This window comes from Megasphaera sueciensis (assembly GCF_050219315.1).
GTDB lineage: Bacteria > Bacillota > Negativicutes > Veillonellales > Megasphaeraceae > Megasphaera_A > Megasphaera_A sueciensis.
In genome coordinates this window covers 576,715-634,385 of record NZ_CP116939.1, presented here as the reverse complement: position 1 = coordinate 634,385, position 57,671 = coordinate 576,715, and the positions used below count along the sequence as shown (strand labels likewise).

General features: G+C 41.6%; 51 protein-coding genes, 3 pseudogenes and 2 riboswitches (2 of these 56 only partly in view). Of the genes and pseudogenes, 10 read left to right on the top strand and 44 right to left on the bottom strand.

Annotated features, from left to right (window positions below):
* From NXG62_RS03090 to NXG62_RS03000, 19 genes and pseudogenes are all read right to left on the bottom strand, one after another.
* On the bottom strand, window positions 1-216 hold the beginning of the coding sequence (locus NXG62_RS03090; protein WP_427113526.1) for an ATP-binding protein. The gene continues 2,628 nt to the left of window position 1, outside the view; only the first 216 of its 2,844 coding nucleotides appear in the window; the start codon lies at window positions 214-216; its stop codon lies beyond the left edge, outside the window.
* Window positions 217-243: 27 nt separating this feature from the next.
* Window positions 244-828, bottom strand: a complete 585-nt coding sequence (gene kdpC / locus NXG62_RS03085) for a potassium-transporting ATPase subunit KdpC (RefSeq protein WP_427113525.1) — start codon at window positions 826-828, stop codon at window positions 244-246.
* A gap of 22 nt (window positions 829-850) precedes the next feature.
* Window positions 851-2,884 (bottom strand): potassium-transporting ATPase subunit KdpB, encoded by a 2,034-nt coding sequence (gene kdpB, locus NXG62_RS03080; RefSeq protein ID WP_427113524.1) that lies wholly within the window; start codon window positions 2,882-2,884, stop codon window positions 851-853.
* A gap of 19 nt (window positions 2,885-2,903) precedes the next feature.
* Window positions 2,904-4,610 carry a potassium-transporting ATPase subunit KdpA gene (gene kdpA, locus NXG62_RS03075; RefSeq protein WP_427113523.1) on the bottom strand — a complete coding sequence of 569 codons (1,707 nt, stop codon included), beginning with the start codon at window positions 4,608-4,610 and terminating at the stop codon, window positions 2,904-2,906.
* Between the two features lies 1 nt (window position 4,611).
* Window positions 4,612-4,698 (bottom strand): K(+)-transporting ATPase subunit F, encoded by an 87-nt coding sequence (kdpF, locus tag NXG62_RS03070; protein ID WP_427114221.1) that lies wholly within the window; start codon window positions 4,696-4,698, stop codon window positions 4,612-4,614.
* Window positions 4,699-5,103: 405 nt separating this feature from the next.
* Window positions 5,104-6,402, bottom strand: coding sequence for a putative porin (locus NXG62_RS03065; protein ID WP_427113522.1), 1,299 nt, complete (start codon window positions 6,400-6,402; stop codon window positions 5,104-5,106).
* Window positions 6,403-6,850: 448 nt separating this feature from the next.
* Window positions 6,851-7,213, bottom strand: coding sequence for a NifB/NifX family molybdenum-iron cluster-binding protein (locus NXG62_RS03060; RefSeq protein ID WP_427113521.1), 363 nt, complete (start codon window positions 7,211-7,213; stop codon window positions 6,851-6,853).
* 48 nt (window positions 7,214-7,261) lie between these two features.
* Entirely contained in the window at window positions 7,262-8,140 is an 879-nt protein-coding gene (locus tag NXG62_RS03055; RefSeq protein ID WP_427113520.1) for an ATP-binding protein, read from the bottom strand.
* A complete protein-coding gene (locus NXG62_RS03050; RefSeq protein ID WP_427113519.1) occupies window positions 8,118-8,978 on the bottom strand; it encodes a 4Fe-4S binding protein in 861 nt (286 codons plus the stop codon). The genes NXG62_RS03055 and NXG62_RS03050 overlap by 23 nt, the downstream gene beginning before the upstream one ends.
* Window positions 8,975-9,358 carry a NifB/NifX family molybdenum-iron cluster-binding protein gene (locus tag NXG62_RS03045; protein WP_427113518.1) on the bottom strand — a complete coding sequence of 128 codons (384 nt, stop codon included), beginning with the start codon at window positions 9,356-9,358 and terminating at the stop codon, window positions 8,975-8,977. The genes NXG62_RS03050 and NXG62_RS03045 overlap by 4 nt, the downstream gene beginning before the upstream one ends.
* A gap of 187 nt (window positions 9,359-9,545) precedes the next feature.
* A complete protein-coding gene (locus NXG62_RS03040) occupies window positions 9,546-9,983 on the bottom strand; it encodes an Hsp20/alpha crystallin family protein (RefSeq protein ID WP_427113517.1) in 438 nt (145 codons plus the stop codon).
* 353 nt (window positions 9,984-10,336) lie between these two features.
* Window positions 10,337-11,518 (bottom strand): M20 metallopeptidase family protein, encoded by a 1,182-nt coding sequence (locus tag NXG62_RS03035; protein WP_427114220.1) that lies wholly within the window; start codon window positions 11,516-11,518, stop codon window positions 10,337-10,339.
* A 63-nt stretch (window positions 11,519-11,581) separates the two neighbouring features.
* Window positions 11,582-13,174 (bottom strand): N-acyl-D-amino-acid deacylase family protein, encoded by a 1,593-nt coding sequence (locus NXG62_RS03030; protein ID WP_427113516.1) that lies wholly within the window; start codon window positions 13,172-13,174, stop codon window positions 11,582-11,584.
* Window positions 13,175-13,300: 126 nt separating this feature from the next.
* Entirely contained in the window at window positions 13,301-14,194 is an 894-nt protein-coding gene (locus NXG62_RS03025; protein ID WP_427113515.1) for an L-2-amino-thiazoline-4-carboxylic acid hydrolase, read from the bottom strand.
* Between the two features lie 23 nt (window positions 14,195-14,217).
* Window positions 14,218-15,321: an ABC transporter ATP-binding protein gene (locus NXG62_RS03020; RefSeq protein WP_427113514.1), complete on the bottom strand. Its 1,104-nt coding sequence runs from the start codon at window positions 15,319-15,321 to the stop codon at window positions 14,218-14,220.
* 29 nt (window positions 15,322-15,350) lie between these two features.
* Complete coding sequence (locus NXG62_RS03015; protein WP_427113513.1) at window positions 15,351-15,821, bottom strand: extracellular solute-binding protein; 471 nt, start codon at window positions 15,819-15,821, stop codon at window positions 15,351-15,353.
* Complete coding sequence (locus NXG62_RS03010) at window positions 15,802-16,416, bottom strand: extracellular solute-binding protein (protein ID WP_427113512.1); 615 nt, start codon at window positions 16,414-16,416, stop codon at window positions 15,802-15,804. Before NXG62_RS03010 ends, NXG62_RS03015 begins: the two co-directional genes overlap by 20 nt.
* A 92-nt stretch (window positions 16,417-16,508) precedes the next feature.
* Window positions 16,509-17,354, bottom strand: a complete 846-nt coding sequence (locus NXG62_RS03005) for a MurR/RpiR family transcriptional regulator (RefSeq protein ID WP_427113511.1) — start codon at window positions 17,352-17,354, stop codon at window positions 16,509-16,511.
* Between the two features lie 504 nt (window positions 17,355-17,858).
* Window positions 17,859-18,281: pseudogene (locus NXG62_RS03000) on the bottom strand (pyruvate:ferredoxin (flavodoxin) oxidoreductase); the annotation flags it as partial.
* 103 nt (window positions 18,282-18,384) lie between these two features.
* Here NXG62_RS03000 and NXG62_RS02995 point away from each other — a divergent pair.
* The 4 genes and pseudogenes from NXG62_RS02995 to NXG62_RS02980 all read left to right on the top strand — a co-directional run.
* A pseudogene (locus tag NXG62_RS02995) lies at window positions 18,385-18,885 on the top strand (transposase); the annotation flags it as partial.
* Window positions 18,886-18,957: 72 nt separating this feature from the next.
* On the top strand, window positions 18,958-19,302 hold the full coding sequence (locus NXG62_RS02990) for a transposase (protein ID WP_427111881.1): 345 nt from the start codon (window positions 18,958-18,960) through the stop codon (window positions 19,300-19,302).
* Window positions 19,299-20,207, top strand: coding sequence for an IS3 family transposase (locus tag NXG62_RS02985; RefSeq protein ID WP_427112048.1), 909 nt, complete (start codon window positions 19,299-19,301; stop codon window positions 20,205-20,207). Before NXG62_RS02990 ends, NXG62_RS02985 begins: the two co-directional genes overlap by 4 nt.
* 43 nt (window positions 20,208-20,250) lie before the next feature.
* Window positions 20,251-20,395: pseudogene (locus tag NXG62_RS02980) on the top strand (transposase); the annotation flags it as partial.
* 100 nt (window positions 20,396-20,495) lie between these two features.
* On the opposite strand, the gene NXG62_RS02975 reads toward NXG62_RS02980, so the two are convergent.
* The 15 genes from NXG62_RS02975 to NXG62_RS02905 all read right to left on the bottom strand — a co-directional run bounded on the left by NXG62_RS02975 (window position 20,496) and on the right by NXG62_RS02905 (window position 38,494).
* On the bottom strand, window positions 20,496-21,491 hold the full coding sequence (locus NXG62_RS02975; RefSeq protein WP_427113510.1) for a 2-hydroxyacid dehydrogenase: 996 nt from the start codon (window positions 21,489-21,491) through the stop codon (window positions 20,496-20,498).
* 193 nt (window positions 21,492-21,684) lie between these two features.
* Window positions 21,685-22,641, bottom strand: coding sequence for a TIM barrel protein (locus tag NXG62_RS02970; RefSeq protein ID WP_427113509.1), 957 nt, complete (start codon window positions 22,639-22,641; stop codon window positions 21,685-21,687).
* A gap of 3 nt (window positions 22,642-22,644) precedes the next feature.
* Window positions 22,645-24,519 carry a TonB-dependent receptor plug domain-containing protein gene (locus NXG62_RS02965; protein WP_427113508.1) on the bottom strand — a complete coding sequence of 625 codons (1,875 nt, stop codon included), beginning with the start codon at window positions 24,517-24,519 and terminating at the stop codon, window positions 22,645-22,647.
* A 35-nt stretch (window positions 24,520-24,554) separates the two neighbouring features.
* Window positions 24,555-25,388: an energy transducer TonB gene (locus NXG62_RS02960; RefSeq protein ID WP_427113507.1), complete on the bottom strand. Its 834-nt coding sequence runs from the start codon at window positions 25,386-25,388 to the stop codon at window positions 24,555-24,557.
* Window positions 25,385-25,798 (bottom strand): ExbD/TolR family protein, encoded by a 414-nt coding sequence (locus NXG62_RS02955; protein WP_427113506.1) that lies wholly within the window; start codon window positions 25,796-25,798, stop codon window positions 25,385-25,387. Before NXG62_RS02955 ends, NXG62_RS02960 begins: the two co-directional genes overlap by 4 nt.
* 5 nt (window positions 25,799-25,803) lie before the next feature.
* The gene (locus tag NXG62_RS02950) at window positions 25,804-26,421 is read right to left on the bottom strand and encodes a MotA/TolQ/ExbB proton channel family protein (protein WP_427113505.1); all 618 of its coding nucleotides are present in this window, start codon (window positions 26,419-26,421) and stop codon (window positions 25,804-25,806) included.
* A 67-nt stretch (window positions 26,422-26,488) separates the two neighbouring features.
* Window positions 26,489-27,499 carry a FecCD family ABC transporter permease gene (locus NXG62_RS02945; protein ID WP_427113504.1) on the bottom strand — a complete coding sequence of 337 codons (1,011 nt, stop codon included), beginning with the start codon at window positions 27,497-27,499 and terminating at the stop codon, window positions 26,489-26,491.
* A complete protein-coding gene (locus NXG62_RS02940; protein ID WP_427113503.1) occupies window positions 27,492-28,349 on the bottom strand; it encodes an ABC transporter ATP-binding protein in 858 nt (285 codons plus the stop codon). Before NXG62_RS02940 ends, NXG62_RS02945 begins: the two co-directional genes overlap by 8 nt.
* A gap of 11 nt (window positions 28,350-28,360) precedes the next feature.
* Entirely contained in the window at window positions 28,361-29,356 is a 996-nt protein-coding gene (locus NXG62_RS02935) for an ABC transporter substrate-binding protein (RefSeq protein ID WP_427113502.1), read from the bottom strand.
* A 100-nt stretch (window positions 29,357-29,456) separates the two neighbouring features.
* Window positions 29,457-29,633: riboswitch (cobalamin riboswitch) on the bottom strand.
* Window positions 29,634-30,006: 373 nt separating this feature from the next.
* Window positions 30,007-32,541, bottom strand: a complete 2,535-nt coding sequence (locus NXG62_RS02930) for a hypothetical protein (protein ID WP_427113501.1) — start codon at window positions 32,539-32,541, stop codon at window positions 30,007-30,009.
* Between the two features lie 54 nt (window positions 32,542-32,595).
* On the bottom strand, window positions 32,596-33,852 hold the full coding sequence (locus tag NXG62_RS02925; protein ID WP_427113500.1) for a hypothetical protein: 1,257 nt from the start codon (window positions 33,850-33,852) through the stop codon (window positions 32,596-32,598).
* Window positions 33,853-34,166: 314 nt separating this feature from the next.
* Window positions 34,167-34,922 carry an acyl-ACP thioesterase domain-containing protein gene (locus NXG62_RS02920; protein ID WP_427113499.1) on the bottom strand — a complete coding sequence of 252 codons (756 nt, stop codon included), beginning with the start codon at window positions 34,920-34,922 and terminating at the stop codon, window positions 34,167-34,169.
* A 505-nt stretch (window positions 34,923-35,427) separates the two neighbouring features.
* A complete protein-coding gene (locus NXG62_RS02915) occupies window positions 35,428-36,645 on the bottom strand; it encodes an ABC transporter permease (protein ID WP_427113498.1) in 1,218 nt (405 codons plus the stop codon).
* Window positions 36,635-37,342, bottom strand: a complete 708-nt coding sequence (locus tag NXG62_RS02910; RefSeq protein WP_427113497.1) for an ABC transporter ATP-binding protein — start codon at window positions 37,340-37,342, stop codon at window positions 36,635-36,637. Before NXG62_RS02910 ends, NXG62_RS02915 begins: the two co-directional genes overlap by 11 nt.
* Before the next feature lie 18 nt (window positions 37,343-37,360).
* Window positions 37,361-38,494 (bottom strand): efflux RND transporter periplasmic adaptor subunit, encoded by a 1,134-nt coding sequence (locus tag NXG62_RS02905; RefSeq protein ID WP_427113496.1) that lies wholly within the window; start codon window positions 38,492-38,494, stop codon window positions 37,361-37,363.
* 368 nt (window positions 38,495-38,862) lie between these two features.
* On the opposite strand from NXG62_RS02905, the gene NXG62_RS02900 reads away from it, so the two are divergent.
* Window positions 38,863-40,410: a putative polysaccharide biosynthesis protein gene (locus NXG62_RS02900; protein WP_427113495.1), complete on the top strand. Its 1,548-nt coding sequence runs from the start codon at window positions 38,863-38,865 to the stop codon at window positions 40,408-40,410.
* 103 nt (window positions 40,411-40,513) lie between these two features.
* Here the strand turns inward: NXG62_RS02900 and NXG62_RS02895 are convergent, their stop codons facing one another.
* From NXG62_RS02895 to NXG62_RS02855, 9 genes are all read right to left on the bottom strand, one after another.
* Entirely contained in the window at window positions 40,514-41,365 is an 852-nt protein-coding gene (locus NXG62_RS02895) for a polysaccharide deacetylase family protein (RefSeq protein WP_427113494.1), read from the bottom strand.
* A 128-nt stretch (window positions 41,366-41,493) separates the two neighbouring features.
* On the bottom strand, window positions 41,494-41,889 hold the full coding sequence (locus tag NXG62_RS02890; RefSeq protein WP_427113493.1) for a hypothetical protein: 396 nt from the start codon (window positions 41,887-41,889) through the stop codon (window positions 41,494-41,496).
* 500 nt (window positions 41,890-42,389) lie between these two features.
* Window positions 42,390-43,531, bottom strand: a protein-coding gene (locus NXG62_RS02885) for an IS3 family transposase (protein ID WP_427112051.1) whose coding sequence is annotated in 2 segments (ribosomal slippage) — window positions 42,390-43,279 and window positions 43,279-43,531 — 1,143 coding nt in all. Because the reading frame shifts where the segments join, the coding sequence is not laid out codon by codon here.
* A 62-nt stretch (window positions 43,532-43,593) separates the two neighbouring features.
* Window positions 43,594-44,367, bottom strand: a complete 774-nt coding sequence (locus NXG62_RS02880) for an AEC family transporter (RefSeq protein ID WP_427113492.1) — start codon at window positions 44,365-44,367, stop codon at window positions 43,594-43,596.
* 275 nt (window positions 44,368-44,642) lie between these two features.
* Complete coding sequence (locus NXG62_RS02875) at window positions 44,643-46,052, bottom strand: S-layer homology domain-containing protein (RefSeq protein ID WP_427113491.1); 1,410 nt, start codon at window positions 46,050-46,052, stop codon at window positions 44,643-44,645.
* A gap of 457 nt (window positions 46,053-46,509) precedes the next feature.
* Entirely contained in the window at window positions 46,510-47,970 is a 1,461-nt protein-coding gene (locus NXG62_RS02870) for a [FeFe] hydrogenase, group A (protein ID WP_427113490.1), read from the bottom strand.
* A gap of 156 nt (window positions 47,971-48,126) precedes the next feature.
* Entirely contained in the window at window positions 48,127-49,995 is a 1,869-nt protein-coding gene (locus tag NXG62_RS02865) for an ABC-F family ATP-binding cassette domain-containing protein (RefSeq protein WP_427113489.1), read from the bottom strand.
* A 169-nt stretch (window positions 49,996-50,164) separates the two neighbouring features.
* The gene (locus NXG62_RS02860; protein ID WP_427113488.1) at window positions 50,165-51,073 is read right to left on the bottom strand and encodes a lysophospholipid acyltransferase family protein; all 909 of its coding nucleotides are present in this window, start codon (window positions 51,071-51,073) and stop codon (window positions 50,165-50,167) included.
* Window positions 51,074-51,268: 195 nt separating this feature from the next.
* A complete protein-coding gene (locus NXG62_RS02855) occupies window positions 51,269-51,613 on the bottom strand; it encodes a hypothetical protein (RefSeq protein WP_427113487.1) in 345 nt (114 codons plus the stop codon).
* Window positions 51,614-51,926: 313 nt separating this feature from the next.
* Between NXG62_RS02855 and NXG62_RS02850 the strand changes: the two genes are divergently transcribed.
* From NXG62_RS02850 to putP, 3 genes are all read left to right on the top strand, one after another.
* Complete coding sequence (locus NXG62_RS02850; RefSeq protein ID WP_427113486.1) at window positions 51,927-52,295, top strand: hypothetical protein; 369 nt, start codon at window positions 51,927-51,929, stop codon at window positions 52,293-52,295.
* A gap of 27 nt (window positions 52,296-52,322) precedes the next feature.
* On the top strand, window positions 52,323-53,138 hold the full coding sequence (locus NXG62_RS02845) for a family 1 encapsulin nanocompartment shell protein (RefSeq protein WP_427113485.1): 816 nt from the start codon (window positions 52,323-52,325) through the stop codon (window positions 53,136-53,138).
* Between the two features lie 399 nt (window positions 53,139-53,537).
* Window positions 53,538-55,040, top strand: coding sequence for a sodium/proline symporter PutP (gene putP, locus NXG62_RS02840; RefSeq protein ID WP_427113484.1), 1,503 nt, complete (start codon window positions 53,538-53,540; stop codon window positions 55,038-55,040).
* A gap of 98 nt (window positions 55,041-55,138) precedes the next feature.
* On the opposite strand, the gene hpf is transcribed toward putP, so the two are convergent.
* Window positions 55,139-55,663 carry a ribosome hibernation-promoting factor, HPF/YfiA family gene (hpf, locus tag NXG62_RS02835; protein ID WP_427113483.1) on the bottom strand — a complete coding sequence of 175 codons (525 nt, stop codon included), beginning with the start codon at window positions 55,661-55,663 and terminating at the stop codon, window positions 55,139-55,141.
* 186 nt (window positions 55,664-55,849) lie between these two features.
* Window positions 55,850-55,948: riboswitch (SAM riboswitch) on the top strand.
* A gap of 76 nt (window positions 55,949-56,024) precedes the next feature.
* Here hpf and NXG62_RS02830 point away from each other — a divergent pair.
* Together NXG62_RS02830 and NXG62_RS02825 are read left to right on the top strand one after the other, a co-directional pair.
* The gene (locus tag NXG62_RS02830; protein ID WP_427113482.1) at window positions 56,025-57,068 is read left to right on the top strand and encodes a methionine ABC transporter ATP-binding protein; all 1,044 of its coding nucleotides are present in this window, start codon (window positions 56,025-56,027) and stop codon (window positions 57,066-57,068) included.
* Window positions 57,049-57,671: the 5' portion of a methionine ABC transporter permease gene (locus tag NXG62_RS02825; RefSeq protein ID WP_427113481.1), read on the top strand. 31 nt of this gene lie beyond the right edge of the window; 623 of the gene's 654 nt are visible here — the first part of the coding sequence; its start codon is at window positions 57,049-57,051; the stop codon falls past the right edge of the window. The genes NXG62_RS02830 and NXG62_RS02825 overlap by 20 nt, the downstream gene beginning before the upstream one ends.

The following is a 57,671-nucleotide window of genomic DNA, read 5'->3' as shown; positions in this document are numbered from 1 at the left end:
CTGTGCTGCTTTTAGCATCGTATATGTTTTTCCTACTCCAGCGGCAGCTCCTAAAAAAACGGTAAGCCTGCCTCGGTTTTCCTGATTCATTTGCGTTAGAAGTTCATCCGGATTTGGCCGGTTATCTTTTGCAATCGTCATTGTATCTATCCCCATCCTTACGGTATAATCACCACGCCTATTTTCGCGCATGACATGCAACAAACAGGGCGTCATAAAACGACGTCCTGTCTATTATATTTATTATGATTGAGCCGCCGTATCTAACGCACGATTCAACACTAATACATTCACTTTGTCTTTACCCAAAAATCCTAATTGTTTTGTTTCTATATGCTCTTTTATCAAATTTTTCACCGTCTGCACATTCATATGTCTTGTTTCCGCAACTCGTCTAGCCTGCACATAGGCAGCATCAGGTGTAATATGCGGATCAAGTCCACTTGCAGAAGCCAAGACTAAATCGCTGGGAACCTCTGCGGAATCTAACATATCATTCGACTTGCGCACATCGTCCATATTATCCAGAACTTGGCTAATTAATTTTTCGTTCGTGGGTCCCAAGTTGGAACCGCCGGAGGACATCGCGTCGTATCCATCATCGCCTGCCGCAGAAGGTCGGCCGTGAAAATATCGATCACTCTGAAAATTTTGTCCAATCAGCTCGGAACCAACAATGGTTCCATCCGTATTTATTAATAAAGAGCCATTTGCTTGTGTTGGGAATAATAGCTGCGCTACCCCTGTCATAGCAAACGGATAGATAAGACCTGTCACTATTGTACATATAACTATTAATTTAATGGACTTTATTATAGGCTGCCACATAAGTTTATACCTTCTTTCTTTTTTACGCTAACCCTAACAGGACGATAAGCATATCAATAATCTTGATGCCCACAAAAGGAACAATCAATCCGCCGAGACCATAAATCAACAGATTTTTCCGTAGAATGGCAGCAGCCCCGATCGGTTCATAGGCAACACCCTTGAGAGATAACGGTACCAAGGCAATAATAATCAGCGCATTAAAAATAACAGCACTTAAAATCGCACTTTCCGGTGTTGCCAGATGCATGATGTTGAGTGCTCCCAATACCGGATACGCACCCATAAACATAGCCGGAATAATAGCAAAATATTTTGCTACATCATTGGCAATACTAAAGGTAGTTAAAGAACCACGAGTCATTAGCAGCTGTTTGCCGATTTCCACTACTTCTATCAATTTTGTCGGATTGCTGTCCAAGTCGACCATATTTCCTGCTTCCTTAGCGGCCTGTGTGCCACTGTTCATAGCAACACCAACATCCGCCTGTGCCAAAGCAGGTGCATCGTTTGTACCATCACCGGTCATGGCAACCAACATTCCTTTAGACTGATAATCCCGTATCATCTTCAACTTTGTTTCCGGTGTCGCTTCTGCTAAAAAATCATCCATTCCCGCTTCTGCTGCAATGGCTGCTGCTGTCAATGGATTATCTCCGGTGATCATGACCGTTTTGATCCCCATTTTTCTAAGCTCACAGAAGCGTTCTTTAATCCCTCGTTTAACAATATCTTTTAATTGAATAACACCTAAAACTTTATCCTTTTGTGCAACAACGAGTGGGGTTCCGCCTTCTTTTGCAATGGCTTCACAAAAAAATTGCACATCATCGGGGAAGTGACCGCCATTTTTCTCCACATATTTCTTAACAGCATCCATTGCGCCTTTACGGATTTCCCTGCCTTGCCAATTAATGCCACTCATACGGGTTTGCGCTGTAAACGGTACAAACTCCGTTTCCGAAGCAGATAACTGTCGTTCACGTAAATTATATTTCTTTTTAGCTAATATAACAATACTACGTCCCTCAGGCGTTTCATCTGCAAGAGAAGAAAGTTGCGCAGCATCCGCTAATTCTTGTTCATCGACACCCATAGCAGGTACAAAATTAGAGGCCATACGATTTCCCAGTGTAATCGTACCTGTCTTATCCAGCAGCAGTACGCTGACATCACCGGCCGCTTCTACGGCACGTCCGGACATAGCCAATACGTTCCGTTTTAAAAGCCGATCCATTCCCGCAATTCCGATAGAAGACAAAAGTCCTCCAATAGTTGTCGGAATCAGACATACCAGCAACGCAACCAGTGAAACGGCCGGAATAACAGTCTGCGAATAGATTGCAAAGGGTTCCAACGTTGTAACGGCGATTAAAAAAATAATAGTTAACCCCACTAACAGAATCGTTAATGCAATTTCATTCGGAGTTTTCTTGCGCTTAGCTCCTTCTACCAGCGAAATCATATGATCTAAAAAGGTTTCACCTGCATTAGCCGTGATCCGTACTTTAATCCAATCAGAAAGCAATACGGTTCCTCCCGTAACGGAAGACCTATCGCCTCCCGCCTCCCGAATGACAGGAGCTGATTCGCCGGTAACGGCGCTTTCGTCCACAGAGGCCATACCTTCTACGATTTCTCCGTCGCCGGGAATAACATCACCACTTTCGATCAATACAACATCATTTTTCTTTAGCGTCGTAGCATCAACGATTTCTTGTTTTCCCGCTGCTATTTTTTTTGCTTTTGTATTGACTCTGGCATCTCGTAATGCCTGCGCTTGCGCTTTACCGCGTCCTTCTGCGATGGCTTCCGCAAAATTGGCAAATAACACGGTAAACCATAACCACACAATCACTTGTATCGTGAAACCCAGATGCTCTGCCGACTGTCCCAAGACGACTCTGACCAGTGTCAAACAGGATAGGAATATGGCTCCCACGTATACGACAAACATAACCGGATTTTTTATTTGTGTATTCAATTTTAGTTTTCGAAAAGAATCTTTTATCGCAGCTATAACAATAGCTTGATTCCATGTGTTTTTCTTATTCATATTCTATGCTCCCGTTATATTAAAAAGTAACTCCCTGCAGCATCAACAAATGTTCTACAATAGGTCCCAATGCCAATGCCGGGAAAAAGGTAAGTGCACCAATAATAAGCACGACAATAACCAATAATACGACAAATAGACTGCTCTTTGTAGAAAAAGTCCCCGGTCCTATGGGTACGGTGTTTTTTTCTGCCATACTTCCGGCAATCGCCATCATCGGAATGATGACGCCAAACCGTCCTATCAGCATAGCGAAGCCTAAAGCCACATCGTAAAACGGGGTGTTTGCTGTCAATCCACCAAAAGCACTGCCGTTGTTGCCAACAGAAGAGGTAAAGGCATACACCATTTCACTCAATCCATGGGGCCCGTTATTCAAGATTCCTGCAAGACCCGCATCTGTTGTAGAAGCTATGGCCGATCCCGTCAAAATGACAAAAGACGGAATCAGAAGTGCCAATATAGCCATTTTCATTTCCCAGGATTCTACTTTTTTCCCCAAATATTCCGGCGTGCGGCCTACCATCAACCCTACGATGAATACTGTCATGAATACATATGCCATCATCGCATAAAAACCGGTTCCTACACCACCTACTACCACTTCTCCCAACATGATCTGCAGCATCGGCACCAGTCCGCCAATAGGCGTCATACTGTCAAACATAGCATTCACCGCTCCGCAGGAAGCTCCCGTGGTAACAGCTGTAAACAAAGCCGTCCCGCCTAAGCCGAATCGTACTTCCTGTCCTTCCATTACCGAAGAACCACTGATTCCGAATTGACTGATCAAGGGATTGCCGGTTGCTTCACCCGCATAGATGCAGCCAAACATAATGACAAATAAAGTCAGCATAGCACCTAATATCGCATATCCTTGTTTTTTGTCCTTCACAAATTTACCAAATGTAAATAACAATGAAACAGGAATTAAAAAAATACAAATTACTTGCAGGAAATTAGTGAAAGCAGTAGGATTTTCAAACGGATGAGCCGAATTAGCATTGAAGAATCCACCGCCATTCGTTCCCAATAATTTGATTGCTTCCTGCGAAGCTACCGGACCCATAGGGATATGCTGTTCGATACCTTCCAACGTATGCGCAGTAACATACGAAGAAAAATTTTGCAATACCCCTTGTTGAACAAACAGTAAGGCAAAAACGATGGATAGTGGAAGCAAAATCCACAAAACACCCCGAACCATATCAACCCAAAAGTTCCCTATTTTATCCGTATTTTTTCGTGTAAGTCCTCGTATCAAAGCAATGGCAACACATAGGCCTGTCGCAGCTGATAAAAAGTTCTGCACCGTTAATGCGGTCATCTGTGTAAAATAACTCATGGTGGATTCTCCGCCATAAGCCTGCCAGTTTGTGTTTGTCACAAAACTAGCCGCCGTATTAAATGCTACATGAAACGGCGCAACTCCTTCAAAATGTTCCGGATTCAACGGCAGATACCCTTGCAATACTTGCAATAAAATAACGGCTATGAAACCAATAAAGTTAAACCATAATAAATCGATCGTATACGTTTTCCAATTTGTTTCCTGCCGTTTATCAACTCCCAAAATTCGATATATCCCTCGTTCCACAGGACAAAAGACCGGATCTAAACATGTTTTTTTAAAATTAAATACATGAAACATATAAGATCCCAAGGGTATAGAAATCCCAATTAATACAATCATAAAAATTGCAAAAAGCACCATATCATTTCCCATTTTAAAAATCCTCCGGTCTCAATAATGCATATACCAAATATCCTAACAAGAAAAGCGCCAATATTCCGGCTATCCCCAATTCCCACATAACAAAAGTCCTCCTTCCGACTTTGCCGCTGAAAAAAAGCTGAAACAAAACATACGCTGTTTAATACTATAAATTAAAAGTATGTATCCATAACGGAAATAGTATATATACAGGCAAAAACTGCACCTTATAACTTCTCTCTTTACATATGCAGCGAATGATATTGCAGCACGAAAGAAAGTATGATGATACCAATAAGATATCCCAATAAAAACAAGATATTTTTCATCATAGGAAAGCCTCCTTTCTTTTACTACACTTTCCTCTCTTTCATGGCATCATTGTAACATGTTAAAAATAAAAATAGTGTTAAAAATAGTTGCCGTAATATAAAAATAATATAAAGATACTGTAATCCATAAAAGAAACAGGTGGTGTATCCGACACAACCCGGCTTTGTCAGTTTTAGAACACAAACATAACTTCTACCCGCGTTTCCTCTTTCGGATCGTAGGAAATGCTCGAATTCTTGGCTTTTGAACCAAATGTCTGAAAGAATTGAAGTTTGGTATTGTTCATAAGCGTATAATCAAATCCGATGCCCCACGAGGCAACATTATCTAACAAATTATTGTTTCTCCACGTATCGGTAGAGCCATAGAGAGAATGGGCATCCGCATTGACATATTCAATCCATGCATCCCAACTATGCGGTTTGGAAAAACTCGACGCTCCATATGTCAGCACACCTGCCCAAACACGGGAATTATCATTCGTACCTGCAGTAGCAGCATCATGCGTTATGTCCTGGAAGTCTACCAGCGCATGCCATTTAGAACCCATATCCATTTTCCCATAGGCTCCCAAAAGACTCTTCAAGGGACTGTTGTTACCATGAAAGCTGTTGTAATATATTCCGACCTTTGCCTTATTCCCCAAATAGCCTTCTATTTCACCATACCCGGTGCTAACTCCCAACAGATCATTTTCACCCGTAGCACCTTCTTTAAAAATACCGTACCCGGCAGTCAATGCAATTTTTCCATTGTCATACTCGGCCTGTGCTCCGTCAAAAACATCGCCATATTGGTATCCGTAAGCGTTACCGAGAATATATTCATCCCAACGCCCTGCTTTTACCGTAAGATTTTTGCTGAAATTATGTTGTACATAGGCATCATCATTATATATACCGGGAGACGCTCCGGTATCCTCTGCCGCAGCTGCCGTACTGTTGATAAAAGTTTGGTTGTTTGTGGAAAATCCTACCAGCGCACTTGTTGTATCATTGATGGTAACATTCGCCCGAAGACGAGCCCTATAAGACCATGATGCATCTCCGGTAACTCCATCATTACTAGTTGATGTCGTATTATTTTGGTTAATATATCGAAAACGAATATCTCCGGTAATGTTTACATTACCCACCTTTTGTTCCAGATTGCTTACGCGGATACCCAGCATATGTAATTCATCGGCATATTCATCTGCCAATTTATTAATTACAGCGCGTTGTTCTACACTTGCACTGTCCATGTGCACCATTGCCTTGGCCGTCATTTCAGCAGCTTCATACCGGGTAATATTGCGATTACCTTGGAAATAAGTACCATCCACTCCCTGAATCACACCGGCATCCGCTAATTTCACAACAGATTGGTACGCCCAACTATCTGTCGGTACATCCGTAAACGGGTTGGCTGCCAGCCCGCACGTAGTGCTGATTACCATAGTTGTTGTTAAAAACGCCAATTTTTTTCTCATGATTATACATCCCTTCCTGAATTATACGATCAAACTATACATTTCCTCGATTTTTCTTTCTCCATTTGCATGAACAGACCCATCTGCGTAGATGATATGGAATCTAAAATCGTCATACATTGATAGCATTGTACCATTTAAAAAATAAAAATAGTGTCAAAAATAGCTTGCGTATCATAAAAATACCGTAAAAAAATGCATTAAACATCTGTACCATTGTATCCAGGAATCCTGACAAAAAAAACTGTAATAAAATAAGGAAAAATCCTCATTTTATTACAGCTTTTTTCTATCTTCCCGTCATTCGCGGTACCATGCAGGCAAGGTGCTATACCCATACCTTTCAATTCATTTATGTTAATACGATAGCATCTGTCGCTTGACACCTTTTCAAGATACGTTTATCGTAATGTTCTTTACGGATAATGTTTTTTCCCATCATGAAGAATCAGTGGTGGTTCCCACATTCATTTTCGTATTGATGATCGTGACAAATAGAATCCGTCGATTGTAAATTTCCTTGGAGATACTGATATGCAGTATCCGTGACATCTCCGACCGCACCTGTAATTACTTTTATATTGTTTTCACTAAAAAGTTCTACTGCTCCCTGCCCCATTCCACCGGCAACAATAACATCCGCACCCTTATCCCTCAAAAATACAGGAAGAAATCCTGGTTTATGTCCTGGATTAGGAATCGTTTCCGTATGTACAATTTTCCCGTTGTTGATTTCAAAAATAGTAAAATCAGGACAATGTCCAAAATGGCGTGCTACCATTCCGTTTTCACTTGCAATCGCTATTTTCATATCTAATACCTCGCTTTTAATTATTTTTCCGATTCCATATAACAAAAATTATGTTAAATCTGCCGCAAACAACAGTTTTATAGTTTCTTTAAAAATAAGCTGTACCGCTCTTCCGCTCGGACAATCCATATCTATGATAGAAAGGCCGCTGTTAGCAGCAATAACCGCTTCCGTATCATACGGTATGCGACCTACAAAGGAAATATAATTTAAACGGCAGAAAATTTCAATTTCTTTACTTTTTTCTTTATTCATATCATATTTATTTATACAGACTGCCATAGGTCGATGAAAGAGCTTGGTGGTTTGAATAATCCGTTTCATATCACTGATCCCAGATACCGAAGGTTCGGCTACAATTAAAACCATGTCGGCACCGCTCAAAGATGCAATGACTGGACATCCAATCCCCGGTGACCCGTCAATAATAGCTAACGGAATAATATCATCGTCTACATGTGTAACCATCTGTTTTTTTACTTCTGTCACCAATTTTCCCGAAGTACCGTTGCCTATATCTAACTGTGCCGTTGAAAATACGCGATTCCCCAAAAATAAACACAGTCTACCGGCAGCCGCTGGTTGAAAAGAAACAGCATGAACGGAACATACTATGTCACACACACCACACCCTTCGCAGTGATAGGAATGAACGATATAAGGATCTCCTTTTGCAATAGCATCAAATCTGCAATGATCATAACAGGCACCGCATGAAATACATTTTTCTGGATCGATAACTGCTTTCGGCATGCCAAAGTAAGCATGATACATTGGCGGTTCATTGCATTTCATAAGCAAATGCAGATTAGGAGCCTCTACATCACAATCAGCAACTGCTTTGGCTCCGGATAACTTAATAAAAGCCCCTGCTACCGTAGTTTTTCCAGTTCCTCCTTTTCCGCTAAGAATCAACAGCTGCTGCATGCCGCACCTCCTTTTCTATGCTTTTTAATAGTTCAGAAAAGCAGTTTTTATATTGTTTGGCTTTTCGGACAACAAGACCTCCATTGGATTGGATTTCAGCTAATTTTTGATCAAAAGGCAATTCACATAAAATAGGTATACCTTCCTGCACACAATATTCTTTCGCCGGATTCCATTCATTTTTCAGGCATTTATTCAATACTACTCCATAAGGTTTTTGAAACAGTTTGACCAATTCGTGAACCATTTTCAGGTTATCGGTGCCAAAAACAGTAGGTTCCGCTACTAATACACAATATTCTGCATGCTGCATGCTTTCCATCACACTGCATGCGCTTCCCGGAGGGCAGTCAATAAATACAGGTTCAGAGGCCGCCTCTATTACATTCCACAATTCTTTGATGATGGGAATACCCGATGCAATTCCTATATGCATAGCACCTGAAATAACATGTATATTTTTTGAGGTACCATATGCTATACTGCCGACTTCCTGCCTGGTTTCAGCAATCGCCTTTGTAGGACATACCAAAACACATCCTCCGCAGGAATGACAAATCTCACGGAATACCATAACATTGCCGGAAACAAACGCCAAAGCATTAAATCTGCAAAATTCAGTACAAGCTCGGCAACCATTGCACTGCGGTGCATCGATAACCGGTATTTTCACATAAACAGGTTCCGTTTTTTGTATACTGGACGTAAACAATAAATTCCCATTCGGAGCTTCCACGTCACAATCCACATACATGGAAGCATCACATACAGCAGCTAGATTCGCTGCAATTGCAGTTTTCCCTGTACCTCCTTTACCGCTCAATACTGCAATTTTCATATATGACGGCCTCCCTCTCCCTGCCTGCCATGATATCCTCCGTGAAAATCTCCTGATTTTAAAAGTTTTCCCTGTAAAAATTGATCAATGTTGTATTGTGCGGACCCACTTGTCGTTTGAAATAATGTAACATGTGATTCATGTAATACTTTCGCTGCATTTTCTCCACATTGCGGGGTTAATAAGACGTCAACGCCCGCATCTAAAATAACTTGTGCGGCCTTGATTCCGGCACCGCCTTGACTATTCATTGCAAGATTATCGATATAACGCGTTTCTTTGCTATCCGTATCATAAATTAAAAATTTTTTTGACCTTCCGAACGTACTGCTGACAGGTTCATCTGTTGACGGCATGTCAATGGGGACTCCTATTTTCATAAGATACTCCTTTCATCAAAATCTCCAAAAATGTAAATATACTATGGTTTATGACATATGTCAATTTATATAATATCCTTATTATCGACATATGTCAATAATATTTTATGAATTTACATATTTTAAAAGCCGTCCCGGAAAAATCCGGAACGGCTAACATAAAGTAAAATATATGATTAAGCACCGATCACTTAATATCGATGCGATGACCAGCGTCTACGACAGTCGGATCTGCTTTCGGCAATGTAATCGTTAAGACGCCGTTAGAAAAGGCAGCTTCTATACTATCTTTTTCAATATTACGGACAACAAACTGCCGACTAAAACCATTGCTTACCCGTTCTTTACGGATATAGTTTTTATCCTTGTCTTGTTCTTCTTTTTCCTGATTCTGTTGTGTCATAATAGCCAAGACATCATTATCATAGGTAATGGTAATATCTTCTTTTGCAACACCCGGTAAATCTGCAGTAACAAGATACGCTTTCTCTGTATCCTGGATATCAACTTTGGGAAAAGTCATTTGACTGAATTTTCCCGGTTGTAAAACCCGATTGAAAAAATTTTCGAATATAGGATCCGGAGAAAAAAAGTTATCGATATTTACAGGCAATAAATTCTTCATAATATCAATCTCCCTTCAATAAAATAAACTAAAATTATATTTGCAGGACTTTCTTTGTCCTTTTGACTTTTAATGGTAAGCCTTTTCTTACTTTTCCTGCTTACATATATAGTATACATAGTATTAGCACTCTTGTCAAGTGAGTGCTAATACTATATTTTGCCTTTTACTAATCATTCGGCCTTTGTATCGTTCCGACGAATCCGTGGCATATGGCAAATTTTTCTTTATATACTATAAAATCAATGCTATTCTTCAAGACTGGTTCAACGATATGATTCATGCTATCTATTTAAAGCATTTCAATGGTTTTATGGAAAAAACAAAACGACGAGATACAAGTATTCACAATATCAACTTTTGAGGTTATCTAAAACAAATTGAACCAATACCGCAACTCCAGTACGAATGCTTTTTTCATCAAAAATATTGGAGCCGGTGTGCAGCCCCAACCGAGTATTAGGTGCATCACTACCGGTTCCCAAAAAGAATTGCGCACCTTTGCAGGAACCCATAAAAACGCCGAAATCATCAGAACCCGGACTGGGATGTGCCATAGTAACAACATGTCCTTCGCCTAATATTTTTTCTGCCGCGGTGATTAGTGTATCTGCAACAACATCATCGTTATATATAGGTGCCAACGATGTGCCGATACATTCGACAGTCCCCTCAGCCCGCATGCTTTCACAAACGCATTTCGTGATACGCTCTATGGCTTTTAAATTCCGCTGCCGGCATTCAGGATAGAATGTACGCATCGTTCCCATTATTTCAACAATGTCCGGAATAACATTGGGCACCGTACCGCCGTGTATACTCCCGAATGTCAAAATTGTAGGTTTGACCGCTTCATTTTCACGAGATACAACAGCTTGCAGTTCAGATAATAAAAACGCACTGGTCATGATGGGATCGATACAATGATGCGGATAGGCTCCATGCCCTTTTTTGCCTTTTACAGTGATCTTGATAACATCGCTTCCTGCTTCCATCGGTCCTTTCCGCAGGCAAATATCTCCGGCCGTTGTAAAAGGATGGGTATGCAATCCGATAACTATATCATTAACCGGTCGTATATTCATAATACCGGCGTCAATCATCGTTTTTGCTCCTGTACCGTCTTCTTCCGCCGGCTGAAAAACAATGCGTACCGTTCCCGCCAATTGATTTCTTCGTTCCTGCAGCATTTTTGCCGCATATAAAGCGGTAATACTATGGATATCATGCCCACAGGCATGACTGACTCCCGAAACCTGCGAGGAGAAATCCAACCCTGATTCTTCCTGAATAGGAAGTGCATCGATATCATGGCGAATGCAAATTGTTTTGCCGGATCCCGCTCCATGGATAATAGCGCTGAGGCCTGTATGCAACGGCAATGGCTCTATTTCAATCCCCCATTCCATAAGCCGTTTTCGGATAAACTCGGTCGTGTCAAACTCACAGCGGCTAAGTTCCGGATGCCGGTGTAAAAAACGCCGATCGGCTATCATTTGCGGTTCGGATTGAATAATCTCCTGCATTATTTCCATCACATTTCACTCCAACCTATATAATGTATTATATGAACAAAATCAAAAATACGCGTCATGGCGTCATACATGATGCCGCAGCATTCTGCCTTCTAATATTCCTGTAAAAACACCTTGATCCACAACGCATTTTCCATTGATCAAGACATAATCAATGCCTTTCGGCTGGTGTACAGGATCCAAAAATGTACCCACTTCATCAAGCGTGCGGGGATCCCAAATGGTAATATCGGCAATGTAGCCCTCTTTTAGAATCCCCCTCTTGCCCAGTTCAAAAATATGTGCAGGCAGGGATGTTATTTTTTTTATGCCTTCCTCCAAGGTAAATAAAGAATCCTCAAAAATATACTTTTTCAAATAATGTATAAAGCCGGAATAATTTCTGGGATGCGGCCTGCCTGCCGAAAGGATGCCTGTATACGGTCTGGCATAGGCATCGGTACCTACCGTGCATAAACGATAGTTCAGCACCCGGCTCACATCCTCCTCCGCCAAAGAATGAAATACGATCGTACCGATACCTTCACATCGTTTTAATACGTGCAGTATACTTTCTTTCGGGCTGATATGATTAAAATCGGCAATTTGTTGAAGCGTCATACCTTCATACATCTCGCAATGTTTCCCAAAACTGACGATAATCTGTTCAAATCCGTTGGATAAAACTACATTCTCCCAATCTGTTTGATCTAGCTCAGACAATATACGCTGCCGAGTAGCAGGTATATGGAGATATTTCATTGCTGCTGCACTGCCATTGGCAAAAACCCATGGCGGAACCAGCGATGTGATCCCGATGGATCCTGCCGTATAAGGATACATATCGCAGGTAACCTCAATTCCGCTTGTATTAGCCGCCTCTATAAGAGCCAATGTTTCCTTCGTTTTCCCCCTGTTTTGTGTTCCCATTACCTTATGATGGGAAATATGCACGCGGCAGCCGCTTTCTCTCCCTATCCGAATCGCCTCTTTCACCGCTGGAACAACATGGTTGCTTTCATTACGCATATGCGTATTATAAATACCGTGAAACGGCACTAACTCACGACAAAGTGCAATCAATTCCTCCGTCGGGGTAAATGCGCCCGGAATATAGGAAAGTCCCGATGACAGACCAAAAGCTCCTTCCTCCATACAAGTCCGCAAGATACATTTCATGCTATTTAATTCATCAGCCGATGCCTTACGATCCGCAAACCCCATAACAGCGATACGCAGTGTCCCTTGTCCGATAAACATGGGCATATTCGTCGTTAAAACAGGTTCAAACGTTGAAAATGGCTGCGTGTATTCATGGGATTCAATCCCTTGCGGCAAAAAAGAATCACTATATGTTAAAGCATCTCGCCGAAACGCTCCTTGTGGTAATGGATGGATGCTGGTGCCGCATAATCCGCTTACATCGGTAGTCACTCCCTGCATGATTTTCCCCGCCGCATTCGGACAATACGGCAACAGAACATCTGTATGGGCATGTGAATCTATAAAGCCGGGGCATACATATTTGCCTTCGGCATCAATGCGGTGATATGCCTCCGCATCAATATGAGCGGCAATTTTAACGATCACGCCGTCTGTAACGGCAATATCTCCTTGAAACACTGGTTTCCCCGTTCCGTCAACGATATTGCCATTTTTTATAATACTGTCATACATGATGCTATACGGCCTCCTTTTATGATATCTGCTAACAGGGAGTGTACCCTTGATTTTCTATTGATACAATATAATTAACAAATAGACCGGCCGCATTTTGTTTGTCTCACAGCGGCCGGTACCCTATTAGGCAAATATTGTTGCCATAGGTATATAGTATTCTTTTTTCAGGATTTCGAAAAGATCTTGATTTTCATAGCCATCCTGCCAATACGTATCATCTTCCCATTGTAACGCCAAAGGCGCATTCCTTCCGATATACGCAGCATCAGGCAATACGCCTTCCCTATCCGAATGTTTTTTCAAAAAATCACTTTCCATAACAACATAAGAGGTCAATGCAATTTTTAATATACCAGCCGCTTCTTCTTTGCCAAAAGCATTTTTAAAACTGGTATAATGATGGAAAATTAATTTCACACAAAGCTTATTGAATCCCGCCTTAGCCGTAGGCGGTTGATATGTACTCATATCCGGTTCCGCGTATCCCGGATCGAATTCAGAAAAACTTTCGGCACGTTGTTCGGGCGTTAAATCACCGGGACGTAAATATACGGCAAAACAACAATGATCATCATATGCCTGTGTCAACGTCTTAGCTAAATTTACCTGGACATGAGGAGCGTAGGAACCGTAGCAGGCATGATGAAATTCTTCGCAATAAATACGGCCCAGCCAACGAGCATCATTTCTTTTCCATAAATCGGCAATAGGGCAAACAAGCGTATTGGAAATCCGTTCCTGCGGATTTAAAGCAATGCGTTCCCGTTTAAAGCGAGGGTCATTCGGCAAATCACCATAGGTAAATAAATTTTTCATATTTAACTTTAATCCCAAGCGTTTGTGCAACTTAACCAAATTCCGTGATCGATCATAGCCAAATTGCCGGTTTCCCTCACGCAGCGCTGCTTCGCCATCCATACCCTTTAATCCCGTAACCGCCTTTGCCAGACATACATACAACAGGGACCAACCATCCTGCAAATTTTTGATTTCTAACTCTTCCACCACTTTGCTCATAACATATTGCCTCCTAATTATATCTACGCTTGTAGTGCCGTATCATAGATTCCCAAGCCATCTGTCGCTTTCCATCCTATAAAGGCTTCATCCCCGGGTGAAAGGCTGATAGCACTGCTATCAGCCGGTCTTTCGACAGAAATAACGACACCGTTCTTCAACTCGACTTGGAATTTAGTGCTTTTTCCCAAATAATTTTTATTGATAATACGGCATTGTTGAATATTTTGTTTTTCTGTACTAAATGTACTGCCATCTTCTCGTAGCATGACTCGTTCCGGACGCAGGGAAAACATCGCATTCTCGCCCGGCTTTATATGTTGTCGATTTTGTATTTTTACGGCATCATCTCCCAAAAGTACGACTGCCATGGAATCATCCATGACCTCAACCAATTTTCCCTCCAAGATATTCGCTGTACCGATAAAATTGGCAACAAACTTTGTCTCCGGTTTTTCATACAAATCATTCGGTACTCCAAACTGTTCGATAACCCCTTTATTCATAACGGCTATACGATCAGACATAACAAGTGCTTCTTCTTGGTCATGGGTAACAAAAACAGTCGTAACATGTAATTTCTTCTGTATATTCCGTATTTCTATCTGCATTTCTTTTCTTAATTTCGCATCAAGATTAGATAACGGTTCATCCAACAGCAAAAGATTCGGCTGAAGCACCAGCGCACGCGCCAAAGCAACCCGCTGCTGCTGTCCGCCGCTCATTTCCCTCGGATACCTCTTTTCCAAATTTTCTAAATGTGTTAACCCAATGGCATCTTTTACCATCGTCTTGATCTTGGTTTTATCCATATGATGCATAGTAAGACCAAATATTATATTTTGTTCGACTGTCATATGCGGAAATAGGGCATAATTTTGAAACACCATACCATTGTATCGTTTATACGGCGGTATGCCTTTCATATCCTGACCGTTAACCAATACGCGCCCCGACGTCGGTGTTTCCAAGCCCGCCAAAATGCGCAACATCGTTGTTTTTCCACATCCGCTCGGCCCTAAAAGAGAAATGAATTCGCCCTTGCCGACAGAAAGGTTGATATCTTTAAGTACTTTTACATTACCAAAAGATTTTACCAGTTTCTCCACTTTTAGTATCTCGTCCATGATTACATCCCCCATTGACACGCATAAAATCAATTCAAATTTTTCCCAACTAACGGTGCTACTTCCTTATCAAATTTAGCGCTCAAATCAGATTTGATAGGAGCTAAGATATTCCAATCGCAGATAATCAAAGCCTTCGCCTGTTCCGGACCATACACAACCTGCTTCGCCAATTGATCATCCAATTTAGCATCTTTATTGACAGGTCCATAATGTATGATGGATGACATTTCGGCTTGCGCTTTGGCATCAAGCATGGCATTTAAAAATTTATACGCCATTTCCTGATTCTTGGAATATTTTGTGATAATCATTTCAACATTGGTATTAAAAGCGCCTTCTTTAGGAACTACAAAATCAACAGGAACACCTTCATCCACCAGGGCATACGCTCGTCCGTCCCACCAAGGCGCGATCCACACTTCCCCCGTAGTAAGCATATCTGTCAGATTTGAAGTGGATTGCGCAATGGCCTTGCAATTAGCTGCCAATTGCTTCATCGCCGCCGTTCAATCTAGCAGCCATACACAGAACTTGTAATCCTGACGTGCCTTGCAAGGTATTGATTGTTACATGCCCTTTATATTCATCTTTCCATAAATCCTGCCATGATGTTGGCTTTTCCTTAATCTTATCCGTACGATATACTAATCCCAACCGTCCCCATTGAATACTGACGCCGAGACCGGTAGGATCCACAGCACCTTTATATAAATCTTTCGTGTTAGGAAGCTTTGTCAAATCCAAAGGAAGAAACACATCCGCATCTTTCCCCTGCGCAACTTGGATATCATCCATTAAAGCAAGATCCACACTCGGATTTTTTCCTTCACCGGCAAGCTTAGCATAGGAATAAGATGGATCCAGTACAACTTCGACACCTGTTTCTGCCGTAAATTTTTTTATGACCGCTTTCATAAACGCTTCATCATATTTGCCGCCATACGTACCAACTACTAAGGTATCGCCGCCTTGTTTTGCTGTTTTTTCATTTGAACCTTCATCTTTGGAACCACACCCGCCTAAGCAAACAGCCGCCAACAACAATGCTGCAAGGGAAAAACAAGAAGCTTTTTTCAGATTTTTAAACAACACAACAACCACTCCCCCATTCTCAATATTTTTATTTTCAGTATATGATAGCACAAAAGGGCCACTCTTTTTTGTGGCCCCTTTGCCAAAACTGCTTATTCTTTTAAGCGATCCAAACGTTCTGATGTGATCCCTTCGATATCGGAGATATTTTCTATGCTAGTTTCTCTATTTTCCGCTACAATATGTGCAATCAACGTATTCAGTAAGGCAATGGTCCCAACATGAGACAAATTAAACGCCAAGGTATCGCAGGCGACTAATAATACGACTTCGGAAAAACGGACTAAATCAGAAAGAGTACTATCCGTAATAGCTATAACAGGTACACCTTTACTTTGAGCCAATTGTACGAGTCGTAAGGTGTAATTGGAATATTTAGGAAGCGAAACTGCCAGCATACAATCTCTTGAATCGGCATCGCGCAAATAATCATCTGCCGTACCATACATAGCAACTAACGGCATCGCATTATTTAATACTTCATTAAGGTGAATGGCCGCCAATATTGCGATAGCTCCGGCATTACGATCCCCGACTGTAAAAATTCTGCGCGCGTTTATTAAAAGCGCAACCGCTCTTTCAATAGAACTTTCTGTATTAACTTCGAATGTATGCGATAAATTTTGATGCTCTATTTCAAATACCTTGCTCGCAAATTCTTTGGGATCGCCATCTTGAAAATCTTTTATACGATCCAGCCTTCCTAACTTTACTCGCATCAGATCACGCAGACTGTTCTGCAGTTCTTTAAAACCGGAATATCCTAACTCCATACTAAGACGAACTACAAGTGCTTCGCTGACATCCAGTTTTTTTGCAATTTCCCGTGTCGTAGAAAAAGCGACGTCCATCCATTCATCCATAAAGTATTTGGAGATTTGTTTTTTATTATCCGACATGGAATCATATTGATTTTGAATTCTTTTAAAAAGATCCATGTAGTTCCTCCTCGTTGTAACATTTGATTCAATATTTAATTTTTGAATCATTAATTTCATTTGCAATTTTAACACACTACTATATAAATGTCAATAACGTTTAAATCTAATATGTATTAATATTTTTTCGATATTTTTTATGTAATTAATGGTAATATATGTTAAATTCCTTAATTTTAGAAAGTATGTATACAGAACCCTGATTCATCATCCAGCACAGCATCTACCACTCATTTTTTCTAGATTGCGTTTTCTTTTTACCATAAAAAAACCTTCGTATACTGTATATTTTACTTTACACCATACGAAGGTTTACACAAAACAGAGGATTTTTTCCCTTGTTACACATTTCCTTATTCTTATTACCCGAACCAGTTTTTTTACCAGTTCGCCAAACTATCCATTTTCCACGCACCTTATTTGTTCTAGGAATATATTTTAATACCTTTAAATTTGTCTAAATCAACGGATTTTATGTAACAAACGGATCCTAAAGTATAAACATTATTTATCAGCTAGTTTTTTATATGCTTCCAACCGCTGTTCCATGTCTTTGGCGGTTTTGTCAAAAAACGCATCGGCAGTATCAGGGAACATCGTCTTCAGCGACGAATAGCGTACTTCGCCCATGAGGAAGTCCTTGATATTTCCTACGGGATCTTTAGAATCTAGGCTGAATCCGTTCTTTCCGGCTTCTTCCTGCGTCGGATTGTAACGGTATAAATGCCAATATCCGGCATCTACCGCCTTCTTCGCTTCCCGCTGCGCACAGCCCATCCCCGCTTTGATGCCGTGGTTGATACAGGATGCATAGGCAATGACAAGAGAGGGGCCCGGATACGCTTCGGCTTCCTGGATGGCTTTCAGACACTGCGCCTTATCCGCTCCCATGGCCACCTGGGCTACATAGATATATCCATAGCTCATGAATATGGATATAGTACAATTAAGTTCGCAAAAGTAAAAAAAGGGGAAAGCCATCAAAACTCCGAAAAGGTAAGTAGCGAGCAAACCAATAAGGCGTGAAAAAATGCTATTAAAATTTATATCAGATGAAGACCCCATGCAGTCTATGCTGAAATGACTTTGTGAACGACTGATGGAGGCCGAAGTGAATAGTAAACTTTGTGCCGAAAAATCAGAACGAAACAAGGAACGTCAAGGATACCGCTCAGGCTACCGCGTTCGCCGTTTCGACACAAGAATGGGAACGATGTATTTGATGGTTCCCAAAATCAGGAACGGCGGATACACCCCCTTCTTTGTAGAATCGAAAAAGCGTTCGGAAGCTGCGCTCATGAACGTAATCCAAGAAGCGTATGTAAATGGTATTTCCACTCGAAAAATCGATAAATCAGCAAAAAGTCTGGGCATAGAATCCATTTCACGAGGGCAAGTTTCCGTCATTACGAAAGAACTGAATAAACAAGTAGACGCTTTTCGAAACCGTCCATTAGATTCCACCTATCCGGTCCTTTTGGTAGATGCGTTATACGAGCGAATTCGGGATACCCAACAAGTCAAAATGATGTTGTACAATAAAAATTGGCACCCTATTCTCAAGGATTGTGATATATAATTGATAGAGAATAGGAGAAATAAGATGGCAAAACGAATTATAAAAACTTATGACCAAGAATTTAAATCACAGGCTGTAAAATTAGCTCAGGAGATTGGTGGACACAAAGCCGCAACGGAACTGGGGCTTCCTGATAGTACTATCTATACATGGGTTAAAGCCTTCAAAGGAGGTAGGTTGGAGGCAAAAGACGCTGTTCATACTCCTTCCAATGCCTTATCTCTTAACGAGGAACTTATTGAACTTAAAAAGCGTGTTAAAGAACTGGACAAAGAGAATCGCCATCTTAAAGAAGTGAATGAATTTCTTGAGGAAGCAAGCGCTTTTTTCGCCGCCAGCCGTCGGAAGTCAACAAAAAACAGAGATTGATATTTATTGCAATAAAAACTGAAGACGGCACTATTAAAGGTAAAATTTCATTCTATTGTAAAAGCCTATGCGTAACCAGACAGGGATTTCACAATTATCTTAAATATAAAGATAAGCCTTGGAAATATCAGTCTCTTGCAGATGCTATGTTAGATATCTGTGCTGAAGATGAATGCAATGATACTTACGGACGAATCAGAATGCATCAAGCGTTAGAGCTAAAAAAACCTGCTGGTATTGAGATTCCGAGTGAACGGACTGTATACCGTGTTATGGAAGAAATCGGTATTAGCCATAGACCAAAAAGAAAACCTAATGGAATCACAAAAGCTGATAAAGAAGCCAGAAAATCTGATGACTTAATTAAACGTGATTTCTATTCTGATAAACCGTTAAGCAAGTGCGTAACAGATATGACTGAAATAAAGTGTCTGGATGGAAAACTGTATGTATCCGCAGTTTTTGACTGCTTCGATTCTGCAGTACTGGGATTAGCAATGGATACAAATATGAAAGCCACGTTATGTGAACAAACAATAATTAATACATATAAAGCATATCCAGAAATTCGGGGCTGTATCCTGCATAGTGATAGGGGAACACAGTATACCAGTGAGCTGTACCGTAATGCAATTAAGCAATACGGAATAGTACAAAGTATGAACAGTGCAGGTGGCAGATGCCATGATAATGCCCGTTGCGAAAGCATGTGGGCAAGATTAAAGGAAGAATTAATCTATAATCGATATAATGCTTCAAAAACAACTGTTGAACATATGAAAACAATTATATGGAGATATTTCATTAGTTACTGGAATAACCGAAGAATCTGCTCCACCAATGGAGGATTACCTCCAATGATTAAGAGACAACAGTATTACCGCTCATTGAAGGATGCAGCGTAGATCCAATATCCTCGAGAAAAAAGTGTAAAGAGATATTGACAATATCAATGCGTATCAAGCCCACTATCCACGAGTTATTTCGACTTTAGAGGATGGATTAAAAGATTCTCTGCAATTTTTCAGTTTTCAAGAAATAGATGCTAGAAAAATATCTTCAACGAATCTATTAGAACGGCTAAAACAAATTATAACAATAAAAGTTATTTTCTTAAATAAACAGGCAGACCATCCGTTTCAGATGGTCTGCCTGTTTATAGCTGTCGCACATCGATATGTGCAGACACCCTTTTATTTTTTTTGAAATACTTCCGGATTGATACAGTCATGCAAGGGATTACCCGCAAAATAATCAAGGATATTCTGAGCAGCGGCATATCCTTTCTGCTTCCAGGCCTTATTGGTTGATCCGCCAATGTGCGGGGTAATAATAACATTTTCCATTGTCAGCAATGGATGATTACTGGGCAGCGGTTCCGGATCCACTACATCAAAAGCGGCTTGCTTGATTTCGCCCTGCTGCAGTGCCGTTACCAAGTCTTCTGTTTTCACTGTATCACCGCGTCCGACATTGACAAAAAGAGCTGTTTTCTTCATCTGACGAAATACGGACATATCAATGCTGTGCTTGGTGGCTTCTGTCGAAGGAAGGACATTTACAACAACATCCGACTGCGCATACAGCGCTGCATCCGATACAAAAATCAGGTGGTTATGATCGGCATCTTTTCTGGGATGACGATTATGGTATAAGACTTTCATTCCACAGCCCTGTGCCATCTTGGCAATAGAAAATCCAATATGTCCCATTCCCAATATCCCTAGTACTGCACCATGAAGATCCCAACCAAACAGGAAAGGTACTTTTTTGCCGGAACTCCAGTCGCCGCTGTGGGCATATTGATTATTGCGTGTAATGTTGCGTGCGGAAGCAAAAATCAAAGCCATCGCCATTTCGGCAACCGTATCTGTTGATTGACTGCCTGTATTGCAAAAGGGAATGCCGAATTCTGTACATGCTGCAACATCGACATCTTCATACCCAACAAAAGGCTGCACGATAATCTTAAGATTTTTCCCGGCAGCTATGACATCACGGGAAATAATCGACCGATAGGATACGATAAGCGCATCGGCATCGACAATTGCCTCTTTTGTTTCCTCTTCGCTCATGACGGTTGATTTTTTCCAATCTCTGATTTCAAATGCTTCGCTTTGTTCCAATAACGGCAAAACTTGTCGATTAATTCTCCCATTAATTAAAATAATAGGTTTCTTTTGTCCCATTCCCATCACTCCCATGACCATGTAACTCGTGTATTTTCTTACCTAGTACGGCAGCTCAAAAAATGCCGCAAAATAGACAGACGCTTCCCCAAAAAATGAGAAAACGTCTTTGTTTATTTGCTATTATCTACAATTCTAACTGCAGACTCTCTGAATGTCAAGATTTTGCAGCTTTTTCAGTACGAAATGTATCTTATTCCCAACCTAATGCTTGACGTTGGATATGTATCTTGTGATCCAGTTCCTGTAAATCAGAAGGTATAAATTCATGCACAAGAAACTGCGGTTGCAACATGCGGATAATTTTCTGCACCGCCTGATTCGTAAAGGGTTCGTGGGAATCTATGTCCAGTGTATACGATAAGGCTTCACGCAATGTTTTCAGCGGTGCTTTTTTCATGCATTGCAATGCATATTGACCGGATAAGGCACAATGAAGATGAACACCATATATTTTTTTTCTTGTGTTTGTAAGAGATTGCAGTGCCTGAAGGATATAATCAATACTTTCTTGTTCCGTGCGGATCTGGGGTTTGCTGCAAAGAAAATGTCCCGTATCAAACATAAATCCGCTATGTTTATGATGCACTTTTTGTAAGAGATAGGCGGCCGCTTCATCACTTTGCAAGGTAAGTCCGGACCACCAGAGATTTTCGAAAAGAAGCAGCCGGTCCTCCGGTATATCGTCAGCAACAGCATTAATATAGGCAGCAGCTGCCTGGATCACCTCTTGATCAGAAGAAGCAAACTGCCGGCTATACAACTCCCAAGGCCGCATATTCGTTACATGAAAAACAAAATAAGGTGCGCCGCTGGCAACGGCAACATGCAGATTCTTCCGAAACAGTTCCAGCCATTGCCGGCAGTTATCTGTACCAAACTCCGATATAAGCGCTTCTCTGTTGGGAAATATACGCTGTAAATTATACGAATCATGCTGCCAAAAGTCCAGCCAGCTTGGCCAAAAACGAAGATGGACACCTTGAATATAGTGCCGCCCCGGAAATATTCCATCCCAAGGCGCGGCAAACATCATTTCCACCCCGTCCAGATTATGGCGGGAAAGAAGGGTATCTAACAAATGCGGCTGCCCCTTTAATAAAACCTGCAAATCATAATCCGTATTCGATAAATTGATTAATTCTTTCATGGCTTAAAACGTATACTTCACACCAAGCTGAAAGTACCGTCCCGGCATCGGATACCCTTTATACATTTCGTACTCTTTGTTGGTAATATTATTCATTTTAGCATATATAGTAGTATTTTTGGCTACATCATAACTGGCGCTGGCATCTAAGATAACGTAAGAATTATGTGTATACACCGTGGTATTTCGTCCGGTTCCTGCCGTCATCAAGATATTAGCTTTCCAAGCATTTTTAGCATAATAAAGTCCCGCACGATATCCATTGGGCTGGCTGTTTCCTGTATCATAGCTATAACCGGAGCCACTATCTGTCTGTGCATAAATATATGAATACCCTAATTCATAATTCCAAGCATCATTGATTGTTTTCTGCATGGAAAGTTCAATGCCGTGTTTCTTTTCGTTTTGATTATTGGCCTTATACGAATCGGATCCGAGATAGGTCCAATTAATAGCATTATCGATCTTGCTTTGGAACCAATTGACATTAAAATTGGTTTTGGGATCCAATTGATAATTAAATCCTATTGTTTCAGAATACCCTGTTTCCGGTTTTAAGTCAGTATTTCCAACATATTTTCCCCATATGCCGTAATCCACATTATAGTACAGATCATCCATGGTAGGTGCTGAAAAGACACGTCCCCAGGAAGCATAGGCATTAAATTTATCATTGGCTTTATAGTTTAATGCGATTTTAGGCGTTTTATGAAATCCGAAGGTACTGTTATCATCAAAACGAATACCCGGCGTCACAGATAATTTACCTACGTCAATAATATCCTGTGCGTAAAAAGCCCGATTCGTACGTTTTTTATCAGTATATCCGCCGGTTTCACTAGAAGCTGTATCTTTTTGCCACTCGAATCCGGACGTAAGGCGATGACGTCCCACCAGCCAGCCATCTTGTGCTTGAATCCCTTCCGTTGCCACATCATATGCGCCGGAAAAATCAGTCGATGTATAATTTTTGAAAATATGAATATAACCAGGCGTCGATGTATTTTCCTTAAAATTATAGGTTGCCGCAATATTGTTAGTTATCCGCTCCATTGCGGTCGTCCCTGAGGGTAAAAGATTGGTGAAATACGGATTATTTCCATCATAACTCTTATGCGATACATAAAAACGCCACGAACTACTTTCATTTATTTTTTGATCCATGCGGGCAGTAAAGGAATTATCCGTATAATTACTGTCTTTACCAGACCCATCCAGCTTTATCGTGTCATTTCCGTGACGATAATCATAATACCCCTGCCGCCCTAATTCACCGGTGACAAACCAACTTGTCTTGCCATAACTTCCCTCATTGGTCATCGTATATGTATGGGTACCCCAAGAACCCGTGTTCAAATCAAGGGTACTTTGATTTTTTGTACCTTTTTTGGTGATAATGTTAATCACACCGCCCACAGCATTGCTACCGTATAATGCCGATCCATTTCCTTTTACTACTTCTATTTTTTCTATATTCTGTACTCCGGGCAACGTATTCAAATCCAATGTGCCGTGACCACTCACCATTCCTTGCACGTTATCGACCGGATGGCCATCTACTAACACCGCAACCCGTTCATCCCCATTCAGGCGCACAACGGACATGGATCCTCCCGGTACCATGTCCGTCACAGTCACTCCATTTACATGCCTGATTGCTTCGGATACACTATCAAATCGATTGTTTTTGATCTGCTGACTGGTAATAACGGTTATATTTGCCGGCGTTTCCGATTTTTTCGTAGGAATGCGGTCTGCCGTAACCACCACGGTATCTGCCTCTTCCGTATCAAGAGAACTTGCCGTCACCGCATTACCGGACATACCTCCCATAACAGACAAACAAATAAACGATGCCAACATTTTTCTATGGATCATAAAAAAACCTCCTCACACACTCTTTTTCTATCTCATTACTGTAAATTAAAAGGTATATGTAATTGTTTGATACTACTAACATTCTGTCCGTACGTATTTACCGCCGGTTTATATTGACATAAATATGCGATTTGAACCGCAGCCGCATCCATCGCAACATACCCGGAGGAACTCACGACCTCCACATTGGCAACGGTTCCGTCAGAAGCGATGGTAATGGACAACGTTACCATTCCACTGATTCCTTTTTGGCGCAACTCCTGCGGATAATAGGTACCCGTACTTGGTTTTGAAATCAAAACGGCATTATGTGCCGGCCGGGCTCCCTCTCCTGACCCGTTTCCTTCTGCCGTGCCGTCGCTGTCGGTACCACCGCCAGTACCGGCTATTCCTTCTCCCGAACCACCCGTACCATTGCCGGGATGCTCCATCCCTTCACCGGTAATTCCACCTGTGGGACCGCTAGCACTGCGACTGTCGGCAGATGCAGCATCCACACCGCTCGCAGGGTTTTGTGCCACGAGCGGTGTGGCCGTTTCCGCATTTACGTACTGCGGGCTCATCACTTTTTTTATTTCCTGTTCCCCTGCCGCGGCCGGTATGTCCTGTTGATGAACGGCCGGCAGTCCTGTTTGCGTCACTATACCTATGGCATCCGCGTCACGATGGCCGTCCTGAGATGCCCCCGGTGATCCTTGGCCGCTGATTGTCCTCGGCTGCCGGGAATCTTCATGATAGAGCGTCACATCTATGGGAACCGTCTCATGATGCTGCAAAAAAGCAAAAAATCCGGCAGCCGATAAAACGATAAAAATCAGCATATGTACTGCAGCGGAAAACAGAACCGCTATCCGTTTATGGTTATTCATTGTTCATTGCTGCCTTCAGCCGCCAAGCCAAAGTGCGTAATGCCGGCACCTTTCAGTTCATCGAGCAGCGCAACTACCTGCCCGTAATCCAGTCCTTGATCAGCTCGTATAACAACAACAAACTGAGGATTTATTCTGCATGCTGCCGCCGCCTCCTTCAATAGATCGAATTTATTTATCTGACGGTCATCCAGCCAAAGTGTGCCATCTTTTTTCAACGTTACCAAATAATTCACCTTAGCTTGTGTATCCGCATGAACAGCTTGCGGCAAATGAACGGCAATCGTCTTGACATCTACCATGTATAACGTGCTGATCATAAAAAACACCAATAAAAAAAACATGACATCAATCATAGGAATAATCATGACTTCCGGCTTAGTAAACGATCGTCTATCCCGCAGCCGCATACATTTCACCTTCCTTGTATATCCGCACTATGCAGTTCCAGTGCCGAAAAACACATTTCCATATCGGTAATGATATGATCCAGCCGCTGTATAAAATAAGCATGGATCACTAATGACAAGATGGCTACACAAAGTCCAAATGCCGTAGCTATGAGTGCTTCTCCCACTCCTCCGGTAATCGCTGCCGCCTGTCCCGATTCCATATTAAAAATACTGAAAGACGTGATCATGCCGCTGATGGTGCCTAATAATCCCAGCAACGGAGCCATGGTAACGATACTATTCAAATAATACAGCCGGCTGCGCAATTTAGCCAGCAGAATACCTGATTGAACTTCCACAAACCCGTTAATTTGCACGGTTTCCTTCTGGTTCATGGCTTCCTCGAGAATCTGTGCCAATCCGCCCTTGCTATGTCGTGAAAACTCTTTAGCTTTTTCATATTGCTTGGTTTTCATCAATGTATAAAATCGGGCAGCAAAAGAACGGCCAGAGTCGGCCTCTTTATAATACAGCCATCGTTCTGCCCCGATATACACAACAAACAAAGAACACGCAAGGAGCAAGTACATGACAAACCCGCCCTTATGAAATAGTTGAAACCCCTGCCATATCCAATCCATAACTTCCTCCGTTTTCCTGTACCGGCCTAAAAATGCGCCAGATCGGTCCCGTACATTTTACTCTTGTTTACCTGAGCCGTGTATGCAATATGTATAAAAAATAAGGAGTTCCCAATAAGGCCGTCATAATACCTGCCCGGATTTCTGTTTGCGGGATAATAATACGCCCCAGCGTATCGCAAAAAACAAGAAAAACTCCTCCGGCAAGAGCTGCTGCCGGAATAAGCCGCCGATGATCAGAGCCTACGATAAATCGCATCATATGCGGCATGACAAGACCTACAAAACCGATATTTCCACTGACGCAGACGCTGATAGCCGTCAATAGGGAGGCTAAGGTCAATACACCTAGCCGGAAAGGGAGCACACGCATTCCCAATGCTTGTGCTTCCACATCTCCCAGCACGAGGATGTTAAGATGCCGTGACAGCATACCGGTTATGCAGATACACCCAATAATCGGTCCTGCTGCAATATATACATGCGCCCAACTGCGATAGTCCAATCCGCCTATGGTCCAAAACAAATATTGGTGAAGCTGTTGATTCGTTCCCAGGGTGAGCAGCCCGGATGTAAGTGCGTTGCATATCATACCGACCACAATGCCGGCTAACAGCAGGGGCATAACATTAATGCGTCCATGCCGTATAGACAACAGTACCGTCAAGCTGACGGCCAGCATAGCTCCCACGATAGCAAAAAGCGGCATATATACAGTTCCCAGAACAACGCTTCCCGAAAAAATGGCAAGGACAGCACCGAAGGAAGCCCCGCTGGAAACCCCTAAGATAGCGGGATCGGCCAAGGGATTCATAAAAACGGCCTGCATGATGGTTCCTGAAACAGCCAATCCCCCGCCCACCAAAAACCCTACGACAGTGCGCGGCATGCGGATGTTCCAGAGCACTGCCTGCTCCTCTATTGCGGCAGTACCGCCATCCTGCAGAAATATACCTTGTAAAACATGCGAAACAGAAATAGGGAATTGACCTAACGATAAAGACAACAGCAGGACAAGCAGGCAGACGATTCCCATGCCGATCCCAATCAGTAAACCGGGCTTTTTTGTATCACGCACGATCATAGCCTCCTGTCTTGCCGATGATCACATCCAACAACGCATCGCGTCCGGAAGCAGCTGACGGAGCACTGTAGATATCAAGATGTCCCGTCGTATTATTTTGCCGCACGGCAATGGGCATCCCATAGACGGCACTAAGATTTTCTTCGGTCAATACCTCGGCCGGCTTTCCTATGGCTGCCGCCATTCCGGCTCCCAGCAATATCAGCTTTGTACAAAACCGGGCTGCCAGTGCCAATTCATGAGCCACCAGGATGACGGTCCTGCCGCGGGCACAGAGAACACGACAAAGACGCAGTATTTCCTCCTGATAGAAAGCATCTAATCCTGCTGTCGGTTCATCCAAGAGCAGCAGCGGTGTTTGCTGTGCCAGGATCTTCGCCAGCAACACCCGCTGCTGCTGGCCTCCGGAAAGCGTGAGCATATCCCGGTCGGCATCCTGCAGTACCCCGGTGTATTGCATACAGGCATCGACGATACGACGATCCCTGCCGCTTTCCTGCTGCCACCAATGCAGATGCGGATACCGCCCCGTCGTGACCACATCCCGTGCAGTATACCCCGGCAGCCAGCTCTCGTGCTGCTTCAAATACGCCGCCTGTTGTGCAAACGTTCCGGTACTTAATTTTCCGATGGGAGTACCGCATAGTTCTACGATGCCCCGTCGGATAGGCAAAAAGCCCCGTATGGTTTTAAGCAGCGTGCTCTTCCCCGCACCGTTAGGACCAATAATACCGATCATATCACCGCGGCGTACCGTCAAATCAATGTTTCGCAGGACTGTCCGCGTACCATAACCGGCAGACAGCGCATGTATATATAAAACTATATGAGTAGATTCAGTCATAACAAACCCTCTTATGGAACAGCCGAAATATGTTTCCCGGCAGGTTGTGCAAACGCCTGTCCATACACAGAAAATGCAATTTCGCGAATACCGAAGACAACATCTTGAGATCCATTGTACAAATAGCTCTCACGTGGTTTTACCAAGTGATTTTCCTTCACTGCCGTCAAGGTTTGCAGCGCCGGGTCATCCAGATATTGACGGATAAATCGTTCGGAATCATAGCTGCCGTGGTCGGTATAGGAAGGCAGAAACAGGTAATCCGGATTTATTTTAACCAGCATTTCTTTGCTCATTGCCTGTCCATTGCGGATACCTGCCGAGGCCATTCCGTTAGTTACACCGGCATACCGGCAGGCATCATCAAACAGGCAGCCTATGCCGCCATAGGTGTTCATAAGAGAAATAAGGACAACGGATTTTCGCTTTTCCTGCGGAATCGCATCCACCTGCCGTTTAATATCCGCAAGCTGCACATCCATCTGCCGGATTATCTCGCTGCCGCGTTCTTCTTCTCCTATGACCCGGGAAAGCAGCCGTACGGTATCCGTAACCTCTGCAACAGTCACCGCACCTTTACATACTACGACAGAGATTCCCAAATCACGCAGCGGACCCACCTTATCCAAACTTCCCCAATCCGGAATAATAACGACATCCGGTTTCATAGCCGCGATGGCTTCTACCGAAGGATCGGTGATTTTTACCGGAATCTGTTGTGCCTGCGGCACCACCGTAGAGTTTAACGGATCGTCGAGCAGTGCATTGACAGCCACCATGTTATGGGGGGATACTAAGCCCAGCATTATCTCATCCGTTTCCATAGAAAGCGTCAAAATCCGCTGCGGCTTACTGTGAAAATGAACAACCGTCCCCTGCACGTCCGTCACATCATACCCACCCGCGGATACAGGAGAAGCCGTTGTTGCTGCAGGAGCATGGCAGCCTGATAAAATAAGCAGCATGGATAACAAAAGAATACAAAGAGCTCCATATATACGCTTCAAAAAACAATTCCTCCAACACAAAAAAGCCGCAAGGAAAAACCTTACGGCAGCTTATCTAAAAAAGTCCAGACAATCTCCATTCCCATCGCTCGCAGGTCAATCGGTGATTATGAATCAGGCAGTTCTTCTGACTTAAGTTCATTGCTTTGCTGCGCCTTCCCGGAATACTCCAGTGACATTGTGCAACGCGGCTCACTTTTACAGCGGCGGGACCGTGCCGGATTTCAACCGGCTTATCTATTAAGCCCATAGGGGCACCTGATCTACTATATATAGTTGTAAAAACAGCACAGATAAGTTAGCTAAACAACATGTTCAGTTCCTTACCGGTACTAAAAGAATACTATGAATTTCTATTATGGCCGAATAAACCCATATATTCTCTTGTCGTACATATACCAAGCTTGACCTGTTTCCATCTATGTAAGCCACCCTGGCATGTAAATTATACACTGAACGTAAAGATAAATGCAATATTTTTTTATAAATATCATGAATTATACAAGTGAAATTCTATTATTTCAAAAAAAATGCAAATTTAATTTGTGCCAAAATACAGTAAGCATCTACAATGAGCATCTCCTTGGTGTACTGTCCAGATAGAGAATATCATCTAACATGTATTTTTCTTATGATCAAGTAATTAAAACTCATACGGATATATCATGTTGGTTGATAATATTGAGTTTTTCTAATTTGAAATTTGATTCAGAAAGACAATTGATCCAAAGCGTAACCATTTGAAAAATTTGCAATTTAATCTTATCATTTGAAGATTCAGCTGAAGAGACAAAATTTATGTTCTTCATCTTATCATAAATTTTACGGCGTTTATATTCAAACTGAATCAGTACATTTAACTCTTGCTCTGAAAAAATTCTATTATCAGCTTTACTATCAATATATACTACATCATATTGTATCAACAAAATCGCTTCCGGAATATTCTTAACATGATCTCTATAAAAACTTTTTGGACTTTCTCCTAATTCTTCCCACTTTAAAGAAACGTCATCACCTGTAACTACCATAGCATCATCTAATGCATTAAATTTATTTCGTAATAGTTCAGCGATTGCATCAATTTTTTCGCTGAAAATAGCGTCATGCATCATATATCGTAAGAATAAATTTTCATCAAGATGAAGCTTTAACTGTTCTTTGGGCGGCAGGAAAGACTGTTCCCATTTTTTAGCCTGCGTTAACATGCTCATATCCATAATCGCTTCTACGGACCTCGATTCATGCTTATATTTAGGTATTTTCAACATGGCTCTGAGAACACCATTATCAATTTGTGCGGTACCTTTTTCGTTGATTAAATGAGGGAATTTTTGTTCAAGAAGCGATCGAATCAACATCGCTCGTCTAATCATAAAGAATTGATCGAATTCATTGACTTGATTTGGGCCAAGTATATTAATATACCCTCTTAACCGACTAATAAAATCAGGGCCTTTACTTTCTTTAAACTTATTCAAAAATAATTGTTTTTCTTTTTCAATTTTAATTTTTTCTCCACAAAATTCAGCAAAAGAACTACTGGTACCTCCAACAAAAACAAATATAGCCTTGCCGATTGGGTGAAAACTTTCTTCATCTTTATAAATTCCATCCTGCATAGGTGACAGAAAATATTTTAACCACCCCCAGCTTTCATGAAAATACGAGTCAAATTCATCAAAAATAACAAAGGGTATTTTTCCTCGCAGATTGGAATCACTTATTTGATGAAATGCCTTCTGTAATTCGAGTACCGTTGAAAACTGAGAAATATTGTAGCTCATTTTTGTTATGCTTTCAGAAAATTTACTGATAGCCATTTGATTGAGACCATAAGATTTACCGGAACCCGGAGTACCAAATATTGCAATAGATAAGGGTCTGTTAGCGTTTTTTGATACAATATATTCCGAAATTAAGTTATGTATGGTTCGATAACTCTCAATTTCAATTCGATCTATTGTTTTTAATTTTCCAAATTTAGCGGTTGGGATATGCATTAGCACATTTTCTTCCCCGTTTTTGACCAAATCAAATGCCATTTGTGAAATGCTGGCAGAACTTTTTTCTTGTAGAATACACCAATTATCCTGATATTCCCTATTCAAAACATTTGGTATTTTTACATCTTGTACATACTCAGGATCGGTATCTTTAATTAAATTTTGTTCAAACATAAGAGGATTGGGAAACGAAGAACTGGCCGGCTGTTCTCCAAAACCATAATAAAAATACTTTCTTACAGCACTAATTCCTTCTCGAATTCCTTGAAAAATTAAAATGGGAAGACCTTCTGCTTTATATTCTAAAAATGCAGTTGAAAATCCAGCTACAAAAGCAGAAACAAGACCATACATTTCTCCATCATTGTTATTCCTGAAATCTCCTTCAAACTCATACGGCAAAAAATACAAAAACGATTGGCGCGTATCATCATTTTCACAATAAATGACACCTTCCAATCCAAAAATAACAATAAGATGTTTACATTTTAATAAAAATGATAAATTAGGATTGTTTTTTAGCTGCCAAGTAAAATCATGCGCCGTTTTTTCCCAAGATATGCTTTTGCTGATATTGACCCCTTTTGAGCGAAGATCATCAGCATTAATAATAATAATAGTTTTATCCCTATGATACCTGAATAAGTGCTGCAAAAGAGGATTTCCTTCTATGGGATTATCCATTTTATAAAAAACAACAGGTGTTATCCCTGTGCTTTTGATAGCCAGCGGCCAATACCCGGCATGTTGATTAAATCCATTATTTTCATCATCAATAACAACAATGGGAGCATCAATTACATCTTCTTCCAAGGGTAATACATTTAAATTACTGTTTGTTGTTCCACCTGAAAACCCCATAAATCTATATAGTCTATAAACTTTAGATTCTTTTTGATTAGTTGAACGAGGATATGGCTTTATTTCAACAAAGGAATACAAAAAATGATCATGATAGAAGCTATTCCCTTTAGGAATAACTGGAGAAATAATAGTTTGATCCGTTGCCAAAGCAATCATTTTTGCTAAAAGAAATGCCGCACCCGGTACGGATAACTGATGTAAATTAATGCTGTTTTCCCAATTGAGTTTTTTTTCTTCCTGCGGAAGTATATTCCAGAGCAATACGTTGACACATATATCGCCTGTAACAATAATTTTTATTTTTTGCTTTTCCACATTAAACACCTCCCCACATATGAACTGTCATTTTTATATTGAACAATGTGACATTTATTTATTATTGGATTGCTTTAACACATTAATTAACTTCAACCAAACAACTTGAGTCCGCTTAAAATCTTCATAATGTTTTTTCACATGTAAATGAAAATAATCAAACTCATCTAAAATGAGTCCAAACTTATCTTCATTAAAATAATTACATATACAAGGCACCACATGTTTAAGTTTTTCTCTGATTAACGCTATTTCGGTTTCATAATTTTTATTTTGTGTTACGTAGAGTAACAGTGGTTTATACCGAATCCATCCAATAGCCACTTTTAAAAATCTTTGAGTAGTTGTTCCCGGATCAATCTTTATACTTTTTAGATTACCCGGAAGTGAACCAAAAAGTAATTGTTCACAGGATAAAAAGCTATCATGAAACGTATAACAAGGGATTTTTTTGACAACTCTATTACAAATACACGTACTTAAAAATGTGTCTTCTCCTCTTGCTCCTGGGGGATTATAAAACGGAAATATTTTATCAATTTTTGTTAAATTGAATCCTAAATTAGAACCAGAAATAAATTTCATTCCATTCGTTTCCTTAACATGTATCGTTTTATTATTAGTTTTTATGTTAACATCTGCATACGTAATTCCGCCATCCTCCATCTTTGTTTTTACAGATTGCCAGTTGATGATGTCATTACTTACCGCCTCGATAAAAATCCGAAAATCATTTTCTGAAAGTTTAGAATTAAACTCCAATTGCGGCATTGGTGAAATATATCCACAATGATATCCGTGTGTTATATCAGCATACTTAAGATTTTGGATATGTGTCAGCAGTACATTTTCTCCCTTCCATAAAATAGTATTATTCATTTTAATATTTGCTATTGGATATTCATCATCATCAAAAAAAACAAGATAATCCATTCCTTTTTTTATAGCAAAATATAAAACCGCATTTCTTTTCATGGCATATCCCTCGCCAAATATTAGTTCAGCTTCTTCTAATGTGACAATATTTTTTTTGACCAATGTTTCTATTTCGCTTAGAATCACAGTATTATTTAAATAATGAATGGAATCCATCATTTCTAATATTTTAGGATCCGTAATGGTGTAATCATTTACAACTGTATTTGTATAATGCAAATCATATGCAATAAACAGATGAATCCCTATATTATCATTATGTATTAATCCCGATTCTTTCCAATTGTGCACATACATTTTTATTACATTTTTAAAATTTTTGCGGCCTGTCACAAAACCAATACCAATATTTATTTTTTTTTCTTTACTATCCAATTGAACACGCCTCCTATATTTTAATGATATTTTTACACATACTGTCGTTTTTTCTATCTTTTGATAAGTGTATTTACTAAGACCCACTTTCATAAAAGTGGGTCTTAGTAAATACGTCCATTTTTATTTTGTTGACAATAATATATTATTATAATTTTATATTTATTCAATATAGTATGAAATTAAGATACAAAAATATAACTAAAATGGTATGTAAATCATAATATGGATCACGTTTTATGTTTTTAATCCGAAAGATTTTTTTACTATTTCCATAAATTTTTAAGACAACTCTCCCGAAATTCCAAAATAAACTATGTATAATAAAAGTTACTTTCAAAACAATTATGTTCTCCCTGTTTACCGATAACAGTAATTTTTTGTTCTTTAAGATTAACTGCACCAAATAGATAAATTGTTTCATCTTTTATCGTTTCTTTTGAATAGTTTATAAAAAAATCGGTAAAATCTTTTTCTTGATATATTTCAGGTAAACAATCTATAGCAAACGCACAATACCGTGAAGCATTCATATGTCCATTTATATCTATATCTGAAAAATAAACATACCGTTTGCCAAGAAAAACTAAGTCATGCGGTATACTAATTTTCCCCAGTTTCCTATAATAGCCGCTTTCTTGTCTTGTACTCTCTGGACGCAGTGTAAATTTTTTTGTCCGGATAATTTTATGTGATTTATAATCAACAAGCAACCATGAACTGTATCCTTTTATAAGAATTTTTTTATTTTGCGCGGTTATATTATACGCGCGTGTCAATTGAAACGGTCCCGGCTTTTCCTCCCATGTGCTAATTGTGATACGATCATTTGCACGAGGAAGTGAACAAAAATGAAACATAATACGAGAAAGTAAAATAGTAACACCATGATTATGCAGTATTTTTCTTGATAACCCTTGTCGGGTATAATCTTCATCGGCAATGCTTGTAGCGAGACGTAATAATTCAAAAATATTAAGCTGTCCCCGAACATTACATTGACAAAGATCAATATTTATTTCATTATAAAATGTAAGATTTTTATCATACCAGTGATTATATGTAATCATTTTTCCCTCCACACTTTCAACTCTTTTTCTTTATGATAAATTCTAGAAAAACTTGAGAATAAACGCAAGGAAAAGCAGTTTATGACAAAAAAGCCAAGTAAATTGATATCACCATTATATCTGATAAAAATGTTTTTTATGTGCAATTTTACTGTCATTAATTGGTTTCAATGCTGTGCTGGAAAATATTTTTAACTTTTTAAAGTATAAGCTACTTAGTCTCTGATAAGTAAAACTAACTTGGAAAAAATCTTAAACTACTACAAAAAGAGCCACTTTAATAAAAGTGGCTTTTACCAATTACATTCCATTTTTATTTTATTTCCAATAATCCTTTTTTATTATACCATTAATTGAAGATAATATCAATATTTGATGACACCGTGTATGTGTCTGTAGGTTTGTCAAACATATATTTTTGTATTATTGTGCAATATTAAACATTTTTAATCAATCAAACAATACGTTATTTTATGTAAAAATGATTATATAAACAGTATTTTTTTTACTCATATCGCAACGCTTCAATAGGGTCTAATTTTGCGGCCTTACGTGCGGGGTAAATGCCAAAAAATAAGCCGATACCCACCGAAAATCCAAAGGAAAGAATAATAGGAGCCGCCGTGATAACCGTAGTAAACCCACCGAACTTTGAAATGAGCAGTGAGGTGGAGATACCAAAAACGATACCTAAAAAACCGCCAATGACACCGATACTGATCGATTCAATTAAAAATTGCATCATAATGTTTTTAAAGGTTGCCCCCAATGCCTTACGGATTCCGATTTCCCGAGTTCGTTCTGTAACGGATACCATCATGATGTTCATGATACCGATTCCTCCGACAATAAGTGAAATCGCAGCAATACTTCCTAAAAACAAGGTAAGCATGGTCGTTGTACTGTTCATTGTTTCCATAAGACTCGTTAAATTGCGAACAGTAAAGTCATCTTCTTTATTGCCGATAATGCGATGTCGCTGCCGTAATAAAGTTTCTATTTCGTTTTGTACTTGATCCATTTTATCCAGACGCGATACTTGTATGTTAATAGATTGTATATAGGTGATTCCCAATAACCGTTCTTGTGCAGTAGTCAGCGGAATCAAGATAACATCATCTTGATCACGTCCCATCGAAGATTGTCCTTTACTCTCCAAAACGCCAATAATTTTATAAGGTGAAGAATCAATGCGGAACGTTTTCCCCACAGGATTAACCGTACCAAAAAGATTCGCTGCAACGGTCGTTCCAACTACAGCTGCCCGTGTACGCGTACTAAGATCACTTTGTGTAATAAAAGCCCCCGTCGATACCGTAAGATCACGGATCGCCATATATTCCGGCGTGACTCCGTAAACAGAAGTATTCCAGTTTTGATTGCCATACACCACTTGATACGAACTATTTACGGTAGGTGCCACATAATCAATATTTTTAATTTTTTCCTTGATTGCCTCCGCATCTTCAAGTTTCAGTTTTTGACTGGACCCAGCAGCAGAACGGACTCCGCCCGAATTAGCAGAACCGGGCATTACAATAAGCATATTGCTACCCAAACTGGCAATAGAATTAGTCACTTTTTGCTGCACGCCCATACCGACGGATATCATGGCAATAACCGCACCCACGCCAATGATAATACCAAGCATGGTCAATATGGAACGTAATTTATTGGATAATAATGCGTTAAACGCAATTTCAATACTTTCCTTAAACAACATCCATCGATACTCCCTTTCCTTCATCTCTGGTAATTCTGCCATCACACATAAGCAGCTGCCGATCAGCACATGACGCTATTTCCGGTTCATGTGTTACAAGAATGATAGTATGGTGACGTGCGTGAAGTGTTTCGAATATTCCCATAATCTCTTTTGTAGATTTTGTATCCAGGTTTCCCGTCGGTTCATCTGCCATGATAATATGGGGATTATTAACTAATGCTCTGGCAATAGCAACACGTTGCTGTTGCCCTCCGGATAATTCATTTGGCTGATGATGTGCCCAGGAATCGAGTCCTACAGAAGTCAGCAGTGCTATAGCCCGTTCTTCCCGCTCCTTTTTGCCAACACCGGCATATACCAGCGGAAGAGCTACATTATGTAAAGCGGAAATGCGCGATAACAGGTTAAAATTTTGGAATACAAAACCGATCTTCCGGTTGCGAGTCATCGCCAAATGATCATCGGACAACCGGGAAACCTCTTCGCCATCCAGTTCATAGATGCCGCTTGTAGGGCGGTCCAGACACCCCAAAATATTCATCAGCGTCGATTTCCCGGAACCGGACGGACCCATCAAAGCAATAAAATCTCCTTCTTTAATAGTAAGAGATACGTTGTTTAAAGCTGCAAAATTTTCGCCGCCTATATGATATATTTTTTTTATATCCTGCAAATGCATCATTACCTTATCCATACTACGTACCTGCTTTCTTTACATGGGCGGCGGTCCGGCCTGATTTTTATTGGAAGAAGCGGCAGGTGCAGTGTAAGCAATAGAAACAGCCTCTCCCTCCTGAAGACCGCCGAGAATTTCGACATCATCCCCGCTGTAGATCCCTGTTGTTACAGGTGTTTGCTGAGTTTGTCCCGATTTGTCAACAAGCAGGACATAGGTTCCCTGGTCATTTGTTTTTAAGGCCGCAATAGGAATGCACAATACATTATTTTTTTGCGCCGTAGTTATTTCTACGCGTGCCGTCATTCCCAGCCGTAATATGTCCTCCGGATCATCGATATCCAATGTGACATAATAATAGATAACGCTACTGGAGGAAGACGATGCCGAAGAGGAGGAAGAAGAAGATGCCGAAGTACTGGAAGACGATGTATCCCAAGTGTTATTTACATCGGTCTGGGAAATACCAGACACGCGCGCCGTAAACGTTTTTCCCGTATAGGCATCCACTGTAAAGGTTGCGTCTTCCCCCACCCGGATATTGCCGATATCCGTTTCGTCCACTTTGGCACGTATTTGTTTCTGTGTAGAATCAGCAATATTCATAATGACTGTCGGATTGCTAGTCCCCTGCACTGCCATCGTTCCCGATGACTTCGGTTCGCCCACAACGATACCGCTCATCGGTGCGGTAATCACAGTTTCCGCCACGTCTGATTCTGCTTCGGCCAAATCACTGACTGCTGTATCATAATTGAATTGCGCATCATCTAAATCCGATTTTGTTCCGGCTCCCAACGTATATAACCGTTGAGCCCGCTCCAACTTGATTTTTGTATTGGTAACTTTGTACTGTGCCTGATCCCGTTTGGCCTCGTAATCCTTACCGTCCAGTATCGCCACGGTTTGACCCGAAGTAACCGAATCATTTTCCTTTACAAGAATAGACTTGATACGCGCCGTGATTTTGGCACTCACTTCCACGGAATCGATAGGACGAATCGTACCGGTAGCAGAAACGATGGTTTTTAAATTTTTGCGGCTTGCTTCCGCCGTTTCGACTGCAGTCGCTTTCTTTGCGCCTTCCTGTGTTTCATAATATGTATATCCGCCAAAAATACACCCAATGGTAACAATAACCGCTATCCCTATTTTAATGTTTTTATTCATATATACAACAATCCTCCCTGCCTCGTATCTATGTAAACAGTATACCATATTTATGAATACTATAAAAAATATTTTATATGAAAAAACAATTCCCGGCTGCCGGAAAATAATGTTATTACAACAAAACAGCTCAGGAAAAAGCATTTACTTTATTATACAGTATACAAGGTTACGATTTGTTAACAAAATAGTATACATTTCATGTATTTTCTTGAATATATAATAAAAAGCAGTCTTCTTCATTTTCGATATATGTAATCCATATGTTAGATACGAAAAGACGGTACTACTTATGCTAAAGACAACTATTATTTTCCAGTGGCATGTGATAAAATAAGATGTTAATTCTATATAGATTCGAGGTAATTATGGCTAATAAACTTGTTTCCGGTACATTGATCCTAACAGTTTCTCTGTTTGTCGTCAAAGCTATCGGCAGTATCAACTGGATCATCTTATCACGCATCCTTGGCGGTGAAGGCATTGGTATTTACCAGATGGCTTTTCCCATTTACTTATTGGCACTGGAAGTATCCAGTGCGGGTATTCCTATCGCTATTTCCATTATTACGGCGGAAAAAGCGGCTAAAGAAGATTATGCCGGAGCGCAGCGAATTTTCCATGTATCTCTGACCATGCTCTGCATAACCGCATTGATTCTCAGCGTCCTGGTCTTTTTCGGTTCCCGCTGGCTGATCGAATACCATATTATTCGTGAAAGCCGGGCGTACTATTCTCTTATCGCCTTAGCCCCGGCCATCTTTTTTACGACGATCATCGCCGGATACCGCGGGTATCTCCAGGGATGGCAGAAAATGACTCCTACTGCCGTATCCCAGATTGTAGAACAATTAGTCCGCGTAGGCGTCATGCTTGGTTTTGCCGCGTTATTACTGCCGTACGGCCTGGAATATGCCGCCGGCGGGGCCAGCTTAGGTGCCGGAGCCGGCGGGGCGGCAGCCTTGCTGGTCCTGCTGTTTTATTATTACAAATTAAAACACCGTTTGCCCAAAAACGGCCCCGTTTTTCCCCAGGAAAAAATCAGTCATATCTTAAAACGCCTGGTAGTACTGGCTTTGCCTATTTCACTGGCCAGCATCATGCTTCCCGTTGTATCCAATTTAGATCTGCTCATCGTGCCGCGGCGTCTGGAACTTGCCGGATATGCTACGGCCCAGGCTACGGAACTGTTTGGGTATTTAAACGGCATGTCTGTACCGCTTATTAATTTAGCTACTATTCTGACCGCCTCTATGGCCATGAATCTCGTTCCGGCCATCAGCCATTATCATACGCTGGGAGACACGGAATCGGTCTACGATAAAACGGCCAGTTCCATGCGTGTCGCCCTGCTGGCGACGATCCCGTTCAGTGTTATGCTCTATGTATTAGCTAAGCCAGTCGTAACATTCATCTACAATGCTCCGGCAGCTACCGACGCTACGCAGGCCATTGCTCTGGCGATCGTTTTTCTGGGGCTGCATCAAGTCAGTACGGGTATTTTGCAAGGATTGAAGATGCCGAAGATCCCTGTCATAAATATGGGAATAGCCTGTGTGATCAAAGTGCTGTGCAATTGGTTTCTCGTCGCCATTCCGACGTTGGGTATTATCGGTGCTTCGTATGCCACCGTTGCCGATATCGGCGTCGCTGCCGCTTTAAATTTGTTTTTCATTTATAAACACACCGGGTATGCCATGCAGCTCAAAAACGTATTGAAAAATATCGTTTGTGCCGCAGCGATGGGCATCGCCATGCAGGGCATCTTTCAGTACACAGAACATATCGGCCTGTTTTTGAGCCTGCTGCTCACCACCCTGTTGGGAATAGCCGTGTATATTGGTTTAATGACCGCCTGCGGCGGTGTCACACGAAGCGATGCGGAAAAAATCCCCGGCATCGGACGATTTTTCTGAGCATGCCTTTGCCCTATCGGCAGCCACAAAAAAAACGCCAGCTTGACGATGCAACGTTCCCGGAAAATGGACGTGCCGTCGGCGGCGTTATTTTTATGTTTTTTTATGGCTGCGGCACATATTTCGCTGCCGGCTTACACCATTCCGTATGAGCTAAATACGCGTGTGTATCCCAAAGCAAGGCCGAAAAAGCAGAAAAGATAAGACGGAATTCAAAGTGTTCAAAACTCATAGGCCCTTCAAAAAAAGGAACACGATCTAATTCATACGGATCATCCCAAGGATAATCCCGTCCTGTATTTACGGTAAAAGCGACGCAGTACCCCGCAGCTTCCGTTTGGGTTTTGACCAAATCATTATACTTTCCTTCGGGATACGCAATACAGGTAATCGGTTTTCCCAGTTTTTGTTCCATAAACTGTTTAGACTGAGTAAGTTCGTACTTCATACGTTTTTCATCAAACCCGGTCAGCGGCTTATGGCTGATCGTATGAGAACCAAATTCCATGCCATTTTGAGACATGGACCGCACTTGATTCCACGTCAGATACCCTGGTTTTTCCATCAAATCCATAATGAGAAAAATCGTTCCGGTCATATGATATTTCTTCATGATAGGATAGGCACACTCATAATTATCTATGTATCCGTCATCAAACGTGATAAGTACCGGTTTGTCCGGCAAAGGTCCTTCTCCCCGCATATACTGAATAAATTGTTCCTGCGTAATAGAATGATAGCCGCGGTCATGAAGATACTTCATTTGCTCTTCAAAATCGGCCGTAGTCATGGTAAGCGCGGTTTTATATTTGTCATTGACTTGATGATAGTTCAAAACCGGAACACCGGTCAGATGATAATTAGCCGCTCCAAAGTACCAGTATGAAAAAATACCGGCCATCAGAACCACTAGTGCCAACACCATACCGACTATCCAGCAAATGATCTTTTTCACTATTTCCTCCCGGAAAACGTTAAAAATTCAATAGTACAGGTACTAGAGTACCACATTTTTTCTGTCATGACAAGTGATTTTATGACGATATTGAGAAAACAAGACCCTCGTGCATCGTACAAACAGAATTATTTTAATTTCTGTATTGTTTTGGGAAATTTATTCTCTTGCAGCCACGCTATATCGGTTTGTCTTATGGCCTTTTGTACTTCGCAGACACAAATATACTCCATCTGGGCCAGCTCTTTTGCCGTAGCCAGATAGAGGGTCTCTTCATAGAGGTAATCCCGGAGTTCTTGTTCATCTATATCGTCTTGCATGGCAAAGCGCATATCCTCCGAAGCTTGCAGCTTGGTCAAGATCTGCAGCCAATCCGCGTATTCCTCCTCCGTCAGGCAAAAATATCCAAACTCATCGGACGTGAGCACCTCCTGTGCGCAAACGACCTGCTTGGCATAGTCCAAGCCCGTACTTCTATCAATAACGTGGAGCTGCCGTTCTTCCCCATCTACGTATACTTTCACAGCGTTTCCTCCTGTCTCTGACAAAAATAGGCTTCCCCTGCGGGAAGTCTAAAAATTTTATATTCCCCATCTTTTCTGTTTTCTTACAATATAAAAATGGAGGTAACATTAAAGATTTTTTTTATTTTTTCTTACATATTATATAGTATACACCGACACAGTGTACTTGAAAAGAAAATGTTAAATATAACATTTCAACTACATCATCTTTTGATTTCATGGATTAACAATTTTCTTGGCATTCGGTAGCACCTATTTCTACTGGATAAACAAAAAACATCTATCCCGCATACAATAAAATTTCAGACAGTATGACTGAGGAAAATAATCAGTGTAGACATCATTACAATAGAAACCAGAATATATAGGGAACTAATGCATGCGGCCACTCCGATATTTCCTTTTAGCTTAGCCGTATAGTAACAAGCCATTCCGGCAATAGGTGAAAAAAGCAAAATGTGTAGTGGTCAAGCATTTTTGTAACACTTGAGTCTACTTTTTTAACGTCTAAATCTGGCCTCAAATGGAGTCATATTGTTGTTGTAAGAATGGGGCCGTACATGGTTATACCAAATATAGGCAAAATCATGGACAGCTTGGTCAAGTTCTTTCTCCGAATGGTAGTAATGTAAGTTGATCTCTTCATTTTTCAGCGTGTTGTAATATCTTTCCATGGGTGCATTATCATAGGGACAGCCTGCTTTACTCATGCTTTGGGTTATTTTTACCGACTTGCAGAAAGAGACAAACTCCTTTGAACTAAATTGTGCCCCCTGATCACTATGAAGGATAAGCGGTTGTTTAACCGCCGCTTGAGAATTCAGCGCCTTTTTCACAGTTCGAATAGCAAGATCACTCGTTAGTTCTTTTCCATTTATACTGGCAACGACACTGCGGTCATAAAGATCCATGATGGCACAATTATAACGCGGGCGGCCATCTGTTAAAAATAAGTACGTAAAATCGGTACACCATTTGCTATTCTTTGATTCAGCAGTAAAGTCTTGATGTAAAAGATTAGAAAATATCTTATGCGCTTTCCCTTTTACATAGCCTGGTTTTTTCCGCCTTACAATGGATTTTAAGCCTAACTGCTTATTCATATATTTATGAATGGTAGTTTTACTTAAATAGATATTTTTTCGTGCTAAAAACACCCGCATTATGCGGTGGCCTATCACGCCATTCATATCGTGATATAACTTGCTAATGACCTTCAGAATCTTTGTTTTCTCAATGTATTTTTGCTTCTTTTTATTTTTGATGAAATTATAATAAGCGTTTGGACTTAACTTGAATTTCCGCAAGAGCCACCGGAGACCAAACTCTGGGTGATATCTTTTGATAAACTGATACCTTTTTATTCGATTTCTTTCGCAAAGAATGCCGCCGCTTTTTTTAGGAAACGATTTTCCTTTTCCACTTCTTCTAGCTGCTTCCTTAGTTTCAGGCTTTCTTTCATATAATCATATTCTGATTGGCTGCTTGCTGTTGTTTGGCATTCTTCGCGATATAACTTAGTCCATTTTGATATAGCGGCTTTTGATACACCATATTCATCGGCTAGCCCTCTTAAGCTCCGTCCTTCTTCTAAATGAAGGCGAATTATTTTCTTCTTAAATTCTTCATCATATTGCTTCATGTTTATCCCTCTTTCTCTGATAGATTCATTGTACTCTATTAGACAGAGGTGTTACAACTTCACTATACCACTACAATGATCAATACCCGTTTGATTTCCATCGGATAGTCCAAAAAAAAGTAAACCCCCGCAGCCATCCCCGCGGCTCCCATAAAGCGAACGCCTATATCTGTATAAATAACGCGGAGAAAATCTTTTTTTAACGAAATGCCTAATGCGACACCTATCATCATCATGGATAAAAAAGTATTGGCCGATGCCGGAATAGAAGCCCAATGGATAAAAGAGGACGGTAAGGTGATAGAAAAAAATGCCAGTAAGAGCATGACGATATATGATAATACAGGGACAGAAGACAACACCGAGCGGCACAGCAAATGAAAAATATTTTCCCCCTCCTGCCCTCGAACACAGCACGCTAACCCATAGGCAATGCCTAAACACATAATCGAATTGCCTGCATCGAAGAGGCATACGATCAATACAGCGGCACTATCAAAAAAATAGGAAACAAAAGGCAATGCAAAATTTCCAATATTGAATCCGTTTAAATTGAGCATATAAAAACTTTTTTCTATTTTGTCTCTGCCCAGGATATACCCCAGTCCAATAAAAATAAGATTACATACAATAGCTAACACACTAATATATAATAAACGACCTTCAAAATGGACTCCGTTCAAATGAATGATAATAGCTGCCGGTAACGTAATATCAAATACAATGGTTGAAATGGTATTAAAAGACTCCCGGCTAAATAAGCCTAATTGTTTTAAAATATATCCGCAGGCAATAAATGAAACGAGAGTACCTGCTTTGGCGATGGTTTCTATCATATATCAATAAACTCCTTTGCAACACGCAATCCATAAAAACGCGGTCGTAGCCAAGACGGCCGGAAACAGTCAACACTATGTAGTACAGCAACCGTATTACTATAGCACGCTATCCCATTAAATGCAACTATCCGCCATCCATTAACACACTGGACAAATAAAAACTATCGCCACCCCGGTATTAGGCTGACGATAGTTTTTATTGTTTTTTCAGGTAATGCTCCACAAAAAAAGACCACTCCGAAGAGTGGTCTTTTGAGACCGTATTTGATAGATTAGAATACGAATACGAATTGTGCACGAGTTTCTTCGTTAGGATCCTTGGTGCCGTAAGAGGAATCTTTGAGGCTCGAAGCAAAGGACTGCATAACGGAGAACATGACGTTCTTGCCGATCGTGTAATCCACGCCAACACCCCAGGATTTAACGTTATCGAGGAGGTTAGCTTGTCTCCAACTGTTCGTGGAGCCATACAGTGCATTCGGATCTGCATTGATGTATTCCAACCATGCATCCCAGCTGCCCGTCTTATTGAAAGCTGCTGCACCGTAAGAAAGCTTAGCACCCCATAAGTTAGCATCATCATCAGTTGCAGAAGTAGTTTGTTTCTTAACCTTCTGATAATCGCCAATCAAGTTCCACTGGTTACCCAACTGGAATTTCGCATAGCCGCCAATAATCTTGGAAAGATTTTGCGTTTTAGCAACGGAATCATTGAAAGCATTGTAGTATACGCCAAAGCCGACTTTATTGAACGCGCCCTCGATTTCGCCATAACCGGTCTGTACACCTACTAAGGAATGAGTATTAGTTGTCACTCCATTAGGAGTAGTTGTAGTAATCGGGGTAGTATGGTTGAAAGTATTATTGTTGTAAACAATATTACCATCACCATCTTTGTAGTAACCAGTATAGCCAGCACCTTCTTTAAATTCACCGAAGCCGCCGGTCAAGGTGAAGTTGCCTAATTTGTACTGGCCCTGCATGGCTTCGAATACATCACCGTACTGCAAGCCGAGGCCATTGCCGAGGTTGTAAAAATCCCAGCGGCCGGCTTTTACGTTGAAGTTCTTGGTGAGATCGGACGTAACATAGGCATCATCCACAAAGATAGAATTAGTATCTTTATCAGCAGCAGTAGTGTTATCACCATCAAAGAAAGTTTTGTTGTTGGTGCTGACACCGAGAACGGCTTTGGTCTTGTCGTTGATGTAGGCATTGGCACGGAGACGCATCCGATACTGGAACTGATCACTGGATACGTTGTTACCGCCATTACGAGTAAAGGCATCGGACTGGTGTTTGTAACGAATACGGAAATCACCGGTCATCTTGACGTTGCCGACTTTTTGTTCGAGGTTGCTTACGCGAACGCCGAGGCTGTTGAGTTCATCAGCATATTCGTCAGCCAATTTGTTGATCATAGCGCGTTGTTCTACGGACGCTTTGTCCATGTGCGCCATGGCTTTTGCTGTCATTTCAGCCGCTTCATACCGCGTGATGTTGCGGTTGCCCTGGAAATAGGTACCGTCCACGCCCTGGATAACACCGGCGTCAGCCAATTCTACAACGGATTTGTATGCCCAGCTGTCGGTCGGTACATCAACGAACGGGTTGGCAGCGAATGCGCAGGTAGCGCCTACGGCCATCGTAGCAACTAAAGAAGCCAAGATTTTCTTTTTCATAAAATAAAACCCCTTTTCTGAAAAAATATGTTTGTAATACTTGCTCCGTTACAGTGCGAGCTTCTGCATATTCCTCAAGGGTTCATTGGCGAGTTGTCCTAGTTTCCTCTCTTTTACTGCCTTGAGTATGCTGCTGTCGGCTCTGAAAGATGATACCTACGTACACACGAACACATACCTTCAGTATTCAGCTTCCGTACTATCATCTTGTTGCTATTATATCTCAATGTTTCCTTTTTGTAAAGCTTCACGTATTATTTTGTATGCATTTTCCAGATGTACTGCGATGATTTTGAGAAAACTATTCCATGATCTATAGTTTTCCGTCAGTGCCCTAGCACGTTTCCGTCTATGAAAGAGCCAAGAAATGGAACCTTACTTTTGTATATCGAAAATAAACGATACAAACGGCGAATGCAAAAAAAGAATATCCGTCTGCCTTCGCCGTCCGCTGTTGTTACACTTTATTGACTTCATGCGGTTTGAACCGGGTGGACATGGGGTTGTCCTCCGGCTTGACTTGTCCCATTTTACCGAGCTGGGCATGCTTGCTCATAAAATAGGTGTGCAGCAAGGATTCCGGTATCTCGCCCAGGGGTTCTCCCAAAAACTTTTTATATACTTTCTGGATCGCCGGATTTTCCCAGCTGGCTTTGATTTCGGTTGCCGCATCGCGGGCATACAAAGCCTCCATCCGTGCCTGCCGCGCGGCCTTGACTTGGGGCAGTTTCATTTTCGGCTGACCGCCGCCGCCGATACAGCCGCCGGGACAGGCCATTATTTCGATAAAAGAGTAATCCTCAAAGGCATTGCGAACAATCAAATCATCAATGAACCTTCTGGCATTGGCAAGTCCGCTGATGGCTGCCACATGGATCACAAAATGGCCGAACGTGACCGTTGCTTTTTTTACTCCTTCCAGTCCTCGCACGGGTTCAAAAGGCAGAAAAATAGCAGGCGCTTTGCGGCCGGTAAACAGGTAATAGGCTGTCCGCAAGGCGGCCTCCATCACCCCGCCCGTATTGCCGAAAATGATACCGCCGCCGGAAGCCCGCCCGAATACCTCATCAAAAGGGGAATCCTCCAAGGCATCAAAATCAAGGCCCTCGTCCGTCATCCACCGGGCGAGTTCTCTCGTGGTAATACAATAATCCGTATCCCGAATACCGGGAATATCCCAATACTGCGACGAAGCATTCAACTCGGGCCGGCGTATTTCGGCTTTTTTCGCCGTACAGGGCGTAACACAGACATTGACGATATTTTCAGCTTCTATATCTTTCATTTTTGCAAAATATGTTTTAATGACCGTGCTTAAAATACTGATCGGACTTTTTGTGGTCGATAAATTGGGGATCAAATCCGGATAAAAAAGCTCCGCAAATTCTACCCATCCCGGGCAGCAGCTGGTAAATTGCGGGATGGGAGCTTCTTCTGACTGCAGGCGGTTGAGCATTTCCGTTGCTTCCTCCATAATGGTCAGATCCGCACCAAAGTTTGTATCAAATACATAGTTGCCGCCGAGGGCCCGCAGGGCAGCCACCATTTTTCCCTCCACAAACGTACCAAAGGGTTTGCCGAAGGCTTCTCCCAATCCGACACGCACGGCCGGTGCCGTTTGGAACACAACGATTTTTTCCGGATTTTTAACAGCTGCCTTTACTTTTTCAATTTCCGAGACTTCGGTGATCGCGCCGAACGGACATACGGCAGCACATTGACCGCAGTGCACGCACATCGGCACATCTCCCGTACTGGGAAGATAATAATGATCAAGAACAGTCATTTCGTTCGCACACGTACGGCGGCACAATGTACAGTTTTTGCACTTACTTTCATCGAATTGCACAGCAATATTGTGCTCGTCGATGGGAACTCGACGAGGAATTTCTCTGAAACGACTTGTAAATGTAGGCAATGTATTCTCTCCTTAGGGGTAACCACTGTAAAGTATTATTTTCACAATCTCTTGGTTATAGGATAATACAAATGTTGTAATTTTTCCATTGTTTTTGTGAAAATCCCCTAATGGATTTTACATAGATACCATTCCGTTTACGCATAATTTATACAGTTACTGTTTTTTGTCCTCCAATTCACACCAGCGTGCTGTCATATGGTCTACTTTTTCTTGAATTTCCCGCTGTTCCTTCATCCTGTTTTCCAGTTGTTCATAATTGCTGCCGGCGGCAGCAACCGCACGGTTCCATCCTGCGAGCATCTTTTCATACCCCGGCAGTTCCCGGGTAATCGTCGCCAGTTCTTCTTTTTCGCGAAACGTCAATCCCTTTTTCTCCTGATGCAGTGATTTTGAAGAAAAGGGCTTCTCTTCGTTTGTGACGAGCTTGGCGGTTGGTTTTTCCGTATGTTTTACAGCCTTTTCCAATAAATATTCAGAATAGTCGCCATAGTACCGCTGCCAGGTTCCGTGTTCCAAAATAAACAATGTATCCGCCACGCGATCCAAAAAATACCGGTCATGGGATACCGTCAAGACCACGCCTTGATAGGTATCGAGATATTGTTCCAATACGATCAGCGTGGGTATATCCAAATCATTGGTCGGTTCATCCAAAAGCAATACGTTCGGCTGCTCCATAAGAAGGCGCAGCAAATACAGGCGGCGTCGCTCTCCGCCGCTAAGTTTATAGATATAAGTCCACTGCATTTCCTCGGTAAACAAAAATTGTTCCAGCAGCTGGGACGCAGATATGGTCTTACCGAATTGATTGGTTACATACGAACCATGCTCCTGCACATATTCTATAACCCGTTGATTTTCATCAAATACAGGCAGCTGCTGCGTAAAAAAACCAAACCGTACCGTTTGGCCGATAGTCAAATTTCCTTCCGTCGGAACCAATTGTCCTGCCAGCACTTTCAGCAGTGTCGATTTGCCGACACCGTTTTCGCCGATGATGCCGATGCGGTCATGCTTGACAACGTGATAGGTCACATGCCGGAACAGGGGTTCCTTTTTTTCGTATGCAAATGCTACGTCGTCTATATCCAGAATGGTCTTACCCAAGCGTGTCGACGTATCTAACATTTCCACAGTACCCGCCGGTTTTCCCGATTCCATGGCACAGAGCTGCTCATATCGTTCCTTACGCGCCTTCTGTTTCGTCGAACGGGCCTGCGCTCCGCGTTGGATCCAAGCGGTTTCCCGGCGGATCAGATTACGGCGCTTCTCTTCACAGGCTTCTTCCCGTTCCAAGCGCTGCTGATGCAATTCGAGATATTGTGCATAACTTCCTGTATAGGCATAGACCTTGCCCCTGTCGAGTTCGAGCATAGAATCGATAACCTGATCCAGAAAATAACGGTCATGCGTACTGAGCAGCAAAGCCGCCGGACTGTCATGCAAATATTGTTCCAGCCATACGATGGTCGTATCATCTAAATGGTTTGTCGGTTCGTCCATGATCAGCAGATCACAGGGTAAAATAAGAGCACGCGCGAGGCCTACTCGTTTGCGCTGCCCGCCGGACAGCGTATCGACTCCTTGGTCCAAATTTTCAATACCTAATTGCTGCAAGATGATTTTTGCCTTTTGTTCCAATTCCCAGGCCTGCAGGCGATCCATATCCTCCATCAAGGCTGCAACGCCTTCATTATCGTTATGCTGCACGGCCGCTTCATATCGGCGCAGCAGCGCCATCACCGGCAAATCCCCATCCAGTACACTTTCCAGCACAGTCCGGCCCGGTGCAAATTCCGGCTCTTGCGGCAGGAAGTGAATACGCGCTTTTTGATTGTACTGTATCTCCCCGCTATCTGTTTCTACTTGGCCGGCAATAATCCGCAGCAAAGTGGATTTACCGGCACCGTTTAACCCGATCAGTCCGATTTTCTGTCCGTTGTCAATAGAAAAATGCACATTATCGAATAGAACACGCATGCCATATGATTTTTTTACGTTTTCTGCCGTTACTATATTCATCGCTGATATTACCTTCTTTACTATAGTCGCTTATAGAATAGCATACCCATAAATCGCACTTTTTCGCAAGCACTGCTATTTTGATGCAGAAATGATTTGTTCATTTACACCCCCCCCCCGTGATGCTGGATTCCGCTGCGTCTAGTATTCGCCGTCACACTGTCTGTTCTTATTTATTTTTCTTTTCCTGCAGTGCAATCATATCTTCCGGTTTGGTGCTCCACCGGTGTTGAAACCATAACCATTCCGTCGGATGATCTTTAATAAATTGTTCCGTCAACGACGCCATTTTCCGCGTCAGGCGCGCTATATCTTCTTCCGGGTGTCCGGTGTCTTCATAACGCATCACTTCCCCTACGATAATTTGGTTATGATGATTTTTATCATGAACGGCAAAAATAGGCAGAATAGGGGAATGAAATTTTTCAGCAAATGTCGCCGGTCCTCTGGGAGTGGATGCCATTTTCCCCAAAAACATTTGAGGAACTCCGTAGAATCCGCCGTCTTGATCCGCTAAAAATCCCAATATTTTTTTTCGTTTCAACGACCTCGCCGCACATATCATTTCATTTCCGCCGCGAACAAAGATTTCGATTCCCATCATTTCTCGATTTTCATTCAAAAAGCGGGTGACTTGATCATTCGGCTGTTTTTTTACAATTACGGTTACGGGAAATCCGTACAGGGCAGGTACGGCTCCTAACCATTCCCAATTGCCAAAATGGCCGGTTAAAATAATCACTCCCTTTTGTTCCTTCAATGCCGCTTCTATCCGTTCCGGATGATCAATAGAAACCTGGTTCAATACCTGTTGTTTCTTTAAATTCGGCGTATACAAAATTTCAACTAACGACTGCCCCAAATTTTTAAACATGGCATCAATAATCCATTCCGCTTTTTTCTCACTGCAGCCAAGACCGCGCATCACATGAAAGACACCTCGTTTTTGCTGCTTCTTCAATATCGTTTTCATAAGGGGGCCCAATCCTCTTCCAACAAACAAAACGGTTGGATATGAAAAAAGACAAACGATCTTACTTACACCTCGTATGACTGTATACTGCCAATTATTCGACAAAATTACGCTGCCCCTTTTCTTTGAATGTATCCTTCTCTGCCATTATTTGGCATCTTCTATATATTTTATACTATTTAAGGCACAAAAAATATAGCTGAAAAGCATGGATATTCATGTTCTATCAGCTATATCAGATAGTTAACCAGTTTTTGTTATAAATAAAAAAGCATCCATTTCTATTTATATGCTTCTAACTCAATACTGTGCTGAACCTAAAACAACACCCACTATGGTACCCAATAAAAATTCACTGAATCCATCATCCCCATTATCATGGTGCCACCGATACCAATCATGCCATTCATGGGCATGTGCTCTTTGCCAATCACGATCCCCGTCATGGTCTCGCCATTCTCTATCATGGTCTCGCCACTCCTGTTTATGATTTCTCCATTGTTGATCGTGATTACGCTGCCAGTGTTCATCATGATTTTGCCATTGTGGGCCACGCGACGGCATCGCATAGGTATTCGTTATTCCGATTCCACTAAATGTAACTAAAAATGTACCTAAAAGTAATGTACTCATTATTTTCTTCATTTCAGAATACCTCCTTTACAACTTTCTTTCTCTATTCGTATATGTATTATAAGCCATATTTTTTTTGCCGTCTATTGATGAACTGAAAATTAGACGGAACTGTGACATAGTTGTAATATTTATATGGCTGCTTTCGCCATATAAATATATCAATTCGAATTTTACTATAAAATCATCCAAAATACTACACCCTCCAACCACTAAATTAATAAGAACAACCATATCTTACAAATAATTCTTATTCATGATATAATACAAAGTGTGGAAAAGTATATATTATGTTATTATTTACATGTATGGGAGGGATGGAATTATGGCCGATTTTGCAAATCCGTTTGGGATGAATGTCAATCGAAAACTGACAAATGAAGAATTAATACAGGCAATTCGTCTGGATATCTCCGGGGAGTTAGAGGCAATCTACCTTTACGATGCCCATGTACAAGCTACCGATAACAAGGCTGCTATAAAGGTACTTTCCGATATTCGCGACGAAGAAAAAGCACACGTCGGCGAATTAATGACGCTATTACGTATTCTCGATCCCCAAGAAGCGGATTTATTTTTATCAGGTGAATCGGAAGTAAATGAATTAATGAAAAACGCAGCGGAAGAAGTGGTTTCAAAAACACCGGCAGTCACACCTGTTTCGACTATTGGCAGTTTAATAAAAGATGAGTAATATAAACTATACGGGAGGGATATTGATATGGATTATTTAACGAGAAGCGACACCCCTATACAGGAAGAACTGTGGGCTCAAATCGATAAGACAGTTACCCAATCAGCCAGCAGTATTTTAACTGGACGGCAATTCATTCCCTTATTCGGACCCTTGGGCATAGGTGTGAATACCGTTACGATTGACGATGCCGACACGTTTAAGGAAACAGCAACAGACGGTATTCTAACTACGATCGGCAGAAAATTTGTCGAACTGCCGACCGTATATACAGATTTTACATTATATGGCAGAGATATACAAAATTCGCTTCATTTAGGATATCCGATAGATTTGACCAAAGCCGACAGTGCTGCTCAGCAGGCAGCAATCCGTGAAGATACACTTATTTTCTTTGGCAATGACGCATTAGAAATCGAAGGTTTATTAACCGTCGCAGGTAGTCATACGCTAAAGAAGTCCGATTGGAAAATAGGTGAAAATGCTTTCACAGATATATCCACCGCAATTACTATGTTAATTGAAAAGGGAATATATGGAACCTATTCGTTAGTACTGAGTTCCGACTTGTATTTACAGCTCCACCGCCTCCAACCAGGTACGGGATTGTTGGAAGTGGACCGCATAAAGGAGTTGCTGCACAAACGAGTATATTCCACCCCCATATTGGGCCACAATAAAGCCGTGTTGGTAACATCGGATAGCAGCAATATAGATCTGGTTGTCGGTCAGGATTTAAAAACGGCATATTTAGAAGAAGTAGACCTCAATCATCGTTTTCGTATTCTCGAAACAATCCGTTTACGGATAAAACGTCCACAGTCCATTGTAGTTTTTGAGTAACAACTACGATTATTTACAAACAGTATATTTGATTTATTAACAAAACAACATGACGGTACTGCCATCATTAGGTCATGATGGCAATACCGTCATGTTATTTTGTTATTGCACTTGCATTATACCTTTCTTCCCATATACCGTTTTACAGATGCGGTAACACGTATGATTCTGTAACGTACTATCTATAAATAATTCCGTATACCGCCGCTATGTATGCAGTCTCCGGCACCTGTCCCATGAACGTCCATAGGAATAATGCCTTGCTTGATTCAGTAAAGTAAAGTAAAATGTAAACATATTTTTAATTTTATTATTTTATCTTTTATTATATATGTATATATAGTCATGTAAAAGATCATTAGAAATGGGATCTTTTCCCGTTGAGAGGAGTTTTTTCTTATGTTTCAAACAAATACAGGTGTATTAATTGCTTTTGCGGCTTACTTATTGCTGATGCTGGCAATCGGTGTCTATTATTATCGTTCGCAGCAGGAGCTGAGCGACTATATTCTCGGCGGCCGCAGTCTGGGTCCATGGATTACCTCAATGAGCGCAGAAGCTTCTGACATGAGCGGCTGGATGCTGATGGGACTGCCCGGTTTTGCGTATTCCACGGGTATTTCAGCTTTCTGGACAGCCTTTGGTTTAGCCTTAGGCACCTACCTGAACTGGCATTTTGTATCTATTCGCCTGCGCAACTACACAGAAATTGCCAATAACAGCTTAACTATGCCTGATTATTTAAAAAACCGCTTTCACGACGATACCAATCTTATTCGTCTTATATCCGCTGTTTTTATCCTTATTTTCTTTTTGATTTATACTTCTTCCGGTTTTGTCGCCGGCGGTAAACTGTTTGAAATCGTTTTTGGCATGGATTATTTTACGGCACTGCTGGCAGGTGCCAGCGTTGTCGTCATTTACACGTTTCTCGGCGGATTTCTGGCTGTGTGCTGGACCGATTTTATTCAAGGCTGCATGATGTTTTTGGCGATTGTTCTGGTTCCTGTTGCCGGAAGCTTATATGCCGGGGGATTCGATGTCATTCTGGAACGTGTCGCAGCGACCTCGCCGCAGCTCCTTGATTTAGTCCCTGACAAGGGTCCTGCGGGTATCATTGCTATTATTTCTGCCATCGGCTGGGGATTGGGTTACTTCGGACAGCCCCATATTTTAGTTCGCTTTATGGCAATCCAGGATGCCTCCGAATTACACAAGGCTAAACATATCGCAATGACTTGGGTTATTATTTCTTTATCGGCAGCTGTATTTGTCGGACTGGTCGGCAAAGTCGTACTGACAGCGCCGCTTATCGGAGCTGATTCAGAAAAAGTGTTTCTTATTATGAGCGAACAGCTTTTTCCGCCATTCCTGTCGGGTCTCATTTGGTCTGCCGTATTGGCAGCTATTATGAGTACGGCGTCATCCCAGCTTTTGGTAACGGCATCCGCTATTTCCAAGGATTTCTACCACACTTTTATCCGTACCCATGCCAGTGAAAAAGAATTGATTTACGTCAGCCGCATAACCGTACTGGTCGTGTCTGCCGCGGCTATTTACTTGGCGCTGGATCCGGATAACTACATTTTAACCATGGTTGCCTACGCTTGGGCCGGTTTCGGTGCTGCCTTTGGGCCGACTATATTACTCTCCTTGTTCTGGAAAAGAATGACTAAAAACGGAGCACTGGCAGGCATTATCATCGGCGGTGTCACCGTGCTGATTTGGAAACAATTTGCTTGGTTCGACTTATATGAAATCGTACCCGGTTTTATATTCTCTCTTCTGGCTATTATCCTTGTCAGTGTCTGGGAGGGCGGTGCCGATATGTCGATACAGAAAGAATTCGACAACGCCATTCATTTTAAACAAAAAATTTCAAAAATCAATTCGGAAGAATAATTTCATAGTGACAAAAATCCCCCACAGCGTATGGGAGTCTGTACATACGCCGTGAGGGATTTTTACACATGTATTACGCTACTTTCAAGCTGCTGCATTTAATATTCCGGTTCAATGATTCCGTATTTTCCATGTTTCCGCTTATATACTACATTGATCATATCTGTTTCTGAATTGAGAAATACAAAGAAATCATGCCCGACAAGGTTCATCTGCAGAATGGCTTCTTCCACATCCATCGGTCGTGCAGCGAATTTTTTAACACGGGCAATTTCAAATACTTCTTCCGGTTCCGTCTTGCCGACAACCAGTTCATCTTTAAAGGCCCCGCCTTTCATACGGCGAGCCAGTTTTGTTTTAAATTTATGTATCTGCCGGACCATTTTATCAAATACAAGGTCGATAGCCGCATACATGTCTTCATTTGCTTCCACACCTCTTAATACCACGCCGTCTACTTTCAGTGTGATTTCAGCAATCTGGCGTTCTTTTTCAACAGAAAGAAGCGCCTGGAGATTTACCTCATTATCAAAATATTTAGTTACTTTTTTTTCATGTTTCAACACATAGTCTTTTAATGCCGGAGTTACTTCAATATTCTTTCCTCTAACGATTGCTGCCATACCAATCCCTTCCTTTCATCAGCCCGTAACCGCGATTCTATAAGCAGGATACAACATTGCGGATACCAGCCTTTATATGTATTATATTCAACAAATGCAGATAAAACTCCTGCTTATAAAAAAATACTTTTTTTGTTGACATTTATCAGGAACAATGGTATTATTTACACCAACAATACTATATTGTATTCATCCAGAGCAGCTGAGGGAATGGCCTGATGACGCTGCGGCAACCCCCACACGGGAAGGTGCCAATTCCATCGGATTTGTTCCGGCAGATGAACCTTGTACGCAAAGTTAGCCGTCATCTGTTGACGGTTTTTTTTGTACTCATTTTTAAGATGTTTTAGGAGTTGATATTGTGATTGATTTGAAAGACATTACAAAGAACTACGGCGGTAAAACCAAGGTTCAAGCGTTAAACGGGATTTCCCTTACCATTCATGACGGGGAAATTTTCGGCATTATCGGCAAGAGCGGCGCCGGCAAGTCGACGCTTATCCGTTGTATTAATATGCTGGAAAGACCGACATCGGGCTCGGTTATTATCGATGGCGACGATTTAACTAAAATGAATGAACATCAGCTGCGCCAGGAACGAAAACATATTGGCATGATTTTCCAGCATTTTAATTTGCTTTCTTCCCGCACGGTATATGATAATATTGCTTTTCCGCTGGAACTTCTCGGCGCTTCCAAGGAGGAAATCCGCAGCAAAGTAGGGTCGCTGCTCGAACTAGTCGGACTGACAGACCGGCAATATAATTATCCGGCCCAATTATCGGGCGGACAAAAACAGCGTGTCGGTATCGCCCGCGCCCTCGCCAGTGATCCTAATGTGTTGCTCTGTGACGAAGCTACGTCTGCACTGGATCCGCAGACGACAAAGTCTATTCTTGATCTGTTAAAGGATATTAACAAGAGGCTTAACTTAACCATTGTCATTATTACGCACGAAATGGCGGTTATCAAAGCGATCTGCCACCGCGTGGCTGTCATTGAAGGCGGCATTATTAAAGAATCGGGCCGCGTCGTCGATGTATTTACGAACCCACAGTCGGAAACGATGAAAGAATTTGTTCATTCTGTGATTAATATGGAGTTGCCTGAAGGGATCGTCAAACTCGGTGTTTCCGATCAGCCGGCACCGAATCGCTGCATGCTCGTACGCCTGCGGTTTAAGGGCTGTATCACAAAAGATCCTATCGTATCTACCCTGATACGCAAGTTTGACGCCGATATCAGCATCCTCTACGGCAATATTGACTATATCCAAGACGAACCGTTCGGGTATCTTATTGTAACCCTGATGGGCGATATGGAAACACAGACAAGAGCATTGGCTTATATAAAAGAATTACCAATCGGAAGTGAGGTTTTAGGTTATGTCCCAAGAAATCATTAAGTTATTATTACAAGGTATTGAGGAAACGGCCTTTATGGTATTTATTTCTACCTTCATCGGGGCTCTTATCGGTATTCCTTTGGGAATAACCCTTGTTACAACCAGCAAACATCATATTTTAGAAAATAAATATATTCATCAGATTCTCGGCACGATAGTCAATATCATTCGGTCGGTGCCGTTTATCATCCTTATGGTCGCCATTATACCTTTGACGCGTCTTATTGCCGGTACTTCTATCGGCACAACGGCGGCCTGCGTCCCCTTGACGATTGTCGCTATCCCGTTCTTGAGTCGTCTTGTAGAAACATCGATCCGCGATGTTGATTTCGGCCTTGTAGAAGCGGCACAATCCATGGGGGCTTCTCCTTTACAGATCATCCGCAAGGTATTACTTCCGGAAGCCTTGCCGACGATCATTAATAATATAACGGTCCTCATCGTCAATCTGATAGGTGCTTCGGCCATGGCAGGCGCCATCGGCGGCGGCGGTCTGGGGGACATCGCGATCCGTTATGGATATCAGCGATTCAGGGCCGACGTTATGCTGGCAACCATTATCATACTTATCGTGGTTGTCAACGTCATTCAATTCGGCGGAGA

What these genes read in the sequence shown, in the direction of transcription:
- kdpC (WP_427113525.1), bottom strand. Translation starts at nt 828, where the DNA reads ATGTGGCAGCCTATAATAAAGTCCATTAAATTAATAGTTATATGTACA.
- kdpB (WP_427113524.1), bottom strand. Translation starts at nt 2,884, where the DNA reads ATGAATAAGAAAAACACATGGAATCAAGCTATTGTTATAGCTGCGATA.
- kdpA (WP_427113523.1), bottom strand. Translation starts at nt 4,610, where the DNA reads ATGGGAAATGATATGGTGCTTTTTGCAATTTTTATGATTGTATTAATT.
- kdpF (WP_427114221.1), bottom strand. Translation starts at nt 4,698, where the DNA reads ATGTGGGAATTGGGGATAGCCGGAATATTGGCGCTTTTCTTGTTAGGA.
- NXG62_RS03065 (WP_427113522.1), bottom strand. Translation starts at nt 6,402, where the DNA reads ATGAGAAAAAAATTGGCGTTTTTAACAACAACTATGGTAATCAGCACT.
- NXG62_RS03060 (WP_427113521.1), bottom strand. Translation starts at nt 7,213, where the DNA reads ATGAAAATAGCGATTGCAAGTGAAAACGGAATGGTAGCACGCCATTTT.
- NXG62_RS03055 (WP_427113520.1), bottom strand. Translation starts at nt 8,140, where the DNA reads ATGCAGCAGCTGTTGATTCTTAGCGGAAAAGGAGGAACTGGAAAAACT.
- NXG62_RS03050 (WP_427113519.1), bottom strand. Translation starts at nt 8,978, where the DNA reads ATGAAAATTGCAGTATTGAGCGGTAAAGGAGGTACAGGGAAAACTGCA.
- NXG62_RS03045 (WP_427113518.1), bottom strand. Translation starts at nt 9,358, where the DNA reads ATGAAAATAGGAGTCCCCATTGACATGCCGTCAACAGATGAACCTGTC.
- NXG62_RS03040 (WP_427113517.1), bottom strand. Translation starts at nt 9,983, where the DNA reads ATGAAGAATTTATTGCCTGTAAATATCGATAACTTTTTTTCTCCGGAT.
- NXG62_RS03035 (WP_427114220.1), bottom strand. Translation starts at nt 11,518, where the DNA reads ATGGAAATAATGCAGGAGATTATTCAATCCGAACCGCAAATGATAGCC.
- NXG62_RS03030 (WP_427113516.1), bottom strand. Translation starts at nt 13,174, where the DNA reads ATGTATGACAGTATTATAAAAAATGGCAATATCGTTGACGGAACGGGG.
- NXG62_RS03025 (WP_427113515.1), bottom strand. Translation starts at nt 14,194, where the DNA reads ATGAGCAAAGTGGTGGAAGAGTTAGAAATCAAAAATTTGCAGGATGGT.
- NXG62_RS03020 (WP_427113514.1), bottom strand. Translation starts at nt 15,321, where the DNA reads ATGGACGAGATACTAAAAGTGGAGAAACTGGTAAAATCTTTTGGTAAT.
- NXG62_RS03015 (WP_427113513.1), bottom strand. Translation starts at nt 15,821, where the DNA reads ATGAAGCAATTGGCAGCTAATTGCAAGGCCATTGCGCAATCCACTTCA.
- NXG62_RS03005 (WP_427113511.1), bottom strand. Translation starts at nt 17,354, where the DNA reads ATGGATCTTTTTAAAAGAATTCAAAATCAATATGATTCCATGTCGGAT.
- NXG62_RS02990 (WP_427111881.1), top strand. Translation starts at nt 18,958, where the DNA reads ATGGCAAAACGAATTATAAAAACTTATGACCAAGAATTTAAATCACAG.
- NXG62_RS02975 (WP_427113510.1), bottom strand. Translation starts at nt 21,491, where the DNA reads ATGGGACAAAAGAAACCTATTATTTTAATTAATGGGAGAATTAATCGA.
- NXG62_RS02970 (WP_427113509.1), bottom strand. Translation starts at nt 22,641, where the DNA reads ATGAAAGAATTAATCAATTTATCGAATACGGATTATGATTTGCAGGTT.
- NXG62_RS02965 (WP_427113508.1), bottom strand. Translation starts at nt 24,519, where the DNA reads ATGATCCATAGAAAAATGTTGGCATCGTTTATTTGTTTGTCTGTTATG.
- NXG62_RS02960 (WP_427113507.1), bottom strand. Translation starts at nt 25,388, where the DNA reads ATGAATAACCATAAACGGATAGCGGTTCTGTTTTCCGCTGCAGTACAT.
- NXG62_RS02955 (WP_427113506.1), bottom strand. Translation starts at nt 25,798, where the DNA reads ATGCGGCTGCGGGATAGACGATCGTTTACTAAGCCGGAAGTCATGATT.
- NXG62_RS02950 (WP_427113505.1), bottom strand. Translation starts at nt 26,421, where the DNA reads ATGGATTGGATATGGCAGGGGTTTCAACTATTTCATAAGGGCGGGTTT.
- NXG62_RS02940 (WP_427113503.1), bottom strand. Translation starts at nt 28,349, where the DNA reads ATGACTGAATCTACTCATATAGTTTTATATATACATGCGCTGTCTGCC.
- NXG62_RS02920 (WP_427113499.1), bottom strand. Translation starts at nt 34,922, where the DNA reads ATGATTACATATAATCACTGGTATGATAAAAATCTTACATTTTATAAT.
- NXG62_RS02915 (WP_427113498.1), bottom strand. Translation starts at nt 36,645, where the DNA reads ATGTTGTTTAAGGAAAGTATTGAAATTGCGTTTAACGCATTATTATCC.
- NXG62_RS02910 (WP_427113497.1), bottom strand. Translation starts at nt 37,342, where the DNA reads ATGGATAAGGTAATGATGCATTTGCAGGATATAAAAAAAATATATCAT.
- NXG62_RS02905 (WP_427113496.1), bottom strand. Translation starts at nt 38,494, where the DNA reads ATGAATAAAAACATTAAAATAGGGATAGCGGTTATTGTTACCATTGGG.
- NXG62_RS02900 (WP_427113495.1), top strand. Translation starts at nt 38,863, where the DNA reads ATGGCTAATAAACTTGTTTCCGGTACATTGATCCTAACAGTTTCTCTG.
- NXG62_RS02880 (WP_427113492.1), bottom strand. Translation starts at nt 44,367, where the DNA reads ATGATAGAAACCATCGCCAAAGCAGGTACTCTCGTTTCATTTATTGCC.
- NXG62_RS02875 (WP_427113491.1), bottom strand. Translation starts at nt 46,052, where the DNA reads ATGAAAAAGAAAATCTTGGCTTCTTTAGTTGCTACGATGGCCGTAGGC.
- NXG62_RS02865 (WP_427113489.1), bottom strand. Translation starts at nt 49,995, where the DNA reads ATGAATATAGTAACGGCAGAAAACGTAAAAAAATCATATGGCATGCGT.
- NXG62_RS02855 (WP_427113487.1), bottom strand. Translation starts at nt 51,613, where the DNA reads ATGAAGAAAATAATGAGTACATTACTTTTAGGTACATTTTTAGTTACA.
- NXG62_RS02850 (WP_427113486.1), top strand. Translation starts at nt 51,927, where the DNA reads ATGGCCGATTTTGCAAATCCGTTTGGGATGAATGTCAATCGAAAACTG.
- NXG62_RS02845 (WP_427113485.1), top strand. Translation starts at nt 52,323, where the DNA reads ATGGATTATTTAACGAGAAGCGACACCCCTATACAGGAAGAACTGTGG.
- putP (WP_427113484.1), top strand. Translation starts at nt 53,538, where the DNA reads ATGTTTCAAACAAATACAGGTGTATTAATTGCTTTTGCGGCTTACTTA.
- hpf (WP_427113483.1), bottom strand. Translation starts at nt 55,663, where the DNA reads ATGGCAGCAATCGTTAGAGGAAAGAATATTGAAGTAACTCCGGCATTA.